The 56,997-nt window shown below is 71.3% G+C and carries 50 protein-coding genes (2 of these 50 running past the window's edge); 23 read left to right on the top strand and 27 right to left on the bottom strand.

Annotated elements, in window-relative coordinates:
* The 4 genes in view from ACIOKD_RS28225 to ACIOKD_RS28210 are tightly spaced (at most 47 nt apart) and all read right to left on the bottom strand, a layout consistent with a single transcriptional unit that may run on beyond the window.
* On the bottom strand, positions 1–1,323 hold the 5' portion of the coding sequence (locus tag ACIOKD_RS28225; RefSeq protein WP_402089567.1) for a GH1 family beta-glucosidase. It extends 36 nt beyond the left edge of the window; the window shows 1,323 of its 1,359 coding nt (coding positions 1–1,323); it begins with the start codon at positions 1,321–1,323; the stop codon falls past the left edge of the window.
* 47 nt (positions 1,324–1,370) lie between these two features.
* On the bottom strand, positions 1,371–2,270 hold the full coding sequence (locus ACIOKD_RS28220) for a carbohydrate ABC transporter permease (protein WP_402089565.1): 900 nt from the start codon (positions 2,268–2,270) through the stop codon (positions 1,371–1,373).
* A complete protein-coding gene (locus tag ACIOKD_RS28215) occupies positions 2,263–3,252 on the bottom strand; it encodes a carbohydrate ABC transporter permease (protein ID WP_402089563.1) in 990 nt (329 codons plus the stop codon). The genes ACIOKD_RS28220 and ACIOKD_RS28215 overlap by 8 nt, the downstream gene beginning before the upstream one ends.
* A gap of 7 nt (positions 3,253–3,259) precedes the next feature.
* Positions 3,260–4,576 carry an ABC transporter substrate-binding protein gene (locus ACIOKD_RS28210; protein WP_402089561.1) on the bottom strand — a complete coding sequence of 439 codons (1,317 nt, stop codon included), beginning with the start codon at positions 4,574–4,576 and terminating at the stop codon, positions 3,260–3,262.
* A 168-nt stretch (positions 4,577–4,744) separates the two neighbouring features.
* Between ACIOKD_RS28210 and ACIOKD_RS28205 the strand changes: the two genes are divergently transcribed.
* The gene (locus ACIOKD_RS28205) at positions 4,745–6,289 is read left to right on the top strand and encodes an ROK family protein (protein WP_402089559.1); all 1,545 of its coding nucleotides are present in this window, start codon (positions 4,745–4,747) and stop codon (positions 6,287–6,289) included.
* A 104-nt stretch (positions 6,290–6,393) separates the two neighbouring features.
* Entirely contained in the window at positions 6,394–6,669 is a 276-nt protein-coding gene (locus ACIOKD_RS28200; protein ID WP_402089557.1) for a hypothetical protein, read from the top strand.
* Between the two features lie 165 nt (positions 6,670–6,834).
* On the opposite strand, the gene ACIOKD_RS28195 is transcribed toward ACIOKD_RS28200, so the two are convergent.
* The 3 genes from ACIOKD_RS28195 to ACIOKD_RS28185 all read right to left on the bottom strand — a co-directional run bounded on the left by ACIOKD_RS28195 (position 6,835) and on the right by ACIOKD_RS28185 (position 9,906).
* A complete protein-coding gene (locus tag ACIOKD_RS28195) occupies positions 6,835–7,797 on the bottom strand; it encodes an SDR family NAD(P)-dependent oxidoreductase (protein WP_402089555.1) in 963 nt (320 codons plus the stop codon).
* Between the two features lie 334 nt (positions 7,798–8,131).
* Positions 8,132–8,809, bottom strand: a complete 678-nt coding sequence (locus ACIOKD_RS28190) for an HAD family hydrolase (protein WP_402089553.1) — start codon at positions 8,807–8,809, stop codon at positions 8,132–8,134.
* A gap of 59 nt (positions 8,810–8,868) precedes the next feature.
* On the bottom strand, positions 8,869–9,906 hold the full coding sequence (locus tag ACIOKD_RS28185) for a PHP domain-containing protein (RefSeq protein ID WP_402089551.1): 1,038 nt from the start codon (positions 9,904–9,906) through the stop codon (positions 8,869–8,871).
* A 113-nt stretch (positions 9,907–10,019) separates the two neighbouring features.
* Between ACIOKD_RS28185 and ACIOKD_RS28180 the strand changes: the two genes are divergently transcribed.
* Positions 10,020–10,256, top strand: coding sequence for a hypothetical protein (locus ACIOKD_RS28180; RefSeq protein ID WP_402089549.1), 237 nt, complete (start codon positions 10,020–10,022; stop codon positions 10,254–10,256).
* Positions 10,257–10,587: 331 nt separating this feature from the next.
* Here the strand turns inward: ACIOKD_RS28180 and ACIOKD_RS28175 are convergent, their stop codons facing one another.
* The 5 genes from ACIOKD_RS28175 to ACIOKD_RS28155 all read right to left on the bottom strand — a co-directional run bounded on the left by ACIOKD_RS28175 (position 10,588) and on the right by ACIOKD_RS28155 (position 15,298).
* A complete protein-coding gene (locus ACIOKD_RS28175) occupies positions 10,588–11,859 on the bottom strand; it encodes an RICIN domain-containing protein (RefSeq protein WP_402089547.1) in 1,272 nt (423 codons plus the stop codon).
* Between the two features lie 158 nt (positions 11,860–12,017).
* Positions 12,018–12,692, bottom strand: coding sequence for a VanZ family protein (locus ACIOKD_RS28170; RefSeq protein ID WP_402089545.1), 675 nt, complete (start codon positions 12,690–12,692; stop codon positions 12,018–12,020).
* 192 nt (positions 12,693–12,884) lie between these two features.
* Positions 12,885–13,535: a DUF4230 domain-containing protein gene (locus ACIOKD_RS28165; protein WP_402089543.1), complete on the bottom strand. Its 651-nt coding sequence runs from the start codon at positions 13,533–13,535 to the stop codon at positions 12,885–12,887.
* 123 nt (positions 13,536–13,658) lie between these two features.
* Positions 13,659–14,039, bottom strand: a complete 381-nt coding sequence (locus tag ACIOKD_RS28160; protein ID WP_402089541.1) for an anti-sigma factor antagonist — start codon at positions 14,037–14,039, stop codon at positions 13,659–13,661.
* Positions 14,040–14,347: 308 nt separating this feature from the next.
* Complete coding sequence (locus ACIOKD_RS28155; RefSeq protein ID WP_402089539.1) at positions 14,348–15,298, bottom strand: NADP-dependent oxidoreductase; 951 nt, start codon at positions 15,296–15,298, stop codon at positions 14,348–14,350.
* A gap of 70 nt (positions 15,299–15,368) precedes the next feature.
* Between ACIOKD_RS28155 and ACIOKD_RS28150 the strand changes: the two genes are divergently transcribed.
* Positions 15,369–16,451 (top strand): GlxA family transcriptional regulator, encoded by a 1,083-nt coding sequence (locus ACIOKD_RS28150; protein WP_402089537.1) that lies wholly within the window; start codon positions 15,369–15,371, stop codon positions 16,449–16,451.
* A gap of 157 nt (positions 16,452–16,608) precedes the next feature.
* Here the strand turns inward: ACIOKD_RS28150 and ACIOKD_RS28145 are convergent, their stop codons facing one another.
* Positions 16,609–17,181 (bottom strand): TetR/AcrR family transcriptional regulator, encoded by a 573-nt coding sequence (locus ACIOKD_RS28145; RefSeq protein WP_402089535.1) that lies wholly within the window; start codon positions 17,179–17,181, stop codon positions 16,609–16,611.
* Positions 17,178–17,540 carry a DUF1304 domain-containing protein gene (locus ACIOKD_RS28140; protein ID WP_402089533.1) on the bottom strand — a complete coding sequence of 121 codons (363 nt, stop codon included), beginning with the start codon at positions 17,538–17,540 and terminating at the stop codon, positions 17,178–17,180. The genes ACIOKD_RS28145 and ACIOKD_RS28140 overlap by 4 nt, the downstream gene beginning before the upstream one ends.
* A 146-nt stretch (positions 17,541–17,686) precedes the next feature.
* Between ACIOKD_RS28140 and ACIOKD_RS28135 the strand changes: the two genes are divergently transcribed.
* The gene (locus tag ACIOKD_RS28135; RefSeq protein ID WP_402089680.1) at positions 17,687–18,025 is read left to right on the top strand and encodes a GNAT family N-acetyltransferase; all 339 of its coding nucleotides are present in this window, start codon (positions 17,687–17,689) and stop codon (positions 18,023–18,025) included.
* An 11-nt stretch (positions 18,026–18,036) separates the two neighbouring features.
* Here ACIOKD_RS28135 and ACIOKD_RS28130 read toward each other — a convergent pair whose 3' ends face one another.
* Entirely contained in the window at positions 18,037–19,296 is a 1,260-nt protein-coding gene (locus ACIOKD_RS28130) for a PucR family transcriptional regulator (RefSeq protein ID WP_402089532.1), read from the bottom strand.
* 175 nt (positions 19,297–19,471) lie between these two features.
* Complete coding sequence (locus tag ACIOKD_RS28125; RefSeq protein ID WP_402089530.1) at positions 19,472–20,905, bottom strand: MFS transporter; 1,434 nt, start codon at positions 20,903–20,905, stop codon at positions 19,472–19,474.
* Positions 20,906–21,204: 299 nt separating this feature from the next.
* Here ACIOKD_RS28125 and ACIOKD_RS28120 point away from each other — a divergent pair, with 299 nt between their 5' ends.
* From ACIOKD_RS28120 to ACIOKD_RS28080, 9 genes are all read left to right on the top strand, one after another.
* The gene (locus tag ACIOKD_RS28120) at positions 21,205–23,013 is read left to right on the top strand and encodes a fatty acyl-AMP ligase (protein WP_402089528.1); all 1,809 of its coding nucleotides are present in this window, start codon (positions 21,205–21,207) and stop codon (positions 23,011–23,013) included.
* Complete coding sequence (locus ACIOKD_RS28115; protein WP_402089527.1) at positions 23,010–27,068, top strand: alpha/beta fold hydrolase; 4,059 nt, start codon at positions 23,010–23,012, stop codon at positions 27,066–27,068. Before ACIOKD_RS28120 ends, ACIOKD_RS28115 begins: the two co-directional genes overlap by 4 nt.
* Before the next feature lie 27 nt (positions 27,069–27,095).
* A complete protein-coding gene (locus ACIOKD_RS28110) occupies positions 27,096–28,094 on the top strand; it encodes an alpha/beta hydrolase (RefSeq protein ID WP_402089525.1) in 999 nt (332 codons plus the stop codon).
* 48 nt (positions 28,095–28,142) lie between these two features.
* Complete coding sequence (gene ccrA, locus ACIOKD_RS28105; RefSeq protein ID WP_402089523.1) at positions 28,143–29,447, top strand: crotonyl-CoA carboxylase/reductase; 1,305 nt, start codon at positions 28,143–28,145, stop codon at positions 29,445–29,447.
* Positions 29,448–29,830: 383 nt separating this feature from the next.
* Entirely contained in the window at positions 29,831–31,447 is a 1,617-nt protein-coding gene (locus ACIOKD_RS28100) for a sensor histidine kinase (protein WP_402089521.1), read from the top strand.
* Positions 31,448–31,452: 5 nt separating this feature from the next.
* Positions 31,453–31,863, top strand: coding sequence for a roadblock/LC7 domain-containing protein (locus ACIOKD_RS28095; RefSeq protein WP_055611716.1), 411 nt, complete (start codon positions 31,453–31,455; stop codon positions 31,861–31,863).
* Positions 31,860–32,231, top strand: coding sequence for a DUF742 domain-containing protein (locus ACIOKD_RS28090; RefSeq protein WP_402089518.1), 372 nt, complete (start codon positions 31,860–31,862; stop codon positions 32,229–32,231). The genes ACIOKD_RS28095 and ACIOKD_RS28090 overlap by 4 nt, the downstream gene beginning before the upstream one ends.
* Positions 32,212–32,832, top strand: a complete 621-nt coding sequence (locus ACIOKD_RS28085) for a GTP-binding protein (protein WP_402089516.1) — start codon at positions 32,212–32,214, stop codon at positions 32,830–32,832. Before ACIOKD_RS28090 ends, ACIOKD_RS28085 begins: the two co-directional genes overlap by 20 nt.
* The gene (locus ACIOKD_RS28080) at positions 32,829–34,085 is read left to right on the top strand and encodes a cytochrome P450 (RefSeq protein WP_402089514.1); all 1,257 of its coding nucleotides are present in this window, start codon (positions 32,829–32,831) and stop codon (positions 34,083–34,085) included. The genes ACIOKD_RS28085 and ACIOKD_RS28080 overlap by 4 nt, the downstream gene beginning before the upstream one ends.
* A 166-nt stretch (positions 34,086–34,251) precedes the next feature.
* Here ACIOKD_RS28080 and ACIOKD_RS28075 read toward each other — a convergent pair whose 3' ends face one another.
* Positions 34,252–35,283 (bottom strand): 7-epi-alpha-eudesmol synthase, encoded by a 1,032-nt coding sequence (locus ACIOKD_RS28075; RefSeq protein ID WP_402089512.1) that lies wholly within the window; start codon positions 35,281–35,283, stop codon positions 34,252–34,254.
* A 355-nt stretch (positions 35,284–35,638) separates the two neighbouring features.
* Here ACIOKD_RS28075 and ACIOKD_RS28070 point away from each other — a divergent pair, with 355 nt between their 5' ends.
* A complete protein-coding gene (locus ACIOKD_RS28070; protein WP_402089510.1) occupies positions 35,639–36,031 on the top strand; it encodes a VOC family protein in 393 nt (130 codons plus the stop codon).
* A gap of 38 nt (positions 36,032–36,069) precedes the next feature.
* Here the strand turns inward: ACIOKD_RS28070 and ACIOKD_RS28065 are convergent, their stop codons facing one another.
* From ACIOKD_RS28065 to ACIOKD_RS28055, 3 genes are all read right to left on the bottom strand, one after another.
* Positions 36,070–36,537 (bottom strand): peroxiredoxin, encoded by a 468-nt coding sequence (locus tag ACIOKD_RS28065; protein WP_402089508.1) that lies wholly within the window; start codon positions 36,535–36,537, stop codon positions 36,070–36,072.
* 60 nt (positions 36,538–36,597) lie between these two features.
* Entirely contained in the window at positions 36,598–36,894 is a 297-nt protein-coding gene (locus tag ACIOKD_RS28060) for a DUF4235 domain-containing protein (protein WP_402089506.1), read from the bottom strand.
* A gap of 80 nt (positions 36,895–36,974) precedes the next feature.
* Positions 36,975–38,003, bottom strand: coding sequence for a glutathione S-transferase family protein (locus ACIOKD_RS28055; protein ID WP_402089504.1), 1,029 nt, complete (start codon positions 38,001–38,003; stop codon positions 36,975–36,977).
* A 95-nt stretch (positions 38,004–38,098) separates the two neighbouring features.
* On the opposite strand from ACIOKD_RS28055, the gene ACIOKD_RS28050 reads away from it, so the two are divergent.
* On the top strand, positions 38,099–39,079 hold the full coding sequence (locus ACIOKD_RS28050; protein ID WP_402089502.1) for a cation diffusion facilitator family transporter: 981 nt from the start codon (positions 38,099–38,101) through the stop codon (positions 39,077–39,079).
* Between the two features lie 50 nt (positions 39,080–39,129).
* On the opposite strand, the gene ACIOKD_RS28045 is transcribed toward ACIOKD_RS28050, so the two are convergent.
* From ACIOKD_RS28045 to ACIOKD_RS28035, 3 genes are all read right to left on the bottom strand, one after another.
* Complete coding sequence (locus ACIOKD_RS28045; RefSeq protein ID WP_402089678.1) at positions 39,130–39,579, bottom strand: nitroreductase family deazaflavin-dependent oxidoreductase; 450 nt, start codon at positions 39,577–39,579, stop codon at positions 39,130–39,132.
* Between the two features lie 174 nt (positions 39,580–39,753).
* The gene (locus tag ACIOKD_RS28040) at positions 39,754–41,214 is read right to left on the bottom strand and encodes an aldehyde dehydrogenase family protein (protein ID WP_402089500.1); all 1,461 of its coding nucleotides are present in this window, start codon (positions 41,212–41,214) and stop codon (positions 39,754–39,756) included.
* 118 nt (positions 41,215–41,332) lie between these two features.
* On the bottom strand, positions 41,333–41,938 hold the full coding sequence (locus ACIOKD_RS28035) for a TetR/AcrR family transcriptional regulator (protein WP_402089498.1): 606 nt from the start codon (positions 41,936–41,938) through the stop codon (positions 41,333–41,335).
* 181 nt (positions 41,939–42,119) lie between these two features.
* Between ACIOKD_RS28035 and ACIOKD_RS28030 the strand changes: the two genes are divergently transcribed.
* Positions 42,120–42,620 carry a DUF1348 family protein gene (locus ACIOKD_RS28030; protein WP_402089496.1) on the top strand — a complete coding sequence of 167 codons (501 nt, stop codon included), beginning with the start codon at positions 42,120–42,122 and terminating at the stop codon, positions 42,618–42,620.
* 9 nt (positions 42,621–42,629) lie between these two features.
* Positions 42,630–43,145: a flavoprotein gene (locus tag ACIOKD_RS28025; RefSeq protein ID WP_402089494.1), complete on the top strand. Its 516-nt coding sequence runs from the start codon at positions 42,630–42,632 to the stop codon at positions 43,143–43,145.
* Between the two features lie 61 nt (positions 43,146–43,206).
* On the opposite strand, the gene ACIOKD_RS28020 is transcribed toward ACIOKD_RS28025, so the two are convergent.
* On the bottom strand, positions 43,207–44,079 hold the full coding sequence (locus ACIOKD_RS28020) for an endo alpha-1,4 polygalactosaminidase (protein WP_402089492.1): 873 nt from the start codon (positions 44,077–44,079) through the stop codon (positions 43,207–43,209).
* A gap of 250 nt (positions 44,080–44,329) precedes the next feature.
* On the opposite strand from ACIOKD_RS28020, the gene ACIOKD_RS28015 reads away from it, so the two are divergent.
* The 3 genes from ACIOKD_RS28015 to ACIOKD_RS28005 all read left to right on the top strand — a co-directional run bounded on the left by ACIOKD_RS28015 (position 44,330) and on the right by ACIOKD_RS28005 (position 46,469).
* Entirely contained in the window at positions 44,330–44,692 is a 363-nt protein-coding gene (locus ACIOKD_RS28015) for a hypothetical protein (protein ID WP_402089490.1), read from the top strand.
* Between the two features lie 94 nt (positions 44,693–44,786).
* Positions 44,787–45,803 carry an NAD(P)-dependent oxidoreductase gene (locus ACIOKD_RS28010; protein ID WP_402089488.1) on the top strand — a complete coding sequence of 339 codons (1,017 nt, stop codon included), beginning with the start codon at positions 44,787–44,789 and terminating at the stop codon, positions 45,801–45,803.
* Between the two features lie 18 nt (positions 45,804–45,821).
* Positions 45,822–46,469 carry an HAD-IA family hydrolase gene (locus ACIOKD_RS28005; RefSeq protein WP_402089486.1) on the top strand — a complete coding sequence of 216 codons (648 nt, stop codon included), beginning with the start codon at positions 45,822–45,824 and terminating at the stop codon, positions 46,467–46,469.
* A 55-nt stretch (positions 46,470–46,524) separates the two neighbouring features.
* On the opposite strand, the gene ACIOKD_RS28000 is transcribed toward ACIOKD_RS28005, so the two are convergent.
* Both ACIOKD_RS28000 and ACIOKD_RS27995 read right to left on the bottom strand, forming a co-directional pair.
* Entirely contained in the window at positions 46,525–48,387 is a 1,863-nt protein-coding gene (locus ACIOKD_RS28000; RefSeq protein WP_402089676.1) for a glycoside hydrolase family 9 protein, read from the bottom strand.
* Positions 48,388–48,559: 172 nt separating this feature from the next.
* Positions 48,560–49,771, bottom strand: a complete 1,212-nt coding sequence (locus ACIOKD_RS27995; protein WP_402089484.1) for an arsenic transporter — start codon at positions 49,769–49,771, stop codon at positions 48,560–48,562.
* 445 nt (positions 49,772–50,216) lie between these two features.
* Between ACIOKD_RS27995 and ACIOKD_RS27990 the strand changes: the two genes are divergently transcribed.
* Positions 50,217–52,658, top strand: a complete 2,442-nt coding sequence (locus tag ACIOKD_RS27990; protein ID WP_402089482.1) for a ricin-type beta-trefoil lectin domain protein — start codon at positions 50,217–50,219, stop codon at positions 52,656–52,658.
* Positions 52,659–52,700: 42 nt separating this feature from the next.
* Here the strand turns inward: ACIOKD_RS27990 and ACIOKD_RS27985 are convergent, their stop codons facing one another.
* Positions 52,701–55,124, bottom strand: coding sequence for a SpoIIE family protein phosphatase (locus ACIOKD_RS27985; RefSeq protein ID WP_402089480.1), 2,424 nt, complete (start codon positions 55,122–55,124; stop codon positions 52,701–52,703).
* Between the two features lie 313 nt (positions 55,125–55,437).
* On the opposite strand from ACIOKD_RS27985, the gene ACIOKD_RS27980 reads away from it, so the two are divergent.
* Positions 55,438–56,997: the 5' portion of a glycoside hydrolase family 2 TIM barrel-domain containing protein gene (locus ACIOKD_RS27980; protein WP_402089478.1), read on the top strand. 1,548 nt of this gene lie beyond the right edge of the window; only the first 1,560 of its 3,108 coding nucleotides appear in the window; it begins with the start codon at positions 55,438–55,440; the stop codon falls past the right edge of the window.

The following is a 56,997-nucleotide window of genomic DNA, read 5'->3' as shown; positions in this document are numbered from 1 at the left end:
GACGATCTCGGCGTACCGGCGCCCGCTCCCCTTCACCGTGCGCCGCTGCGTCCGGTAGTCGACGTGGACGAGGCCGAACCGCTTGTCGTAGCCGTACGCCCACTCGAAGTTGTCCAGCAGCGACCACGCGAAGTAGCCCGCCAGCGGAGCCCCCTTGCGGGCCGCGGAGGCGCAGGCCGCCAGGTGCTGTTCGAGATACCGGGTGCGCTCGGGGTCGTCGACCGTGCCGTCCGGGCGTACGACGTCCGGGTAGGCGGAGCCGTTCTCGGTGACGTACAGCTTCCGGGCGCCGTACTCGTCCGTGAGGCGCAGCAGCAGGTTCTCGATGCCGGCCGCGTCGATCTCCCAGTCCATGGCCGTGCGCGGCACACCGTGACGGCGGACGGCAGCGGCGTACGGGGCAGGGCCCGTCGGGTCGTCCGCGATGGCCGACGGGAAGTAGTAGTTGAGCCCCAGCCAGTCCAGCGGCTGGGCCATGACCGCCAAGTCGCCTCGCTGCTCCGGGAGTTCGACTCCGTACACCTCGCGCATGTCCGCCGGGAAGCCGCGGCCGTGGACCGGGTCGAGCCACCAGCGGTTGGTGTGCCCGTCCATGCGCCGGGCCGCCGCGATGTCCTCGGGGCGCTCGGTGGCGGCCTCGATGTAGGACAGGTTGTTGACGATGCCGACCTGGGCGCCGGGGGCCGCGGCGCGGATCGCCTGGGTGGCGAGGCCGTGGCCGAGGAGCAGGTGGTAGGACGCGCGGACCGCCGCGGTGAGGTCGGTCAGGCCCGGGGCCATCCGGCCCTCCAGGTGACCGATCCACGCCGAGCACAGGGGTTCGTTGAGGGTCGTCCAGTGCTGGACGCGGTCGCCGAGGCGCTCGGCCACGACCGTCGCGTACGCCGCCAGGTGGTGTGCCGTGTCGCGCTCGGTCCAGCCGCCCCGGTCCTGGAGCACCTGCGGGAGATCCCAGTGGTACAGGGTGACCGACGGTGTGATGCCGGCCTCCAGCAGACCGTCGATCAACGAGTCGTAGAAGTCCAGGCCCTTGGCGTTCGCCGGTCCTTCGCCGCCCGGCACCACCCGTGGCCAGGCGATGGACAGCCGGTACGCGTTGGTGCCCAGCTCCTTCATCAGGGCGATGTCCTCGCGCCACCGGTGGTAGTGGTCGCAGGCGACATCCCCGTGGTCGTCGCCGTCCACCTTCCCCGGTGTGTGCGAGAAGGTGTCCCAGATGGAGGGCGAACGGCCGTCCTCGGCCACGGCACCTTCGATCTGGTATGCCGAGGTGGCCGTGCCCCACACGAAGTCCTGGGGGAGTGCGGCGAGATCGATGGTCACAGAAGTCCTCTCGGAACGGGGGGTGTCGAACGGGGGACGGACGGTGGTCACTTGACGGCCCCGGCGGTGAGTCCGGCGACCAGATAGCGCTGGAGCAGCAGGAACCCGGCGACCACGGGCACGCTCACCACGAGTGAGGCGGCCATGACCTGGTTCCAGTACACGTCGTTCTGCGTGGCGTAGCCCTGCAGGCCCACGGCGAGCGTGCGGGTGGTGTCGTTGGTCATCACCGACGCGAACAGCACCTCGCCCCACGCCGTCATGAACGCGTACACCGCGACGGCGACGATCCCCGGCACCGCGGCGGGCACGACGACCCTGAAGAGCGCGCCGAGCGGCCCGTTGCCGTCCACCATCGCCGCCTCGTCCAGGTCGCGCGGCACCGACTCGAAGTACCCGATCAGCATCCAGATCGAGAAGGGCAGCGAGAACGTCAGGTAGGTGAGGATCAGACCGATCCGCGAACCGAAGAGCGCGATACCGGTGGCGTTGCCGATGTTCACGTAGATCAGGAACAGCGGAAGCAGGAACAGGATCCCGGGGAACATCTGGGTGGACAGTACGGTCACGGTGAACAGGCGCTTCCCGCGGAAGCGGTAACGGCTCACCCCGTACGCGGCGAAGATCGCGATCACCACCGAGAGGACCGTCGCCACGCCCGCCACGATCAGCGAGTTGACGAAGTACTTCGCCAGCGGGACCGTCGACCAGATGTCGATGTACGGGCGGATCGTCAGTCCGCTGGGCACCCAGCGGAACTCGCCCGACACGTCCTCCAGCGGCTTCAGCGAGCTTGAGAGCATCACGTACACCGGCAGCAGGACGAAACCGGTGAGCAGGGTGAGGAAGATCCGGCGCGACCAGACGAACGAGCGCGGCGCGGCCATCGGAGAGCGCCGCGCCCCTACCGGCTTCCCGGGCCGGGCCGCCGTAGTGGTCCTAGACATCGGCCGCCCTCCGTCCGCGTGAGGTCAGGACGAGATACACGCCCGTCACGACCAGCAGGAACAGCAGAAGCAGCACGGACATCGCGGATCCCGTCCCGAAGTTCCACGTCACGAACGACGACTGGTAGATGTGGATCGAGATCAGGTCGGCGGCCTCCGGGGCGGCCTTGCCGAACAGCACGTACGGCGTGTTGAAGTCGTTGAACGTCCACAGGAAGAGCACGAGGACCAGCACCTGGTTGACCGGCCGCAGCGACGGCAGCGTGATGCGGCGCAACTGCTGGAGCATCCCGGCCCCGTCGATCGAGGCCGCCTCGTACAGCTCCTTGGGGATGTTCTGCAGGCCCGCCATCACGATGAGGAAGGCGAACGGCCAGCCCTTCCACACCGAGACGACGAGCAGCGCGACGAAACTGTTGTCGCCGATCAGCCAGAAGGACGGGCTGTCGGTGAGGCCCAGCTGGTCGTGCAGTACGTGGTTCACCAGGCCGTTGTCCCGCTGGAACATGAAGGCCCAGGTGATGACGGCCGCGTACACCGGAAGCGCGTACGGGACGAGGAAGACGGCCCGCAGGAAGCCCCGGCCGCGGAAGTTCTCCTGCATGTACACCGCGGCCGTCGTGCCCAGCAGCCAGCATAGGCCGACGGACAGGACGGTGAACGCGCAGGTCACGAAGAACGAGTGGAGCAGCGCCTCGCCGATGGGCGCGTCGAAGTCCACGGACAGGCTGTAGTTGTCGAAGCCGGCCCAGGGCGCGGCGCCCCAGTCGCGGATGTAGAACTGCGTGAGCTCCTTGAAGCTCATGACGACGCCGATCACCATCGGCACCAGATGGACGAGGAGTTCGAACAGCAGGGCGGGCAACAGGAGCAGATACGGCAGGGCGATCCGGCGTACCCGCCCGGTGCGACGGTGCGGGGCGGGCCCCGTCGCACCGGGCGGTGCTTCCTTCCCGACCGCGGGTTCGGCGGTCACGGTCATCGAACGCTCACTTCTTCGGCATCTGCTGCTGGGCCTCGTCGAGCTTCTCCTCGACCGAGGCCGTGGTCACCGGCCGGCCGGCCGCCGCGTCCGCGAAGAGCTCCTTCACCGCCGTGCCGACCGCGGTCTCGAACTGCGACTCGTTCGCCACCTGCGGCAGCGGGGCCGCGCTCTTGGCCAGCGTGTCCCGGATGACCTTCAGGGCGGGCGTGTTGAACGCGGGGTCCTGCTGGGCCGCCTTGACCGGCGGGATGGACCCGTAGGTCTTGTTGAGGACCGTCTGCTCGTCCACGCTCGTCATGAAGTTCACGAACTTCAGGGAGCCGTCGATGTTGTCGGTGTTCTTGAAGACGGCCATGTTGATGCCCGCCACCATCGAGTTGACGGCCGTGTCGGCACCCGGGGTGCCGGACCGGACCGGCACCGGCGCGACGCCCCACTCGTCGTCGCTCATGCCGTGGGCCTTGAGCGTGGCCGCCGCCGTCTGCCAGAGCACCATCGCCGTCTTGTCCTTGGCGAAGTCCTGGAGGGACTGGTTCTGCGCGTACTCGGCGTTGCCGGGTGCGATGACCTTGTCCTTGCCCATCAGGTCGACGTACTGCTTGACCGCCGCCACGGCCCCGTCGGAGGTGAAGTCGGGCTTGCCGTCGGCGTCGAAGAAGTCGGCGCCGTGCTGCTTGCCGAGGACGAAGACGTGGTGGATGTTCTCCGACAGGTTCGCGCCCTCGGCGCCCAGCGCCCACTTGTCGTCCTTGGAGATCCTCTTCCCGTCGGCGACCAGGTCGTCCCAGGTGGCGGGCGGTCCGGATATCCCCGCGTCCTCGAACATCTTCTTGTTGTAGTAGAGGGCGTACGCCATCGAGTACAGCGGGACCGCCGCCGGATCCGAGCCGGTCTCACCCGCCGAGCCGAGCGCCGACTCGACGAACCGGTCCTTGCCGCCGATCTTTCCGAAGTTCTTCGCGTCCCAGGGCAGCAGGGCCCCGGTCGCCTGGAGCGAGGCGGACCAGGTGTTGCCGATGTTGAGGACGTCCGGGCCCTGGCCCGAAGTGGTCGCGGCCAGGATGCGGTTGAGGAGGTCCGACCAGGGGATGACCTCCAGCTTCACCTTGATGCCGGTCTGCTTCTCGAACTTCTTCAGCTCGGGAGCGAGGGTCTTCTTGTCGACCTCGATGCTCGGGCCCTGGTTGGAGGCCCAGTAGGTGAGCGTCTTCGGCGAGTCGTTGGACCCGCCGTCCGTCGACGAGCCACCGCCGCACGCGGTCACGGCGGCCAGCAAGGAGACAGTGACCGCGCTCGCGGCCGCGGCTCGGGTTCTGCGCATGGCGTCAGGCGTCCCTTCCTGAGGGAAAGCGGGAGGGCGTGGTGCGTTCACTTCTCGAACGACCCTCACGGCTTAATTTAGGACGTGAGTTAAGCTCCGTAAGAAACTCGCGTCAAGGGATCGCGCAGCGGTATCTTGCAGGTCGGGGGTACGGCGGGAAGGAACCACATGGCGGGCCGGAACGGGCGAACGGTACGTGACCTGCGACGAGGCAATCGCACGGCCGTGCTGAGGAGGCTCTACTTCGACGGACCGATGAGCCGGTTCGAACTAGGGCCCGCCACCGGGCTCAGCTCGGGCTCCATCAGCAACGTCGTCGCAGAGCTCGTCGCCGACGGCCTGGTGGAGGAGGCGGGCAGCGTCGACTCCGACGGTGGCCGGCCCCGCACCCTGCTCCGGGTCGCCCCCGCCAGCGGCCACATGATCGGTGTGGACGTCGGCGAGACCCGCGTCCGCGTCGAGCTCTTCGACCTGTCCCTGACCGAACTCGCGCGCACCGAAAGGCCGTTGGAGCACCAGGGTTACGACGTCGACGTCATCGTCGGCCACATCAGCGACGGCGTCGCCGAGGTCCTGGCCACCGCCGGCATCGCCCCCGAGCGACTGCTGGGCGTCGGTATCGGCGTACCCGGCATCGTGGAACGCACCGCGGCCGAGGGCGCCGTCGTGCACGGCCAGACCATCGGCTGGCCCGCCGTCCCGCTGGAGTCGCTGCTCCGTGCCGCCTGCGGGCTCCCGGACTCCGTCCCGTACTTCACCGACAACGGCGCCAAGACCCTGGGCCAGGCCGAGATGTGGTTCGGCGCCGGACGCGGCGCCCGCAACGCGGTCGTGGTCCTCTTCGGCTCCGGTGTCGGCGCCAGCCTCGTCTCGGACGACGTGGAACTGGGCCGGGCGGTGGAATGGGGCCATCTGACGGTACGGGTCAGGGGGCGCCGCTGCCGCTGCGGTGCGCTCGGCTGTCTGGAGGCGTACGCCGGGGCCGAGGCCCTGCTGGAGCGCTGGGAGGAGGCGGGGGGACGACCGCCGAAGGGGGTCGACGAGGAGACGGCCCTCACGGCCATGCTGGCGGCGGCCTATCCGGTCGAGGGCGGGGCGGGAGGCGGAGTGCGTGCCGGGGCCTCCGCAAGCCCCGGCACCTCCGCGTCAGCGGGTGGCTCGGCGGTCGGCGTCGGGGCTGCGGAAGGCGCGTCCGCGGGTGGCCCGGCGGCCGGTGGTGCGGCGGCCGACGGGTCAGCGGCCGGCGGTACAGGGGCCGGTGACGCGGCGGCCGGCGGTGCAGGGGCCGGTGACGCGGCGGCCGGTGGTGCGGGGGCCGGTGGCACCGCGACGGGCGGCACGGCGGCCGACCCGGTGGCCCTGGCCGTGCTGGAGGAGACGGCCGAGTACCTGGGCGCGGGCCTCTCCGACCTGATCAACCTCTTCCAGCCCGAACGCATCCTCATCGGCGGCTGGGCCGGACTCCAGCTGGGCTCCCGCTTCCTGCCCGCCGTCCGCGCCCACGCCGTCTCGTACGCGCTGCGCCACCCGGCCGAGCGGGTCACCATCGAGCTCGGCGCCCTGGGCCCCGACGCGGTCACGGTCGGCGCGGCGATCCTTCCGCTGGCAGACTTCTTCGCACGCGGCGGACGGCGTGCGGGCACGGGACCAGGGTCGGGGGACACCCCGCCGCCGGCCTGGCGCGCGGCCCTGGAGGAGCGCGCTCCGCACTGACGCGCGGGGGTTCCTGCGTTTGCCGGGTGGTCCCGGCAGGTACCCGCACACTGGCCGACAAGGGATTTCCGCCCCGCGAGGCCCGACGTGGAGGGGAGCGCACCGTGAGCGAGTACGGGACCAGGACGCCCGAGGAGAACGAAGGACCCGTGCCCCGGGATCTGCCGGACCAGCAGGTGCAGGAGGGCGAGGACCCCTGGGACGTCGTCACGCCGCCCGAGTCCGGGCCGAGCGAGGACTCCGAGGGGGACGGCGGCGTACGGGCGAAGCCGGACGCCGCCGTCCCCGACACCGACGAGGCGGGCACCGGCCGGCAGGGCGACTCGGGCACGAGCACGGTCCACCCCGAGGACCCGGAGCCGGAGGAGTCTCCTGCGTGAGCGCGTGAGCGCGTGAGCGCGTGAGCGCGTGAGCGCGTGAGCGCGTGAGCGCGTGAGCGCGTGAGCGCGTGAGTACGTGAGTACGTGAGCGTCTGTGCTTGCGTGCCCGTGTCCGTGCCCGTGCTTGCGTGCCTGAGGTGGCGCGGCCGGTTGTGACCGCGTGCCTCAGGCGAAGGCGTCGACGCCGGTGAGCTCCGCGGAGAGGGCCCATAGGCGGGCCGCGGACGCCGGGTCGATCGCGTAGTCGCGTACACCGACCCCCGTACCGTCGGCCGGGGCCGGCTCGGCGATGTCGCAGTCCTCGCAGTAGACGCCGCCCATGCCGGACAGCTGCGGGGAGGTCGCCGCCCACACCTGGGTGGCCGCGCCCTGCTCGGGGGTCTTGAAGCCCTCCGGATTCAGCGGGACACCGTTCTCGTCGATCCAGCCGCGCTCGACCATCTCCTGCCGGGGGAGGTGGCGCTGGAGAGGCGTGAGGATGCCACCCGGGTGCAGTGCGAAGGCCCGTACGCCGGAGTCCTCGCCCAGTGCGTCGAGCTGTACGGCGAACAGGACGTTGGCCGTCTTCGCCTGCCCGTACGCCTCCCACTTGTCGTAGTCGCCGCGGTTGAAGTGCGGATCGTCCCAGCGGATGTCCGAGGCGTGGTGGCCCGTCGAGGAGACGGAGACGATCCGGGCGCCGCCCGGGGCGATCGCCGGCCAGAGCCGGTTGACCAGGGCGAAGTGGCCCAGGTGGTTGGTCGCGAACTGCGCTTCCCAGCCGGGGCCGACGCGGGTCTCGGGGCAGGCCATGATCCCGGCGTTGTCGATGACGAGGTCGATGGTGCGGCCCGAGGCGAGGAACCGCCCGGCGAACGCGCGGACGCTCTCCAGGTCGCCGAGGTCGAGCTCGTCCACCTCCACGCCCTCGATACCGGCGACCGCCTCCTCGGCGACCTCCCGGCGCCGCGCGGGAACGACGACCCGGGCGCCCGCCTCGGTGAGCGCGCGTGTCGTCTCCAGGCCGAGCCCCGAGTATCCGCCGGTGACGATCGCGAGCCTGCCCGTGAGGTCGATGCCGGCGAGTACGTCGTCCGCGGTGCTGTGCCGGTCGAAGCCCGAACCGATCTTGTGCTGTGCAGTGGTCATACGGGCGACGCTACGGATTGGAGCGCTCTCGAAGTCAAGCGACGCCCCCCGAGAACGGGAAAGCCCGAGAACGGAAAAGCCCGAGAACGGGAAAGCCGCGGAAAACGGGAAAGGCCCCGACCGGACGGGGGAATCGCGGTCGGGGCCGTCTGTGGGTGGCCGCGGATGGCGGTCGCCTCTCGGCGGTGTGCTCCACAGGGCTTCAGCCGAACGATCTTCCCTGTGGGCGGAAGGTGAGGCCCGGGGACACTGTCCCATCCGCACCCACAGCTGATTTAACGGGAAACTACTGACGGGTGTTCCCAGGTCGGAGCGGTACCGATCGTGATCTGCGTCACGGCCCTGTCAGCCTCCCGCCGCCGGCCGGCTCCTTGGACAGCGACGCCAGGAGATGGGCCGGGTCCCGGTATACGGAGCTTGCCCCGGCCTTCTCCAGGTCGCCGCGCGGGATGCCGCCGCACAGCACTCCCACGCACAGGACACCCGCTCTGGTCCCCGCGCGCATGTCCCAGACCGTGTCACCGACGAAGAACGAGTGCTCGGCCGAGGCTCCGGCGAGTTCCAGGGCGTGCTCCACCGGGTCGGGCGCGGGCTTCCCGGAGTCCACGTCGTCCGAGCTCGCCGTCGCCCTGATGACGTCGTCGGCGTCGATGGCCCGCCGGAGCGCCGCCAGCTCCGCCCCGCCGGCGGAGGTGGCGAGCACGACCGTCCAGCCCTCGCTGTCGAGACGCCGCAGCAGGTCACCGGCGCCGGGGAACGGGCGCAACCGCTCGAAGTACGTGCCGTAGACGGTCTTGTGGGCGGCGCTGATCGTGTCGTCCTGCCCGGTGTCCCGCCCCTCGCCCAGCAGATGCGCGATCAGGTCGTCGGAACCGAGGCCCACCGCCCGGTGGACGTCATGCATCGACACATCGTGCCCGGCCTGCCGGAACGCCTCCCACCAGGCCGTCACATGCAGATGGTTGGTGTCGACAAGAGTGCCGTCCACATCGAATACGGCCGCCCGCTCCATATATCGTCCCTTCGCCGCGGTGTCGCGTTGTCGCGTTGTCCAGGTATCCCAGTACCGCGTCAAAGGGCCCGTACGCCCGCGGGAGTCACGCGATCTCGCGTCCAGGCCAGCAGTTCCTCCGCCGACCAGGTGGTGACCACACGCTCCGGGGGCACTCCGCACTCCTCGGCCCGCGCGCATCCGTACGCCTGCCACCCGAGCTGTCCGGGAGCGTGCGCGTCGGTGTCCACGGAGAACAGCGCGCCCGCCGCGACCGCCCGGCGCAGCAGCCGCCGCGGCGGATCGAGCCGCTCGGGACGGCTGTTGATCTCGACCGCCGTGCCCGTCTCGGCGCAGGCGGCGAACACGGCGTCCGCGTCGAACTCCGACTCCGGCCGCCCCCGCCCGGTGACCAGTCGCCCCGTGCAGTGCCCCAGCACATCCGCGTGCGGATTCCGTACGGCGGCGATCATCCGGCGGGTCATCGCGGTCGCGTTCATCCGCAGCTTGGAGTGCACCGACACCACGACGACGTCGAGCCGTTCGAGCAGCTCCGGCTCCTGGTCCAGCGATCCGTCGTCGAAGATGTCGCACTCGATTCCGGTGAGCAGCCGGAAGGGGGCCCAGCGCTCGTTCAGTTCCGCCACCACGTCCAACTGCTCCCGCAACCGCTCGGGGGACAGACCGCGGGCCACCGTCAGGCGCGGCGAGTGATCCGTGAGGACCGCCCACTCGTGCCCGAGCCGCGCCGCGGCACGGCCCATCTCCTCGATGGGGCTGCCGCCGTCCGACCAGTCCGAGTGCAGATGGCAGTCACCGCGCAGCAGGGCGGTCAGCTTCTCGCCGCCGAGGACGAGGGGCTCCGCGGCCTCCTGCTCCAGTTTCTCCAGATAGCCGGGCAGCTGTCCGGCCAGCACCTCGTGCACCACCTGCGCGGTCTTCGGCCCGATGCCCTTCAGCGACTCCAGCGACCCCTCGGCCACCCTCCGGGCCACCTCGTCGGCGGACAGTTCCGTGACGACGTCCGCCGCCGTGCGGAACGCCCGTACGCGATAGGTGGGGGCCTGGGACCGCTCCAGCAGGAAGGCGATACGGTCCAGTGCCTCGGCCGGGTCCATGGCTCAAGCGTGGCCCAGCCGGGCCGGGTCCGCACGGCAGCCGAGCGCCATGACGACCGACACCGCCGCCCGTGCAGGCTTATCGGCGGCACGCGTGTGGAACCGGTGGGATCATGACTGAAATCGCCAGCCCCCACATCTCGTACCCGCGGATCACGGTCCTGGGCGTTCAGCCCGGCGATCCGCCCTTCCGCATCGTGGAGATCGACGGCGCCGTCATCGGCGAGGCCAAGAGCCTCACGGATGTCCTGGTGGCCGCCGCGGCGTACGGCATCCCGGTGCACGACGCCGACGACCCCGCCGTGGTCCGCTGGGTCGGCGGGGACAAGCTCACCTGGCATCCGCGATAGCCGTGCGGCGGCCGGCCGGGCGTCCGGGTGAATTCCGAGGGGTCCGACGGGGGGCGCGTCGAGCTGTGCCGTTCGCGCCGTGGTGAGCCGTCGCGGGTGGCGCGCCCCCGCGCATCGACGGACCGCGGAAGCGGGCACGGCCGTGCATGGGGCCATTGCGCCCAGGGCACTTTGATCGTGCGGTGGGCGTGACCCGAGGAGGGGAGTGGCACGCCCGGCACGGGCGGACGTACCGCGTGACGCACGGGCCACGCGCGGGCTTCGTACGTACGGGCGGAGCCAGGCCGGGCGATCCCCGGGCCTGGCTCCGCCGCAGCCGGATCTCCGCTTCTCAGCCGACCGTCCACTTCTGGTTGGCGGCCCCCGTGCAGGTCCACAGCTGCAGCCGGGTGTTGTTGGCCGAGTTGTTTCCCGTCACGTCCAGGCACTTGTTGGCCTGAGGGTTCACGATGTCGTTCGCTCCGCTGACGACCCACTGCTGTGCTGGTACGCCCGCGCAGTCCCAGAGTTGGACGGGCGTACCGTCGGCCGTGCCACCGCCGGCGGCGTCCAGGCACTTGCCCAGCGCCCGGATGGTGCCGTCCGAGCCCACGCTCCACTGCTGGGCCGCGGTGCCGTTGCAGTCGTAGAGCTGAACGGGCGTGCCGTTGGCGGGATTCGCCCCCGCCACGTCGACGCACTTGCCCGCGAGGCCCTTGACGGCCGAGCCGCCGCCCGCGCTCTCGCCCGTCGTCACCTTCACCTCGTCCACGACGAGCTGACTGGGGAAGGTGGTCGAACCGTCCGGGTCACCCGGCCAGTAGCCGCCCACCGCGAGGTTGAGGATCAGGAAGAACGGCTTGTTGAACACCCACTGCCTGCCGCCCAGGTCGGCGGGCGTACGCCGCTGGTAGACCGTGCCGTCCACGGACCAGGTGACGGCCTCGGGCGACCAGTCGACCGCGAAGGTGTGGAAGGCGTCGGCGAAGGCCTGTCCGCCGGGCAGCGAGTAGCCGGCGCCTATACCGCCGGAGCCGGAGTAGCCGGGGCCGTGCAGCGTGCCGTGCACGGTGCCGGGCTCGAAGCCGACGTTCTCCATGATGTCGATCTCGCCCGAGTTGGGCCAGCCGACCTGTCCGATGTCGTTGCCCAGCATCCAGAACGCGGGCCACATGCCCTGCCCGCGCGGCACCTTCAGCCGGGCCTCGACCCGTCCGTAGGTGGTGGTGAACTTGCCCGCGGTGTTGAGGCGGGCCGAGGTGTACTCGCAACGCCCGTACCAGCACTGGTAGTTGTTCGGGTTCTCGCGGCGGGCCTCGATCACCAGGTGGCCCTGGCCGTCGAGCTTCGCGTTGTTGTTGCCGGCCGTGTAGTACTGCCGCTCGTGGTTGCTGACGTTGTCGCCGGTCTCGATCTGCCACTTCGAGGAGTTGACGGCCGAACCGGCGGCACCGTCGAAGGTGTCCTGGAACGTGACCGCCGCGGCGGCGCTCGGAGCGGGGTCCGCCTGGGTGTGCGCCGCCCGCGCCGGATCCGCTTGCGCGGGGCCGACGGCGACGGACGCGAGGAGTGCGGCGGACAGGGCGGCCAGGAGGTATCTGCGGAGCAGGCGTGGGGAGTCCACGACGTCTCCCTTCCGTACGGCGATCCCCGTGGGGGAGGAGCCGACTGAGGTGGGGGGTAAGCGCTTCGACTCTTGATTTAAGAAGTGAAGTAAGGGGTGCGTCAAGACTCTGGTACAGACCAGCTGTTCACACCCCCGCGGACTCCCCGCCCCAGCCCTCAGGCCGCGGCGGCCTTGCGGTCGCGTCGCCGCGGATGCACGGCGCGGCTCATCCGCCGACCGAGGAGCAGATAACCGATCAAAGCGCCGGAGGTGTTGAGGATGACGTCGTCGATGTCGAAGGCGCGTCCGGTGATGAACGTCCCCTGCACCACCTCGACGAGCAGCATGGCCAGGGCGGTCAGCAGGGTCACCCGCAGGATGCCGCGTGCCTTGGGCACCAGAAGCGGCAGCAGCACGCCGAAGGGGATGCCGAGGACGATGTTGCCGCCCACCTGCTTGAACGCGTCCCGCAACTCGGGCTGGTCGAGGTAGGCCCGCAGCGACCGGCCCGGGTGGATGTTGTTGTGCGTCAGCGCCTCGGACGCCGGCGACGGCTGGAGCGTGAGCTTGGCCAGCACGGCGGCGAAGGCCACCATCGTGGCGAAGGCGAGGAGGATGACGAGGAGGCGTACGACGAAGGGGGGCCGGCGCCGCTCGCGGACCGCCTTCGAGGACGGCGAGCGTGGTCGCTTGGACGACGGTTTGCGGGGCGCTTTCGAGGACGGCTGTTCGCCCTTCGCGCCGCGACGGAAACGCGGCTTCGCGGCACGGGAGTCCGTCTTCTCGGGGCCCGAGCGTGACGCGGAGCGGAAACGAAAGGCGGTACGGGGGCGTAGCGCTTCGCGGGCCATGCAAACCCTCCAGTTTGGGACTGCGGTGTGGTGGAACCCGCATACCCTTTGATCGGTCGAAGATGCTGCTCTGACAGGGCGGTTGGGATCGCACCGGCCGAGACGCGAACGCGCCCACGAGCTGCGCTTGGCTGCTCGCGGGCGCGGTCGTGCGCGGAGTGCCGACCGGGCGGACGGTACCTGGTCGAGGGCTCAGGTCCCGTAGGTCACGCGCACCTCCTTGAACCCGAGCGAGCCCAGCAGGCCCTTGAGCATGCTGGTGGTGTTCTCCTCGGCGCGGGCGGTCAGCTCGCTGTCCTTCGCGGCGTCACCGATGTGCCGGGCGGCGAGCCGCTGCACGGCCCGCTCGTCGTTCGGGTTGTCCGAGAAGACATCGCCGAGCCGGTCGAGGAGACCACGCTGCTTGGAGACGGCGTACGAGTGGTCGGGGTCCAGTGCCGGCTTGCCCAGGGCGGCGTGGGGGAGCCTGAGCGTGGCCGATGTGCGGTCCTTGTTGACCCGCACGTCCTTGTCGCGGATCTTTCCGAGGTCGACATAGGAGTCGACGGTGCCCGCGCCCACGTACAGGGTGCGGGTGCCCCGGACCGCGTCCGGCAGATACTTGGTGTCCTTCTCCAGATCCACCACCACCTGGAAGTTGCCCGAGGCGGCGTCGTAACGGCTGATGTCCTGGATGGACTTGAGCAGCGTGGGCCCCGTCCGGTCATGGGTTTCCTCGCCGAACACGTCGCCCAGTCCGGGCAGCAGGCTCCACCGCAGACCGGCGAAGAGCACCACCAGAACCAGCACGACGGCACTCACGATCTTCGCCCATCCGGGCACGCGCTTAAGAGACGTCGTCATGTGGACCGTCCTCCTTCCTCCTTCCTTCTGCCCTCCAAATGCCCTGCCAGACAGTCACGTTGGCGCACTTCGATCGGGCCGTCGTCCGTGCGGGTGTTTCGGGTGTGCGAGGAGCGGGAGGCTCTATGAGTACTCCGAGGCGGCCTCGGGGCGCCCGAGAGCCTCGTCCATGCTCGACAGCGGCGGCATGATCTTCGCCAGCTCGGTCACGCGCAGGATGCGCAGGGTCAGAGGATGGGTGCAGACCAGGTGTACCTGTCCGCCCTGGGCGAGGACCCGTCGGCGGGCCCGGTACAGCAGACGCAGGCCCGAGCAGTCGAAGAACTCGATGTGCCGCAGGTCGAGGACGACCTGGGCGTCCGGGCGTCCCGTCGCCGCGTCCACCCCCGGAATGATGTCCAGCGCGGCGAGGATGTCGATCTCGCCGTGGAACTCCAGCACGGTGTGTCCACGCTCTTGGTGCACGCGCAGGTGCGGGGAGTGCGGCCCAGGGTTGTGGCGCACGACGACATCACCTCCAACAGGGTCACCGGGGACCAGGGTGACGTCGTTCCGTGAGCATAGAGCCGACGTGGCGCAGCTTGAGACCGCTCCACCGTCCCTCACCCTGCAAGTTACCCTCGTTAGAAGGAATTTCAGCATGTTCGATTGACATATGTCTGTCATTTAAGAGACGCGCTGCATCTTCCCTGCGCCCCGCGGTGCGCCCCGAGGCACCAGAAGGCCCCGCGACATCACCGGGGATGTCGCGGGGCCCGCCACAGGAACCGCCTCCTGAACCACCGGCAGAACTAACGCACCTGCCGGCAGAACTAACGCACCTGAAGGACGAGCTTCCCCACCGTCCGCCCGGTATCGCCCAGCGCGTGCGCCTTCGCCGCCTCGGCCAACGGGAACACCTCCGCGACCGTGGCGCGCAGCGTCCCCGCGGCGACGAGCCCGGCGATGGCGCTCATCCCGGCCTGGTCGGCCTCCACGAGCATCTCCACCGCCCGCACCCCGAGCCCCGCCGCCTCCTCGGCGAGCTCCGGGGACCCGGACGGCAGGATCGACACCAGCAGTCCGCCCGGGCGCAGCGTCCGCAGCGAACGCGAGCGGTAGTCGCCCCCGACCGTGTCCAGGACGACGTCGACGTCACGCACGGCCTCGGTGAAATCGGTCTCCCGGTAGTCGACGAGTTCGTCGGCGCCCAGCCCGCGCAGGAACTCGTGCTTCCCCGAGCTGGCCGTACCGATCACATACGCTCCCCGCTCCTTGGCGATCTGGACGGCCAGGTGCCCCACCCCGCCGGCCGCGGCATGGATCAGCACCCGCTGCCCCGGCCGGACGTCCGCCGTGTCGACCAGCGCCTGCCAGGCGGTCAGCGCGGCGAGCGGTACGGCTCCCGCCTGTGTGTGGTCGACCTCGGCGGGCTTGCGGGCGAACGCCCGCGCGGGCGCGGTGACGTATTCGGCGTGCGCCCCTACGCCGAACGGGTAGGGCAGCATGCCGAAGACCTCGTCGCCCGGCTTGTGGATGCTGACGCCAAGACCGACGGCCTCGACGACCCCGGAGACGTCCCAGCCGAGGACGAACGGCGGCTCGCCCAGGAAATTGCCGTTCGCCCGGTGCTTCCAGTCGGTCGGGTTCAGGCCCGCCGCGTGCACCCTGACCAGCACTTCGCTCGGACCCGGCTTGGGGATCTCCAGTTCCACCTCCTTGAGGACCTCGGGACCGCCGAGGACGTCCTGACTGATCGCGCGCATCGTGTTCGCAGTGTTCATGCGTCCCAGCCTGCCCGGCTTCGGAGACCCAGGAAATGGCACGATTGCCATTGTTCGATAGGATCGTGCCATGCAGCGGTCAGTGGCGCAGAGGCAGAGACAGAGACAGACGCAGACGCAGGTGCAGCCGTACTGCGGGGCGCGCCCCGCGCACCCGGAGCGGACGGGGGACTCCGCTCACTCCGACCGCCAGGGGTACGAGGGCCATGTCGAGCGAGTCGTCGTGCTCGCCCTCGACGGGGTCTATCCCTTCGAACTCGGCATCCCGAGCCGGGTGTTCGGCTCCGCCGAGGGCCGGTACGAGGTACTGACCTGCACCGTGGACGGGCGGCCGGTCCGCAGCAACTCGGACTTCTCGATCACCGTCGAGCACGGGCCCGAAGTCCTGCGTACGGCCGACACCGTCGTGATCCCGCCCTTCGCGCTGACGGACCTCGGCACCGACCTTCCCGAGGCGGTGGCCGACGCGCTCAGGGCCATCGGCCCCGACACCCGGATCGTCTCCATCTGTACGGGCGCCTTCGTGCTGGCGGCGGCCGGCATGCTGGTCGGCCGCCGGGCGACCACGCACTGGCAGCTGGCCGGGCTGTTCCGGCAGATGTTCCCGGACGTGGACCTCGACGCCGATGTGCTGTTCGTCGACGAGGGCTCCCTCCTGACCTCGGCGGGGGCCGCGTCCGGTGTGGACGTCTGCCTGCACCTGGTGCGCAAGGACCACGGCAGCGAACTGGCCAACCGGGTGGCGCGTTCCTGCGTGGTGCCGCCCTGGCGTGACGGCGGCCAGGCGCAGTACATCGAGCAGCCCGTGCCCGGACCCACGGCGACGAGCACCGCGGCGACCCGGCACTGGGTGCTGGAACGGCTCGGCGAGCCGCTGACTCTGACCGAGCTGGCCGATCACGCGCGGATGAGTCCGCGCACGTTCGCCCGCCGTTTCAACGACGAGGTCGGGATGAGCCCCGGCCGCTGGCTCATCCAGCAACGTGTCGTCCGGGCACGGCAGTTGCTCGAATCCAGCGACCTGGCGGTGGATCAGATCGCCGGTGAGGTCGGGTTCGCCACGGGTACCTCGCTGCGGCAGCATCTGCATGCGGCGATCGGGGTGTCGCCGCAGGCGTACCGCCGGACGTTCCAGGCAGGCCGCCGGCCCTGAGGCCCGTGCTGACCGGCCCGGCTTCCCGTCACCGACTCGGGGTCTCCGCCCCCGGACTCCCGCTGCGCGGTTCCCCGCGCCCCTCAAGGGGTGCGGCCCCGCTTTCAGGGGCGCGGGGAGCCGCGCGACCGGCCCCCACCGGACCCGCAGACGGATCTCACCCGCCCCGGCCCCCCTCCCACCGCACCGCGTGCAACGCCACCAGCAGACGCCACACCTTGTGCGCGATCTCCTCCGGGGCGCCCTCCACGAGCCCGTGCAGCCAGTCCGCGAGGACGCCGGCGAAGGCCGCGGCGACGGCGGAGGCGACGAGCGGGGCCTGCGGCGCACCGGCGAGTTCGCGTTCGGCGAGGCTGCGGGCGCGCAGGTCCTGGTGGAGGACACGGCCCAGCGGACCCCCGCCGCCCGGGGTCAACAGGGCGCGGTACAGCGGGGCGTGCGGGGGCAGGCCCGCGAAGAACCCGAGCAGGGCGTCCGGTGCCGACGTGGGGTCGGGCCTGCCCCGCCAGGCGTGCAGCGCGTCCACGGCGTCACGTACGACATCGGCGCAGGCGTCGACGGCCAGCGCCTCCAGGTCGGCGTAGTGCAGATAGAACGTGGCCCGGCCGACCCCGGCCGCCCGCACCAGCGAGGCGACGCTCACCTCCGTGAGCGGCCGCCGGGCGCACTCGTCGAGGAGGGCCCGGCGCAGCTTGGCCCGTGTGCGTTCGGCCCGGGGGTCGGAGGTCACCGGGCGACGAGGACGGCGGCGAGGGCGAGTGCGCCGGGCAGGGCCTGCGCGAACAGGATGCGCCGGTTCGCGGTCACCGCGCCGTACACGCCCGCGACGACCACGCACACCAGGAAGAAGACCTGGGCGTGGAACCCCGTCGGGTCGTCGGCGACCAGACCCCAGACGAGCCCGGCCGCGAGGAACCCGTTGTAGAGCCCCTGGTTGGCGGCGAGCGGGGCGGTGGCCCGCGCCATCTCCGGGTCGAACCCGTGCAGCCCGCGCCCCGGCTTCCGCTCCCACAGGAACATCTCCAGAACCAGGATGTACGCGTGCAGGGCGGCGACAAGGCCGACGAGCACGTTCGCGAGCGTCTGCATCGGGGTTAGCTCCTTCAGGGGCCGACAACATACTGGACAGATGTCCAAGTTTCCTGGACGACTGTCCAATATACATGGACGACTGTCCAGAAAAAGCACCGCCGTTGTCGGACCCGGGCGCTAATGTTCCGCCCCATGAGTGCTGACTGCGACAAGGCGACCGCTCGGGGATCGAGGACCCGGCGCGGCTGCTGCTGGTGGCCGAGTGGGGTGGCGAGGTCGTGGGACATCTCGCGGGCGTGGTCGCGGAGGGTTCCGCGATGCGTCCGCTGAAGGTCGCCACCCTGCTCAGCCTGTATGTGCGCAGGGCGCATCGCGGTGCCCGGACCGGCGCGCGGCTCGTGGCGGCCTTTCGCGACTGGGCGCGCGAACAGGGCGCCCAGCGGGCGGAGGTGACGGCCTACGCGGCCAGCCAGGACGCGATCCGGTTCTACGAGCGCAACGGCTTCGGGGCGTACACACTCACCCTGGGGCAGTCACTGTGAGCGTCACCACGTCACCGCGTCGGCGCCGCCCGTCGCAGGTTCAGCGCGCGCAGCGCCAGTTGCATCTCGAACTGGGCGGTCGGGTCGTGGAGCCGGTCCCCGAACAGTTCGTCCAGCTGGCGCATGCGGTAGCGGACCGTCTGCGGGTGGACGGCGAGCCGCGCGGCGACCTCGCTCGCGTTGTGGCCGCACTGGAGCCAGCTGAGAAGCGTCTCCGCGAGGCGCTCCCGCTGCGGCAGCCGCACGCTGTCCAGAGGACGCAGATGCCGGTCGGCCATCGCGTCCACCAGGGCCTCGTCGCGGAACAGCAGCAACGTGGCCAGATGGTCCCGGCAGCGCACCAGTTGCGTGTCGGGCAGCACGCCCCGCCGGGCGAGGTCCAGCGTCTCGGTGGCCCACCGCAGCGACCTCGCCCCTTCCTGGAGCGCGACGTTGGGGCCCATGGCGGCCCGTAACCCCTGCAGTGCCCCCGCGACGGCCCTGGCCCGGCCGGGGCCTTCGGGGTCGGGCACCACCAGCACGGCGGGCTGCACGTCGAACCGTGCCAGGAACTCCGGCGGCACGATGGGCGGCGGTCCCGCGGACCGCGACCCGCGGTCGATGACGACCACGGCCAGCGAACGGGGCACCGGCCACTGCGCGGTGTGCGCCAGCTCGGTGATGGCCGCGACCGACGCGGGCGGATCCACGATCAGCAGATCGATCAGCCGCGTACGCCGTTGCCGCAGCTCGCCGGCGGCGTGCAGGCGCGCCTCCGTGTACCCGGTCGTCGTCGCGGCCGCCATCTCGTCGAGGTGCAGGAACAGGGCCTCCCCGAACGCGGCCAGCACATGGCGCGGCAGCAGATCGGCGTCGACCAGGGCGTTGATCCGGCGCCAGGCCACCCGCGCGCCGAGGCGCAGGGCCGACTGGAACGAGTCGAGACTGCGCCCTTCGTCCGCCTCGCCCCGGCCGATGCGCTGATACGTCGCCCGCACCGGCTCCCCGTCGCTGTCGGGCTCGGCCATCCGCTGCAGGAACCCCTGCAGGGCGTGCTCCACGCCCTGGTGCACGACCTGCATGTACGTGTCGTCCGTCGGCCGCGCGTACTCCGGGATCTCGGTCCTGATCGCCCGTACGACCTCCTCGGTGATGTCGACGAAGAACGGTCTGAGCTGGTCGTGCAGACCCGAGGGGAACGAGTTGAACGGGCCGTCCACCGCTTCGGCGACGTCGGCGGCGGTCACGGCCGTCATCCCGGCCTCGCTCGCCGGTATGCGCAATCCGTTCACGCGGCGGCTCCTTCCGCACACGGAAAGTGGGGCACACCGACGTTACCCGCGCGGATTCTGCCCAGCTTCATCGTCGGCTGACAGAGACGCACCCGGGACTTGTCACTTCACGACAACTGCGGGTTGTCCACTACGCGTTCGTCGCCACATGACAACCGCACACGACCCCCGCCCGTCACTTCATGACCAGGGGAATCCTGGAGCGCGCCACCACCCGCCGTGGACGCCGGTGGCGGCCACGGCGGCCCAGCGTCAGCAACGTGACCAGCGCGCCCGCCAGGACGCAGCACGCCGCGATCCGCAGTCCCAGGTCGTACCCCTCCAGGAAGGCGTCGCGCGGGTCGGCCCCGGACCGCAGTTCCGCCCGCTCGCGCCGCGTGAGGACCACACCCACCAGGACCACCCCGAACACCCCGGAGACCTCGCGCGCCGCGCTGACCAGGCCCGTCGCCATGCCCATCCCGTCCTCCGGGACCCGCAGCAGGGAACGCACCGTCAGGGGAGTGGTGAACGCGGAACCCCAGCCGATCATCAGCAGCCCCGGTTGCAGGTCCCAGAAGCCGGCACCCGCGCCCGCGCCCGAGACGTACAGCAGCCCGACCGCCACCAGGCCGAGCCCTCCCGCGATCGAGACATGGGCGCCCAGCGCGCGGGCCGCCCGCTCGGCCATCGGCGTCCCGAGCAGCAGCGCTCCCGCCAGCGGCAGAAAGGCCAGCCCCGCTTCGGTGGGGGAGAAGCCGAGCACCCGCTGGAGATAGAGGGCGGTGAAGAAGAACACCCCGTTGACGCCGATGCCCCACAGCACCTGGGCGAGGATCCCGCCGGTGAGGAACCGGTCGCGCAGCAGCCGCAGTTCGACCAGAGGCCGCGCGGTCCTGGCCTCCACGACGACGAACGCGCAGGCGGCGACCGCCGAGACAGCCAGGCAGTGCGGCACGGGCGCGGCGGTGAAGCCGTGTTCCTGGCCGCGCACGAGTCCGTACGTGAGCAGATAGAGCGCGAGTACGGACAGCAGTACGCCGGGCACGTCCAGTCCGCTCCGGCGGGGCGAGGACCTGGCGGGCACGGCCGGCATCAGCAGCAGGGCGAGCACACCGAAGGGGACGTTCAGCGCGAACACCCAGCCCCAGCCCCACCGTTCGGTGACGAGGCCGCCCACCACGGGCCCCAGGGCCAGCGCCACGGCCAGGGCCGCCGTCCACAGGCCCACGGCCGTCGAACGCAGTCGCGCGGGCAGGTCCACCGCGATGACGGCGAGCGAGGCGGGAATGACCAGCGCGGCCCCGACCCCCTGCACCGTACGGGCCGCTATCAGCGCGCCCCCGCTGTCCGCGAGGGCGCACGCCGCCGAGGACACCGTGAAGACGACGATCCCGGCGGCCAGCACCGGCCTGCGTCCGCACAGATCGGTCAGCCGGCCGCCGGGGAGCAGCAGTGCGCCGAAACTGAGCACGTAGCCGGCGGCCACCCACTCCAGGTCCGGCACCGTCAGGCCCAGTTCGCGCTGCACGGTCGGCAGGGCGACGTTGATGACCGTGTTGTCGAGCGTCGTGATGAAGCCGGTCAGTGTGAGCAGGGAGAACAGCGCGAACAGCCGGGCACGTCCCACAAGCCGCTCCTTCCGTCTTCGCGCGGATCGTCCGCACGGATTGTCGAGGGGGCGGGGGTGTCCGGGCTCTGGGCCACGGTGTGGAACCGGGCCCGCGCTTTTGTCAGGGAACTGACAGAACGCGTGAGTCGAACTGTCAGCACGTCCTCTAACCCACCGGTGGCTCACAGGCGGAACCTGGGTCACCGCTCCAAGCCGGTGCCCATGCCGGACCGGTGTCCGCCCAAGGCCGGTGCCCGCCCCACCGGGCACCGCCCGCCGTCCCGATCAGCTCCGCCGCCGACCCAGTTGGAGACGCCATGACCTCCGGAGCCGCCATGAACTCCGCCGGGCCCGCCGCCGACGAAGCCTCCCTCACGGACCATCTGAGGTACTGGGCCGAACACCGTCCGCAGCAACGGTCCTTCAGCCATGTCGCCTTCCCCGACAGCTCCTCCGGCGGTCTGCACCGCACGCTCGGCTGGCGGGCGCTCGACGCCCGGGCCAGAGCGGTGGCGGCCCGCCTCGGCACCGTCGCGTCCCCCGGTGAACGGGCCGCCCTCGTCCTGCCACAGGGCCTGGACTACGTGTCCGGGTTCCTCGGCTGCCTGTACGCCGGCGTCATCGCCGTACCCCTCTTCGGACCCGAACTGCCGGGCCACGGGGACAGACTGGCGGCCGTGCTCGCCGACTGCGAACCGGCCTGTCTGCTCGCCGACTCCACCGCGGCCGGCGCGATCCGCGACTTCGTACGGGATCACCGGCTCCCGGACGTCCCGGTGATCCCCGTCGACCGACTCATCGCCCCGCGCGACGGATCCGGCCCGGACTGCTACGGTCGCCGATCGGTGTCGAGGCCGGTGTCGGGCCCGGAGTCCGGGCCGCAGCCGAGACCCGAGCCGGACGACATCGCCTACCTCCAGTACACCTCCGGCTCCACCCGCAGTCCGGCCGGCGTGATGATCAGCCATGCCAACGTCGTCGCCAACGCCCGCCAGGCGCTCGACGCGTTCGTCGCCGACCCGCGGACGAGCACGACGGTCGGCTGGCTGCCGCTCTTCCACGACATGGGACTCGTCCTCAGCATCGCCGCACCCGTCGTGGGCGGCTTCCCGTCCGTCCTCATGGACCCCGGCGACTTCCTCCGCGACCCCTCGCGCTGGCTGCGTCTCCTCGCCTCGTACGAGGGCACGATCAGCGCGGCCCCGAACTTCGCGTACGACTACTGCGTGGCCCGCACGGCCCCCCAGGACGTCGAGGAACTCCGCCTGGACCGCGTACGGGTGCTCATCAACGGCAGCGAGCCCGTACGGGCCGGCACGGTGGAGCGCTTCCGTGAGGCCTTCGCGCCCGCGGGGCTCGACCCCACGACACACTGCCCCGCGTACGGTCTGGCGGAGGCCACCGTCTTCGTGACCGCGAGCCCGTTGGGGGAACCCCTCTCGGCCGTCGCCTGCCGGGCCGACGCGCTCGCGGCGGGGCGGATCGAGGAGACGACGGCGGACGACGGGCACGCGGAGTCGGCCGTACTGGTCTCGTGCGGCACCCCGGTCGGGCAGGAACTGCGGATCGTCGGGGCCGACGGCGGCGTACGGCCGGCCGGACACGTCGGAGAGATCCAGCTGCGCGGGCCCAACATCGGCCTCGGCTACTGGAAGCACGCCGGACTCACGGCCGAGACCTTCGGCTTCGGCGCGGGGGAGGACTGGCTGCGGACGGGCGACCTCGGAGCCCTGCACGAGGGGCGGTTGCTCGTCACCGGCCGCCTCAAGGACGTACTCGTCGTGGACGGGCGCAACCACTACCCCCAGGACATCGAGGAGACCGTGCAGTCGGTCGTCCCCCTGGTCCGCCGGGACCATCTCGCCGCCTTCGGAGTGACCCGGCCCGACGCCGTGGGCGAGGAACTCGTCGTGGTCGCGGAGCACCGGCGGGACGCCGACCCGACGGCACAGGACATCCGCGTCGCCGAACGCGCCGTGCGCGCCGCCGTCTCGGCCCGGCACGGGCTGCGCCTGGGCTCACTGCTGCTCGTACCACCGGGCTCCGTCCCGCGCACCAGCAGCGGCAAGGTGTCCCGCGCGGCCACGCGGAAGCGTTTCCTCGACGACGGGTTCGGGCCGCGATGAGCGCGTCGCGCACGGCGGTCCGCGCGCTGGTCGCCGAACGGCTGCACGGCTGGTACGGCCTGCCGCCGGCCGAGTTGACCGACGACCGTCCGCTGGCCGAGGCCGGCCTGACCTCCCGCGACGCGCTGGCCCTGACAGCCGCGCTGGGCGAACTGGTGGGACGGCGGCTGCCGGACACGCTGCTGTGGGACGCGCCGACGATCGACGCGCTGGCGGAGCGGCTGGCCGGGGACGCCCCGACGACGACCTCCGCCCCAGCCCCTGCCGCCGCACCCACCCCGGCCCCCGGGGCCGCCGTCTCCGTCGCCGTCGTCGGCGTGGGCTGCCGCTTCCCCGGCGGTGTCACCTCCGCCGACGCCTACTGGCGGCTCCTCACCCGGGGCCGGGACGCCGTCGGCACCCTTCCGGCCGGCCGCTGGGACCCTTTCGTACGGGACCCGGAACAGCTGCCGGACGATGTGATCCGGCACGGCGCCTTCCTCGGCGGGCTCGACGCCGTCGCCGGTTTCGACGCCGAGTTCTTCGGGATCCCGGCGCACGAGGCCACCGCCATGGACCCGCAGCACCGCATGCTCCTGGAGGTCACCCGCGAGGCCCTCGACCACGGCTCCCTCTCCGCCGACGCGCTCGCGGGCACCCGTACCGGTGTCTTCGTGGGGATCAGCGGCAACGAGTACGCGCACCTCACGACCGCCGACCTCCGTGCCGTGGACGCCTGGACGGCCACCGGCGCCGCCCTGAGCGTCGCCGCGGGCCGCCTGTCGTACACCCTCGACCTGCGCGGCCCCAGCCTGTCCGTGGACACGGCGTGCTCGTCGTCGCTGGTGGCGGTGCACCACGCCGTACGCAGCCTGATGTCGGGCGAGAGCGACACGGCACTGGCCGCCGGAGCGAACCTGCTCCTGACCCCCGCCGTCACCCTCGGCTTCCAGCGCGCGGGCGCCCTCGCGCCGGACGGCCGCTGCAAGGCCTTCGACGCCGCCGCCGACGGGATCGTACGCGGCGAGGGCTGCGGGGTCGTCGTCCTGAAACGGCTCACGGACGCCGAGCGCGACGGCGACCGCGTCCTGGCGGTGATCCGCGCGACCGCCGTCAACTCCGACGGCCGCTCCAACGGGCTCACGGCCCCCAACGCCGAGGCCCAGCGCGCCCTCCTCGCCGAGGCGCACACCGATCCGGGAACCGTGGACTACGTGGAGGCCCACGGCACGGGCACCGCCCTCGGCGACCCGATCGAGGCGAGCGCGCTCGGTGCCGTCCTCGGCCGTGACCGCGCTCCGGAACAGCCCCTCCTGATCGGTTCAGCCAAGACCAACCTCGGCCATCTGGAGGCCGCCGCCGGTATCGCGGGCCTGGTCAAGACCGTGCTCGCCCTGCACCACGGCGAGATCCCCGGCCAGCTGCACTTCACCCGCCCGGGACCGCACGCCGACCTCGACGCGCTCGGGTTGCGCGTGGTCACCTCGCCCGAACCCTGGCCCCGCTACTCGGGCACCGCCACCGCGGGCGTCTCGGCCTTCGGCTTCGGCGGCACGAACGCCCACGCCGTCCTCACCGAACACCGCCCCACCCGTACGAGCCCGCCCGCGTCCGGGACCACCGAACGCCCCGCGCTGCTCCTGCTCGACGGCCCGACCACCGACCGCGTGCGCGCCTACGCGGGCGAGCTGACCGCCTGGCTGGACACCCCCGGCGGCCGACGCGTACGCGAAGCCGACCTCGCCCGTACGCTCGCGGGCCGCACCGGCCGCGGCCGGCACCGCGCGGCTCTCGTCACCCGGGACCGCACGGAGACCGTCACCGCGCTCACCCGCCTCGTCGACGGAGTTCCCTCTCCCCACCTGATCACGGGCCACGGAGCCCCGGGCGGCCCCGGACCGGTGGTATGGGTCTTCTCCGGCTACGGGTCCCAGTGGCCCGGCATGGGCAGCCGGCTCCTCGCGACGGAACCCGTGTTCACGGCCGCCGTCGACCGCCTCGAACCCCTCCTGCGCGAGCACGCGGGCCTCTCCCTGCGCGCCGGGCTCCACCCCGACGCCGACCTGTCGACCCCCGCCACCGTCATGCCCGTCCTGTACGGCATGCAGATCGCCCTCGCCGAACTGTGGCGGTCGTACGGCCTCGAACCCGCCGCCGTCATCGGCCACTCGCTCGGCGAGATCGCGGCGGCGGTCGTGTCCGGGGAACTGGACCCGTCGACCGGCGCCCGCATCGTCGCCGTCCGCTCCCGGCTGCTGGCCCGCCTGGACGGCGGAGCCATGGCGGTCGTGGACCTCCCGGCCGCCCAGATCCCAGCGCTCGCCCGCGAGTTCGAGTCCCTGCGGGTCGCCGTGCACGCCTCGCCCGCCCAGAGCGTGGTCACGGGGTCGGCCGAGGACGTCGCGGGACTGGTCGCCCGGGTGACCGAGGCCGGCGGCTTCGCCCGCTCACTGGGCGTGTCCGCGGCCGGGCACTCGCCCGAAGTGGAGCCGCTGCTGCCGGAACTGGCCTGGGAGCTGGGCGAGATCCGGCCCTCGTCGCCGCGCTGTCGTCGCTACTCCACCGCGCTCGACGATCCCCGCGCCACCGTCCCCTGCGACACGGAGTACTGGGCGGCCAACCTGCGCAACCCCGTCCGCTTCGCCCAGGCGGTGCGGGCGGCGGCCGAGGACGGAAACCGGGTCTTCGTCGAAGTCGCGCCGCACGCCACGCAGTCGCATCCGCTCACCGAGACGCTGCGCGACGCCGGGGCCGAGGACGCGCTCGTCGTGCCCACGCTGCGCCGCGGCACCGACGACGCCACGGGTTTCCGTACCTCGCTGGCCGCACTGCTCGTCCACGGCGTACGAGTGACCCGGCCGAGGGAGGGGCTGCATCCCGGGGCACGCATCGTGGACGTCCCGCCGCCCCGCTGGCGGCACCGCCGGTTCTGGGCGGGCGAGGAGACACCGTCCGAACAACCGCTCCGGACCGCGCGGCCGACCTCGGCGCCGGGGCCCGTCGCTACCCCGCTCGACCGACTCCGGCTGTGCGTGGCCGGGGTGATGGGCTACGCCCCTGACCGCCTGGATCCCGACACCCCGCTGACGGACCTGGGCCTGGACTCCCTCACCGCTGTCCGCATAAGGACCGCCGTTCAAGCGGAGTTCGACGCCGACGTGGCCCCGTCCACCCTCCTGAAACAAGGAACGCTCAGAGCGATAGCCAACCTGTTGACCGCACCCCTGCCAGGCACGCGGGGAACTGCGCGACCAGCCCCAACGCACCCGCATCCGCCCGCGAACGCCCTGCGCACCTTTCCCTCCACCGGCCCCCGCACCCCCCTCTTCCTGGCCCACGCCGCAGGCGGCTCCGCCGCCGTCTACGCCCGGCTGGCGGCCCGCCTCGACGGCGACCGCCCGGTGTACGGGTTCGACCGGCGGACGGACCCCGACGACGTGCCAGGCCGGGCGGCCGAGTTCGCCCGACGCATCACAGAGACGCACCCCGACGGCCCCTGGACACTGGGCGGCTGGTCCTACGGCGGCCTGGTCGCCCAGGAGGCGGCCGGCCTCCTCGCCCCGCACGGCCGGGTCGCGGCGCTGGTCCTGCTCGACTCCGTCCTGCCCCTGCCCACCCGCCTCCCTCCGGCAGAGCAGGCCCTGCGGCACTTCCGCGACTTCGCCGCGTACGTGCAACGCACCTACGGCGCGGCGCTCGACCTGCCGTACGACGAACTCGCCGGGCTCGACGACACGGGGAGGATCGACCTCGTCGTCAAGGTGCTGCGGGACACCGTCGAGCTGCCGGAAGCCGTCCTCGAACACCAGCGGACCTCCTACCTGGACCTGCGCAGCGGCGAACGGCACCTGCCCGGCGGGTACGCGGGCCGCACCCTGCTCTACCGCGCGAGCGAACCCGCCCCGTACACCGTCCGGGACCCCCGCTACGAGCGTGAGGACGCGACGCTCGGCTGGGACGCGCACTGCACCGACCTGACCGTCGTCCCGCTGCCTGGCCACCATCTGTCGCTGCTCGACCCACCGGTCGTCGACGACCTGGCCCGGTTGCTGACACGCGATCTGCGGGACTCCTGACGCGGGACTCCTGAAGGGACTTGCCCCATGACTCGTAAGCGCAGATGTGCCGCTCTCGCGGTGACGACGGCCCTGCTGGGTACGGGCGTCGTACTCACCGCCCCGCCGGGCGTCGCCGCACCCGTCAGAGCCGCCGCACCCGTCGCGGAGGCCGCCGCGAGTGCCACCGTCGTCGGCGAGACGTGGCTCGACGCCCGGACCGTCGACCTCACGATCGCCTCCCCGGCCGTCGGCGCCGCCCTGCCCGTACGCGTCGTCCTGCCGACCGGGTACGCCGCGCACCCCGACCGCACCTGGCCCGTCCTCTATCTCCTCCAGGGCGCCCACGACGACTACACGTCCTGGACCAGGGAGACGGACGTCGTCGACTTCCTCGCCGGGCAGGACGTCCTCACCGTGATGCCCTCGTCAGGCCCCACCGGCATCCCCACCGACTGGTGGAACTACGGAAGCGCCGACGCGCCCGACTACGAGACCTTCCAGGTCGAGGAGTTGATGGGCGTGCTGCAGCAGAGGTTCCGGGCGGGGACGAAGCGCGCCGTAGCGGGTGTGTCCACCGGCGGCTACGGCGCCCTGGCCTTCGCCGCGCGGCACCCCGGCACCTTCGGCGCGGCGGCCTCGTACAGCGGGATCCTCGACACCACGGCCCTCGGCATGCCGACCGTGCTCAACGCCATCGTCGCCCGGGAGCAACTGCTCCCGCTGACCCTCTGGGGCAGCTACCTGCTCGGCCGGGAGAACTGGAACCGGCACAACCCCTACGCCCAGGCACGCGCCCTGCAGGGCACCGGACTGTACATCTCGCAGGGCAGCGGCCTGCCGGGCGGCGACTTCGGCAACCTCGAAGGCGCCCTGCTGGAGGGCACGCTCTGGGCTCAGGCCCACCGTTTCACCGCGCGGCTCGACGCCCTGGGCATCGCGGCCCAGGTGCACCTGTACAGCGGGGGAGCGCACGCCTGGCCGAACTGGCGGCAGGAGTTCAAGGCGTCCTGGCCGACGCTCGCGAAAGGCCTCGGCCTGAGCTGACCCCGGCCCGAGCGGACCCGAGCCGACCCCACCCAAGGAGGAACCACCATGGACGCTCTGGCACAGGCCGTCGTCGCGGGAGCCGACCGCACGGAACTGGCACACCTCCCCACCCCCGGCCGCTTCACCGCCGCCCATCTGCGCGCGGAGGACGTGGACAGCTTCGCCGGGGTAGCCGACAAGGACGTCCGCAAGTCGATCCACCTCGGTGACGTACCGATGCCCGAACTCGCCCCGAACGAGGTGCTGGTGGCCGTCATGGCGAGCGGCATCAACTACAACACCGTCTGGTCGGCGATGTTCGAGCCCATCCCGACCTTCTCCTTCCTCAAGCACTTCGGCCGCCAGGACCGGTGGGCGGCCCGCCACGACCAGCCCTTCCACGTGATCGGCTCGGACGCGTCAGGAGTCGTCGTCCGCGCCGGTTCGGGCGTCCGCAGATGGCAGGTCGGCGACCAGGTCGTGGTGAGCCCGGTCTACGTCGACGAGGAGGACCCGGCCACCCACGCCGACGGCATGCTCGGCAACGGCATGCTGGCCTGGGGCTTCGAGACCAACTATGGCGGCCTCGCCCACTACGCCGTCGCCCGGGCCAGCCAACTCCTGCCCAAACCAAGCCACTTGACCTGGGAGGAGGCCGCCTCGAACCCACTGTGCGCGGGCACGGCGTACCGCATGCTCGTCAGTGACCGGGGAGCCCGGATGACCCAGGGCGACGTGGTCCTGATCTGGGGAGCGGCCGGCGGGCTCGGCGCGTACGCGGTCCAGTTGGTCCGCAACGGCGGCGGGATCGCCGTGGGCGTGGTCAGCAGCGAGCGCAAGGCGGAGTACGCCCGCCGCCTCGGGTGCCATGTGGTCATCAACCGGGAGGAGATCGGACTCAGCGGCGGTGAGGCGCCCGCGGACCCCTCCGTCGCCGGCAAGCGCCTCGGCAAGCTGATCCGGGCCGCGACGGGGGAGGACCCGCACATCGTCTTCGAGCACGTGGGCCGGGCCACCTTCGGTGTCTCCGTCTTCGTCGTACGCCGTGGCGGCGCGGTGGTCACCTGTGGCTCAAGCACGGGGTACCACCACGAGTTCGACAACCGTTATCTGTGGATGCGCCTCAAGCGCGTCATCGGCAGCCATGGCTCCAACCTCCACGAGCAGGCCGCCGTGCACCGTCTCCTCGACCTCGGCCACCTGGCCCCCGCGCTCACCGAGACCTACCCCCGCACCGACACGGCGGAGGCGGCCAGGCTGGTCCAGGGCAACGCCCACCTGGGCAAGGTCGGCGTCCTCTCCCTGGCCCCGGCGCCCGGCCTCGGTGTCACCGATCCGGCGCGCAGGGAGCTGGTCGCCCGCCCCGTGTGACCGAATCGTAGTAACAGCCCCGACGCGTCCGGGCCCCGTCGCTCACGACGGGGCCCGGACCATGAGAACGACGGATCCCGACAGGTAACCCGTGGCGTATGCACCTATTTACCCCGCCCGTGGTGGATCATGGTGACGAGTCAAGGGATTTATCGACTCGAATGGCCTGATGGGAGCGTGACGAAACCTTCACGGCGAGGGGTCGGTCAGGGTGATCCACTGGAGATCAAACCCGATAAGGTTCCCTGAGGTGCGGCGAGTTGACGCGACAGCGATCGGTTCACTCGCTGTCCGCGCATGCCTGTCACGGGGTCGACCACCTCGTGACGAGTGCAGCCCCCGAGTTTCCCCCCTGTTCGATCGTGTTGCTTTGAAGGATGCAGATGGAACTTGCCACTCCGCCACCGGCGGCGCGGGCACCGGTCCCCTGGTACAGCTGGTGGCTGCTGCCACTGGCCTTAGGGGCCGGCACCGTCGTCGCCGCGGTCGTCGGCTCCGACCAGGTCCGAATACCCGCGATCGTCTCCGGCGTCGTCGTCACGGCCGCGAGCGCCGTCACCGTACGGCTCCTGATCCGCTTCCAGCGTCAACTGCGCAGCAGCGCGGGTGAGTTCAGAAACGCGCAGGCCGAGCACTCCCAGCAGTGGCAGCAGCACGTGGCCGGCCTCGAACGGAAACACGCCGCCGAGCGCGCCGCCCACGACGCACAGCTCGCCGAACAGGCCACGGCCTACGAGACGCGGATCGCCGAGCAGAACCGGGCCTGGCAGGAACAGCTGGACCGGCAGCTCGCCGCGGTCGTCCAGCTCGCCGACGGCCTGCTGCCCGACGCGCTGGAGCGGCTCAGAGCCGGTGACTACATCGACGACCTGCTGCCCACGGCCGACCAGGGCGCCGAGGTCGGAGCCGACCTGCGGGCCGCGCTGCGCAAGGCACTCAGAACCGCGCTCATGGGTGTGGAGCAGGAACTCGACCGCTCCACCTCCGCCGAGCAGGCCGTCATCAGCATCGGCAGCCGCATCCACGTACTGACCAGCAAGCTGCGCGGTCGGCTGCACGAGATGCAGGGCGAGCACGGCAGGCTGCCGTCCGTCGCCCAGGGACTGATGGAGCTGGACCAGGAGCTCGGCCCCGCCGACTCCCTGGCCGCGAGCATCGGCGTACTCGGCGGCACCGACCGGCCCGGCCGGCAGTGGCAGGAGCCGCAGCGGCTGCTCAGCGTGGTGCGCGGCGGCATCGGCCGGATCAGGGACTTCGACCGGGTCCAGGTGCAGTACCTGCCCGAACTCGGCGTCGACGGCGGTCTGGTGGACCACCTCACGCTGATCTTCGCCCATCTGCTGGACAACGCGGCGCGCTACTCGCCGCCCACCGAGCCCGTGATCGTGTCGGGCAAGGAGGTCCCGAACGGCGTCGGCGTCGAGATCCAGGACTCCGGCAAGGGCCTGAGCGAGGAGAAGAAGCAGGAGGCGCTCCAGGCGCTCGAAGGCGTGGCACCCGGCCCCGGTATCGGCGGCGTGTCCGAGGACGCGCACCTCGGTCTGCGGGTGGTGGGAGTGCTGGCCCGCCGGTACGGCATCAGGGTCACCTTCGCGGACTCGCCCTGGCTCGGCACGTCGGTGGTCATCGTGGTACCTCACAAGTACTTCAGCCAGCTTCCCGCCGTCGTCACCCCACCGGCCCCGGCCGCCGAGGTCACGACCGCGCCGGACACCGAGGCCGTCGAGAGCGACACGGCGGCCGTGGCGACGGAGCCGGAGGAGACCGGGGACACCACGCCCGGCGGTCTGCCCAGGCGCCGCAGGCGAGCCGAGTCCGAGCGGCCCAAGTCGGCCGCACGGGAGGACGACTCCCTCGCCACCGCCTCGCACGCGGTACCGCCGGACGCGTCCTTCACCGGCCTGGCCGCCTTCGCCACGGCGGGGCGTGAGCCGATCGCCGACCGTGAGCCGGCCTCCGGCGTCGAGTCCACAGAGCACCGCACGGAAGAGAGCGACTAGTCCTCATGACGCAACAGGGAACCGACGTGAGCTGGGCGCTCCGCGATCTGGTCGAGAGCATCCAGGAGATCCGCTTCGCCCTTGTGGCCTCCAGCGACGGCAAGGCCATCACCTCCTACGGTGCCGACGACCCCGACGACGTGGACCGCTTCGCCGCCGTGGTGGCGGGACTGCAGGCACTGGCCCAGCCGGTGGCCGAGCAGTTCCCCAAGTACGCCGGGCAACTGCGGCTCGCGATGATCGAGGTCGACGGCGGCCACCTCTTCGTGGTGCGCGCGGGTGTGGAGACCTATCTCGGCGTCCTGGCCAGGGAGGGGCTCGACCAGGGCCTCCTCGGCCACCAGATGAGGGACCTGGCCCGGAGGATGGGTGAGCTCCTCGGCACCACTCCGCGCCTGGAGGAGCACTCTGGATGAGTGGTCCCCGTCGACCCAAGGACCCGTCCGGTCTTGAGCGCTACTACGTCCTCACGGGCGGTCGCAGCGGACCGGGCGGTTCGTCGTCGAGCCTTGACGTGGCGACCCTCATCACCTCCCGTGCGGCGGCCGGCCCCGGCCTGCAGCACGAACACGAGGAGATCCTCCGGCGCTGCCGTGATCCGTTGTCGGTGGCCGAACTCGGCGCCCACCTCGGACTGCCCTTCAACATTCTCGCGGTGCTCTTGGCCGATCTGCTGGACGCAGGCCGCGTTGAAGCCCGTGATCCCATCCCGGCGTCAGGCGCCGGTCGCGGGCCCGACCTCGCGCTCCTTGAGGAGGTACTCAGTGGACTTCAAAGGCTTTGACCATCCCGACCGCAACCCGGCCGACGGCACCCTGCCGGCCGGTGCCCGCTCGGTGAAGGTGATGATCGCCGGCGGCTTCGGCACCGGAAAGACCACCATGGTCCGCTCCGTCAGCGACATCAAGCCGCTCACCACCGAGGAGACGCTGACGCAGGCCAGCGCCGACGTCGACAACCTGATCGGGGTGGCGGACAAGCAGGAGACCACGGTCAGCCTGGACTTCGGCAAGATCGGCATCAACGACCAGCTGATGCTCTACCTGTTCGGCACCCCCGGGCAGGAACGATTCTGGTTCCTGTGGAACGGCCTGTTCAAAGGTGCGCTCGGGGCCGTCGTCCTGGTCGACACCCGCAGGCTGGCCTCCAGCTTCCGGGCCATCGAGGAGATGGAGCGGCAGAACGTCCCGTTCGTGATCGCCCTGAACGTCTTCCCGGACTCCAAGGACCACCCGGTCGAGGAGATCCGGGACGCCCTGGACATCTCCCCGGACATCCCGGTGGTGGCCTGCGACGCCCGCGACCGGGCCTCCAGCCGTGATGTGCTCATCGCGCTGATACGGCACCTCAAGGAACGCTCCGCAGTCGCACTGGAGTCCCGATGACCGACCAGCCCTTAAACGACGGCCCCGACGCCCCGCGCGGCTGCCCGGTCGCGCACGGCGGGGGAGCGGACCCCACCCGGCTCTACGGGCCCGAGGCCGCCGTCGATCCGATCGGCATCTACGGGCGGCTGCGCAAGGAACACGGGCCCGTCGCGCCGGTCCTGCTGGAGGGCGACGTGCCCGCCTGGCTGGTGCTCGGCTACCGGGAGAACCGGCGGGTGCTCGACAACCCCCGCCAGTTCAGCCGCGACTCGCGGATCTGGCGGGACTGGAAGGAGGGCCGCGTCGAGAGCACCTCACCGCTGATGCAGATGGTGGGCTGGCGGCCCGACTGTGTCTCGCAGGACGGCGAGCCGCACCGCAGGCTGCGCAGCGCGGTCACCGACAATCTGCAGGCCGTCTCGGGCCGCGGTATCCGCCGCCATGTCACGCACTTCGCCAACAAGCAGATCGACGCGTTCGCCGAGGCGGGCACCGCCGACCTGGTGTCCGAGTACGCCGAGTACCTGCCGATGCTCGTACTCACCAGGGTGTTCGGGCTCGCGGAGAGCGAGGGGCGGCGCCTCGCAGAGTCGTCCGCGCAGGTGATCAAGGGTGGCGCCGAGGCGCTCGCCCACAACGACCGCATCATGCAGATCCTCGGCGAACTCACCGAGCGCAAGCGGGTGGAGCCGGGCTCCGACTTCACCACCGGGTTGCTGGAACACCACGCCGACCTCGACGAGGACGAGATCGTCAACCATCTGCGTCTTGTGCTGATCACCGCGCACACCACGACCAGCAACCTGCTCGCACGGGTGCTGCAACTGGTCCTCACGGACGCGGGCCGGCTCTCCGGGCTGGTCAGCGGGCAGTTGAACATCTCCGCCGTCGTGGAGGAGGTCATGTGGAACACTCCGCCGCTGGCCGTCCTGCCGGGGCGGTTCGCGACCGCGGACATGGAACTCGGCGGGCACCGGCTCCAGGAGGGCGACCTGCTGGTGCTCGGCCTGACCGCCGGCAACATCGATCCGGAGATCCGGCCCGACGTGGGTGTCTCCGTGCACGGCAACCAGTCGCATCTGGCGTTCAGCGGGGGGCCGCACGAGTGCCCTGGGCAGAACATCGGACAGGCGATCATCGAGACCGCCGTCGATGTTCTGCTGCACCGGTTGCCGGGGTTGCGGCTCGCCGTGACTCCGGAGGAGCTGACCGCTACCGCGTCCACCTGGGAGGCGAGGCTGGACCGGTTGCCGGTTCAGTTCGCCACGTAGGCCTGTTCCGGGTCGTGTGTCGGGTGCGGTGCGGGTGCGTGGGGGCTGGTCGCGCGGTTCCCCGCCCCCTCCGAGAGCACCTCTTCGGCAGCGGTGCCGAAGAGGTGCCGGGAAATCGTTGTCGGACTGCCGGAAGTCGGACTGCCGGAAGTCGGACTGCCAGGAGTCAGACCGCCAAGAGGTCGTCCAGGGAGCCCTTGCCCGCCAGTTCCGCCTGGGAAGCGGGGGTTTCCTTGTCGGCGGCGTAGCGGCCCGAGGTCAACGCCCATTCGTAGTTGCCGTTGATCCAGTGCTGGATCGCCTCGACGCCCATCCGGACCCTGCCGCGCTCCTCCTCGTTCAGACCCAGCTCGTCGCACATCCGCGGGACCTGCGACTCCAGTTCGAGGTACTCCGCGAGGCGGTCCGAGGTCATCCGGAACGCCTCGTCGGCGGCCTCCTGCCAGCCGCACCGGCGCTCGCGGTGCAGGACGGCTATCAGGTTGTGCCCGTCGCCCCGGCGTTTCTCGCGCTCGAAGGAGTGGATGTCGTTCATGAAGCCGATGGTGTCGGCGGCGAGGTCCCGCATCCTCTCCATGAGCGGATGGGCCTCCGCCTCGGGAGGCACCTCGAAGCCGCGGCTGCGCTCCCCGGCGTCGATGCTGTGGTGGATGCCCACCGTACGGCGACGGAACGCCGCGTACTCCTGGAGGTCGAGCGTGCCGGCCAGGCCGCGGGAGGCGAGGTCGACCTCCTCGGTGTGCGCCACGAGGAAACGGCCCCAGGAGGCCGCGAACCGGGTACGCCATGTCAGAGACATGCCATCCGAAAGATGGGCCCATACCTCGGCCCAGGCCATCGTGATGGGGCAGACCACCCGGGGGGTGATGCCCGCGGGCCGCAGGGGGGTGACGATGAGTTCCCGTGCCACCTCGGCTATGCGGTCGGCACGGTCGGGCCTGCCCGAGTCGAACTGGTCGTCGAAGAGGAAGGCCAGCGAGAACCAGTTCATCAGGACGACCAAGTCGTCGGCGGAGGCGTGGGGATAGGTACGGGCGGCAGCCTGGGGCAGGTCCCAGGACCGGTACTCCTCGAAGCCGGCGTTGCTGCGCACCAGGCCCTTGTCCCACACCCAGCGCAGATGGCGGGCCTGGGCGTAGTCCAGGTGTGCGCTGACCGGGGTGGCGAAGGGGAGGTCGAACCTGACGTCCTGCGGCATTCGCGTCCTCTCTAGAGACGAATTCACAGGGCCCCCGCCCCTGCGCGCGGGCATGCGAAAGTGACGCCCACTGACTCGAACTGCGCTTCCTGAGGCGAAAGTTGACTCGATTTACGCTACGAGGTTGCCCTGATCGTAAATGATCTATGCCGCGACCTCGGTGACTTCACCGTGACCTGCATTACATCGCTCCGTGACCTCGGCGATTTGTCGGCCTCCGTGGCCGAATGGGCGCGGTTGCCCCCTCGGGGCCGCACGCGACCGGTTGCGCGGGCTGTTCCGCGCGCGACGGGGTACCCGGTCAACGAGCAGTGGGCGGATGGCCGTTCGCGCTCGGTCCGTCTTCGGAGGAGATATGGCACAGGTAGTGGCAGGCATCGTGGTTCTGGACTGCTCGGAACCTGAGAAACTCGCCGCGTTCTACAAGGAGTTCCTCGACGGCGAGGAGACCGACGCGACGGCGAACCGGGTGGAGATCAGGGGGGCCGAGGGCATGCGGCTGGCGTTCCGCAGGGACGTGAACGCGACCCCGCCCAGCTGGCCGCGCCCCGAGAACTCCCTCCAGGCCCACCTGGACTTCTACGTCGATGACCTGGACGAGGCCGAGCGCAAGGTCATCGGGCTCGGCGGGCGCCCGCTGGAGACGAAGGACGCGGGCGGCCCGTACGAGGAGCGCGGATACGCCGACCCGTCGGGCCACTCGTTCACCTTGCGCACGGAGTCGGCGACCGCGCCCAAGCAGGGCTGAGCCCGGTCGGGGCCGGGCCGCCCCCGGGAACGGACCGTTCAGGCGCGGTGGGCGCGCAGGGCCGCCAGGGCGCGGTCCGCGTGCGCGCTCATCCGGATCTCGCTGCGCACCACTTCGAGGATCGTCCGGTCCTCGGCGATGACGAAGGTGACCCGCTTGGTGGGCGCCAGCGAGAAACCGCGCTTCACCGCGAACAGCTCGCGGACCGTACCGTCCGGGTCGGACAACAGCGGATACCCGAGGGTGTGCTTCTCGGTGAACTCCCGCTGACGCTCGACCGTGTCACCGCTGATCCCCACCGGCCGAGCCCCGGCGGCCGTGAACTCGGCGGCCAGATCGCGGAAGTGGCATGCCTCGGAGGTGCAGCCGGCGGAGAGCGCCGCCGGGTAGAAGAACAGCACGACGGGCCCTTCGCCCAGCAGCTCCGAGAGCTGCCGGGGCGTGCCCGTCTCGTCGGGGAGAGTGAAGTCCTCAACCGTGTCGCCCACCGCTGCCTGGTTCGTCACGACTGCTCCCTGACTCTCGGCCACCTGTAGGAAGGCCACCGTACTGGACGGTACGGAGCGTCAGTCGCGGCCCCCCTTGTCGTCGCCGGGCCACACTCCGGTGGAGCGCTCGATGGCCTTCGCGCCGGTGCGGTCCACCGCGCTGCGGACGACCGCGAAGATCGCGCCCTGGACGGCCGCCGCGAGCAGCACCTCGCCCCAGCCGCGGTCCTTGTCCAGCGCGTCGGGCGCGTCGTCCTCGTGGCGGATCACCTTCCAGACCTTCTGGAACGCCAGCCCGGCCAGGGTTCCGCTCGTCCAGCCGAGCAGGAATCCGACGGGCTTGTAGACGACGGGCAGGCTCTTCTTCTTCGGCACCAGGCTCTCCTTCGGTAGCTGTTTTTCCAGGACATCAGGCGAGTGTCCAGTTCAGCGGCGAATACGCGGCCCCGCTCCCGTCAGGGCCGGCCCGCCGCCGGTACCTCTTCGCCCTCGCGCACGGGACCCGGCGGGCTCCCGTCCCCGAACGGGCGCCCGCCCAGCTCCTCGCGGCCGTGCGAGGTCAGCCAGCCGGAGAGATCGGGGCCGCGCGGCACGACACGGGTCGGGTTGATGCCCTCGTGGACCTGGTAGTAGTGCCGCTTGATGTGATCGAAGTCGACGGTGTCCCCGAACCCGGGCGTCTGGTAGAGATCGCGGGCGTACGCCCACAGCACCGCGTCCTCCGTCAGCTTGTGGCGGTTGCACTTGAAGTGGCCGTGATAGACCGCGTCGAAGCGGACCAGGGTCGTGAACAGCCGGATGTCCGCCTCGGTGATCGTGTCCCCGACCAGATATCGCTGCCCCGCGAGCCGCCGCGACAGCAGCTCAAGCCGCCGGAACACACCCTCGTAGGCCGCTTCGTACTCCTCCTGGCCGGTCGCGAACCCGGCCCGGTACACCCCGTTGTTGACGTCCTCGTACACCTCCTCCATGACCTCGTCGATCTCGTCGCGGAGTCCTTGCGGATAGAGGTCGGGCGCCCCTTCGCGGTGCAGGTCCCGCCACTCGGTGGCGAGGTCCAGGGTGAGCTGCTGGTAGTCGTTGGTCACCAGGCGCCCGCTGTCCACGTCCACCACGGCGGGCACACTGACACCGCCCGGAGCACCCGGCTCACGGGCCTCGTACGCCTCGGCGAGGTAGCGGATGCCCAGCACCGGGTCACGGCCGCCCGGATCCAGCGTGAAGCGCCAGCTGCGGTCGTCCTGGATCGGGTCGGTGACCGCCATCGGCAGGGCGTCCTCAAGCCCCAGCAGCCGCCGCGAGATCACCGCGCGGCTCGCCCAGGGGCAGGCCCGGCTGACGACCAGCCGGTAGCGCCCGGCCCCGACCGGCCAGCCGTCGCGTCCGTCGGCCGTCACACGGTCCGAGAAGTGGCTCTTCGACCGCTTGAAGGACTTCTTCCCGTACGCGCTGTTGCCCTCGACGCTGCCCTCGGTGTCGCTCATGCGGTGTCTTCCTTTCGTACGTCCGCCTCCGTACGTGTTCCCCGAAACCGCCGTCACCTTCGTGTGAGGAAGGGTGAGCGGGGCATTCGGCGGAGGTGAACCGTAAGCCTTCCTCCTCCTCGGACCGCCGCACCCGTGTCACCGTGCTGGTGGCACTGGCCGCCAACCTCGTGATCGCCGTCGCCAAGGCCGTGGGTGGTCTGTTCGCCGGATCGCCCGCCCTGCTGTCGGAGGCCGCGCACTCGGTGGCCGACAGCCTGAACGAGGTCTTCCTCCTGGCCGCCCTGCGGCGCAGCCGGCGCCCCGCCGACAACCGTCACCCCTTCGGCTACGGCAAGGAACGCTTCTTCTGGTCACTGCTGGCCGCCGTCGGCATCTTCCTGATGGGCGGCTGCTTCTCCTTCTTCCAGGGCTTCGAAGCCCTGGGCAGCGAGGGCTCCGAGTCCCACAGCGGCTATGTGGCGGGGCTCGTGGTCCTGGTCGTGGCGCTCCTCGCCGAGGGAGGCTCCCTGCTGCGGGCGCTGCACCAGGTGCGGCAGCAGGGCGGATTCTCGGCCGAGATCCGTGACCCGGCGCTGCGCACCGTCATCGCCGAGGACGGCACGGCCGTACTGGGCGTGCTCTTCGCGATCACCGGCATGGCCCTGCACATGGTCACCGGCCAGGTCGTCTACGAGGCGTCGGCCTCCATCGCCATCGGGGGACTCCTGGTCTACGTGGCGTACCGGCTGGGCCGTGACGCGCGCGACCAGCTGATCGGCCAGGCCACCGACGAGGAGTCGAGCAGCCGCATCCGTGCCCTGCTGGAGGCGCAGCCCGAGATCGACTCCGTGGAGTCCCTGCTGACCATGCAGCTCGGCCCCGACTCGACCCTGGTGGCCGCCCGCGTCGACCTGACGCCCGGCCTGGACAGCGAGGAGGTCGAACTCGTCGCCGTACGCATCAAGGCGTCCGTCTCCAACCTGGTCCCGCAGGTCGACCAGATCTTCCTCGACGTGACCGACGCCCGCCTGGCGCGCCGCGCGGCCGCACAGGAAAATGGCCCCGCCGCGACGGGGGAGCGCGGCGGGACCTGAACGTCGGGTGCCCGACGCTCACCGGTTCATGCACACCTTCTTCGAGCGGGTCAGTCGCCGGTGGTCGGCTCCAGGACGAAGACCGGGATCTCGCGGTCGGTCTTCTTCTGGTAGTCGGCGTAGTCCGGGAAGGCGGCGACCGCCCGCTCCCACCACTGGGCCTTCTCCTCGCCGGTCACCTCCCGCGCGGTCATGTCCTGGCGCGTCGGGCCGTCCTGGAGTTCCACATGGGGGTCGCCGACCACGTTGTGGTACCAGACGGGGTGCTCGGGCGCGCCGCCCAGTGAGGCGACGGCGGCGTAGCGGCCCTCGTGCTCGACCCGCATGAGCGGCGTCTTGCGGATCTTCCCGCTCTTCGCGCCCCGGGTGGTCAGCACGATCACGGGACGTCCCGTATCCCGCAGGGTCGTTCCCTCGGTACCGCCGGAACGCTCGTACAGCTCCACCTGATCGCGCACCCACTGGGTGGGACTGGGCTCGTACTCACCCTCAAGAGGCATGTCATCCATCCCATCGATCGTCGTCGTGTACGACTCGTGCAGGTTCGTGCCGACCACCGTCGACTCCTGCCGACTCCTGCCGACTCGGAATTCAACACGCTCGCCTCGTCCGTTTCATCCCGCACGAGACGTTTCACCCTGACACCTGCCCGAGTACGGCCGTACGAGTCACCGCTAGAACGGGAAGTGCGCCTGCTGCGTGGCCAGGGTCACCCAGCGGGTGTTGCTGAACGCCTCGATGCCCCAGCGCCCGCCGAAGCGCCCGTACCCGCTGCCCTTGAAGCCGCCGAACGGAGCGTTCGGCTCGTCGGCGACCGACTGGTCGTTGACATGCACGATGCCGGTACGGATCCGCCGGGCGACCCTGAGCCCATGGGTGCCGTTCTCGGTGATGATCCCGCAGGTCAGCCCGTGCTCCGTGGAGTTGGCGAAGGAGATCGCCTCGTCGTCCGTGGTGAAGGTGCTGATCACGGCCAGCGGGCCGAAGGCCTCCCCGTGGTACAGCTCGGCCTCCTCGGGAAGGTCGGTCAGGACGGTCGCCGGATGCACGGCTCCCTCGGGCGCGGCGCCCCCGGTGAGGACGGTCGCGCCCTTGGCGACGGCGTCCTCCACGAGCGCCGCGACCCGGCGGGCGGCGTCCGGGGTGACGAGCGGGCCGACGACGGTGTGCGGATCGGCAGGGTCGCCGGACGCGAGCGACTCGGTCTTCGCGGTGAACTTGGCCGTGAACTCCTCGGCGAGGCTCTCGTGCACGAGGATCCGGTCGGCGGACATGCAGATCTGGCCGGAGTTCATGAAGACCGAGAAGACGGCGGCGTCGACCGCGTAGTCGACGTCGGCGTCGTCCAGCACGATCACCGAGTTCTTGCCGCCGAGTTCGAGGACCGCGGGCTTCAGATGCCGGGCCGCGTGCACACCGATGATCCGGCCGACCCCCGTGGAGCCGGTGAAGTTGACGGCCCGTACGCGCTCGTCGGCGACCAGGGCCTCGGCGACGGCGGCCGCGTCCTCGGGGGCGTTCGTGATCACGTTCAGGACCCCGTCGGGCAGACCCGCCTCGCGCAGGATGTCCGCGATGAACAGACCGCAGGCGATCGGCGCGTCCTCGCTGGGCTTCATCACCACGGTGTTGCCCGCGGCGAGCGGCGCGGCGACGGCCCGTACCCCCAGGATGACCGGGGCGTTCCACGGCGAGAAGGCGGCCACGACACCGACGGGCTCGCGGATCGCGAGTCCCAGCGCGCCCTCCTCCTGAGCGCTCAGGACCTCTCCGCGCGGCGCGGTCACCGCGGCGGCGGCCTCGCGGAGGATGTTCGCGGCGAGACCGACGTTGAACATGGCCCAGGGCCGGGTGCCGCCCACCTCGCCCGCCATGATCCGTACGGCGTCCTCGGTGCGGGCCTCCAGGAGGTCGGCCGCGGTCAGGAAGATCTTGCGCCGCTGCGCCGGACCGAGCGCGGCCCACCCCTCGAACGCGGCGTCGGCGGCGTCCACGGCCCGGGTGACGTCCTCGACGCCCGCCGCGGCGACCGTGGCGTACAGCCGCGAGCTGTAGGGATTCACGTCCTCGGCGGTGCGGCCGGAGACCGCGGGCTGGTCCTTGCCGCCGATCAGCAGGTCACGATGGAGGGTCATGCGCGGCTCTTCCCGTCGGATCGACGCGCGCGACGCGCTCCGCGACGGAACGCCCGCGTTCGTCTGGTGAACAATCGTCCATTGAAGTTTCAATTGAAGTCTGCAACCCGCGGGGGCGTCAGTCAATGGCCGACCGGCACGCCGTTCGAGTCGGACCAGCCGGCTGGGGCGAGCCGGCTGAGTCGACCAGCGCGCGGGCCGCCCGCCCGGCCCGGGCGGCGGGTTCCGCGCTCTGTTCGACGGCGGCGGTGACCATGGCGCCCTCCGCCAGCAGATACAGGTGACCGGCCAGCTCGGCTGGCAGCCCGGCGTCGTCCACCAAGCGGCCCACATACTCCCTGAAGGCCCGCTTGTGGGCGCGGACCTGCTCGGCCACCGGCTCCGACACGGCGCCCAGCTCCCCGTACGAGTTGATCCAGGCGCAGCCGCGGAAGCCGGGCTCGCGGAACCAACCGCCCAGCCAGTCGAAGACCGCGAGGACGCGCTGCCGTGCGTCCTCGTGACCGTCCACGTACTTGGCGAGCCGCTGCCGCCAGCGGAGGTCGCGTCGCTCCAGATAGGCCACCACCAGGTGCTCCTTGGCGGGGAACAGCTGGTAGAGCCGCTTGAGCGAGACCCCGGAGGCGCCACGGATGTCGTCCATGCCGACGGACTGTATGCCGCGCCCGTAGAACAGCGCCTCCGCCGCGTCCAGGGCCCGTTCCCTGGCGACCGGACTGTCCATGTACCGGCTCACTCCTTGGCGTCCTGACCTTGAGCCCTGACCCGGTGTCCTGACTCGGTGTTTCGACTGGCGTCTTGACGCGAGAACCAGCGTTCTCTACGTTAGCAGCCGCCCGGAGAACGTACGTTCTCCGGGCGGGCCCTCACCAGCTCGCCGGCAAGTCCATTCCGAGAGGATCCGCATGACGGACGCCGACCGCCCGCCCCTGCCGCCCTTCACCCGCGAGAGTGCCGCCCAAAAGGTCCAGGCGGCCGAGGACGCCTGGAACACCCGCGACCCGCTGAAGGTCTCGCTCGCCTACTCGCGGGACTCGGTCTGGCGCAACCGCGACACCTTCGTCACGGGACGCGCCCAGATCGTGGAACTGCTCACCGCGAAGTGGCGGCGCGAGGAGGAGTACGCCCTGCGCAAGGACCTCTGGGCCTTCGACGGCCACCGCATCGCCGTCCGGTTCCAGTACGAGTGCCGTGACGCCGACGGCCAGTGGTGGCGTTCGTACGGCAACGAGCTGTGGGAGTTCGACGAGCACGGCCTGATGACCCGGCGCGAGGCCAGCATCAACGACGTGCGGATCGAGGAGAAGGAGCGCCGGATCCTCGGCCCCCGGCCGGACTCCGAGCGCGGGGGACCAGGGGCTCCAGGGGGACAAGGGGGACGAGGGGGATCGTTGCCGGTTCAGTAGGGTTCGCGGGTGACTGAAAAGGCTCGGAAGCCCTTCCTCTACGTCGTCGTCTGCGCCGCCGGAGTCGCCGACGGCATCGGTGGGTTGATCTCCCCGGCGCAGGAGCGCGACTGGGAGGTCGGTGTCATCGCGACCCCGGTGGCCACGGGTTTCTTCGACCTCGCGGCGGTCGAGGCGCAGACGGGCCGGCCGGTCAGGTCCGCCTGGCGTTCGCCCGGTGATCCGCGTCCGTTCCCGGACCCGGACGCCGTCGCCGTGGCGCCCGCCACCTTCAACACGGTCAACAAGTGGGCGGCCGGCATCTCCGACACGCTCGCCCTCGGCACGCTCTGCGAGGCGTACGGGATGGGCGTGCCGATCTCCGTACTGCCCTGTGTGAGCGAGGCATTGACCGCCCACCCCGCCTATCGGGACAGTCTGAAGAGGCTGCGCGGGATGGGGGTCCGGTTCGGGGAGCACGCCTTCGGTGGACCGGAGCAGCGCGGGTTCCGCTGGGAGCAGGCGCTGGATCTGCTGGAGCGCTGATGGAGCGCTGACCGGGGGCGGGGCGGGGGTGGGCCTGGGGGCGGGTCCGCGGGTCAGCCGGTCATCGGGTCCTGCGGACGTAGTCGTCGCTGTCGGGCGTCGACACCTGAACGTCCCGGCGCACGATGCTCAGCCGGTCGCCGAAGCCCGCGAGGGCCTTCTTGAGGCCCTTGTCGGTGTACTCCACGACGACGACCCGGTCGTCGAAGGCGTCCGCGTACTCACCGCACTCGTCGTACGCGCCGCACTCCTCCACCACGGCGAAGTCGAGCCCGGCACGGGAGCGTCGGTCCGCGAGCTCCACGGTGTTCTTCTGCGCGATGGCCAGGCCCCGGGTGTGCGCGCGCCGAGACAGCAGCTTGATGAAGGACACCGCGTCGTCCGCGTTCAGCAGCCCGTGGGAGCGGGTGTAGCTGTCGTAATTGTCCGGCTCGACCGCGTCGAAGCCCTTGTCCGCGCAGCCGTCGATCCACTTGTCGACCCGGGCCGCGACCCGCTTGCGCTTGGCGGGTGTGCCGATGTCGAGCAGCGCCTCGTCCCAGTCGGCGTCGATGACGACCTCGCCCTTCTTGTCCCGCAGCAGCAGGTCGTCGGGCCAGTCGTCCTGTTCGTCGGGCTGGGCCTGGAAGGCGTTGACGTAACAGATGTTGTAGAGACCGCGCGCGGGGTCGGCGCCGCGGTCGCGTGCCACGATCCGGACGCCGGACGGCGGGGTGTAGGCGCCGCCGATCTGGTAGTCGAAACCGTCGGGCACGGGGGGTAGCCGCACGGCCTGGGAGCCGGACTTCGTGCTGTCCGGGCTGTCTGAGCCGGCTGTGGTGTCGGCGGGGTCCTTGCCGTCCCCGTCCGACGTGCAGGAGGCCAGGGCCGCGAGGGTCACCAGGACGGCGGCGGTCCTGAGGAATCCCGTGCGGGGGCCACGCTTGGCGGGCATGTCCGCTCCATCGATCGCGAGTACGACCCCGCCTCGGACTCGGTAACGGTCCTGGCGACTTTGGCCGGACTGCGGAACTCGTCCACCGGCTGGGCGCACCTCTGGGTGCCGGGTTGTGGATCTCGGCACGTCTGGATCAAAGCGTGCGAGGGGTTGTGCGTCAAGTTCGCGGGGGTTTGGGCTGCGCCGCGACTGCTGCCTGGAGGTGGCTTCGTGCGGCCGACCGGCGCCGACTGCGGCGTGCGGGCCGGTGGCCCGCGATCGACCGCGCCCCGGCGGCCCATCGCCGGACTCCACCAGTTGCTGCGTCCGGTCCTGGATCTCGCTCAAGAGCTTCCCGCACGTCGCGGTCCGGCGCGCCGTCCACGGCGTGGACCTGCCCACCTGCCGCAGCCTGCGGGGACGGGCCCACTACGCGCTGGGCGCGGCGGCGCGGGCCGAGGGCTACCACGCGGCGGCGTACGACCGTTTCCGTGCCGTCAACGCCACCTCCACTCCCGGCCGGCAGACGGACCTGTCCCTCTACCGGATCTTCCCCGAGCAGGGCGTCACCGCCCGCGCCCCGCTGCGCGACGTACTGCCCGACCCGCTGCGGGAGGTTCCCGGGGCCTGAGCGCGGGTAGCGACCGGCCGTGCTGCCGCACCGACGGCGGCGGGCCACCGTGCGTACGGAGGCCGGGAGAACCGTGACGGATGAAAGGAGAGCCGTGAGCACCCCGCGCAAGCCGCTCGTGATCCTGCGCCCCGACCCGCACCCCGGGGAACGCATCTTCAGGCCGGACACGCTGACCCGCCTCCACGACCGCTTCACCGTCGTCGAGCCCGACACCGAGGACGCCTTCGACCGGGCGCTGCCGGGGGCCTTCGCCGTCGTCGGCCAGCCCGACCTGCCCGCCGAACGCCTGGAGCGCGCGGGCGAGTTGAGAGCCCTGCTCAACGTCGAGGGCAATTTCTTCCCGAACGTCGACTACGACATGTGCTTCCGCCGCGGCATCCACGTCCTGGGCTGCGGACCCGCCTACGCCCAGGCCGTCGCCGAGTACGCCCTCGGGCTCGCCCTCGACCTGGCGCGCGGCATCAGCCGCGAGGACCGTGCCTTCCGCGCCGGACGGGAGCGGTACGTGTCCGACGGCACCGCCGACTCCGTACTGCTGCGCGGCGCGGACGTCGGCCTCATCGGCTTCGGGAACCTCGGCCGCTGCCTCCACCCGCTCCTCGCGCCCTTCCGCCCGACCCTGCGCGTGTACGACCCCTGGCTGCCGCCCGCCGTCCTGCGCGAACAGGGCCTGGTGCCGGCCACCCTCGACGAGACCCTGGCCCGCAGCACGTTCGTCTTCGTGCTCGCCACCGTCACCGACGACAGCAGGCATCTGCTCGGCGAGCGCGAACTGGCACTGCTGCCCGACGGCGCCCGGCTCGTCCTCGTCAGCCGCGCGCCCGTCGTGGACTTCCCCGCGCTGCTCGCCCGGGTCGCCGAGGGCCGCCTCCTCGCGGGGATCGACGTCTGGCCCGACGAACCCGTAGCCGCCGACGACCCCGCCCGCGGCCTGGAGGGCCTTGTGCTCTCCGCCCACCGCGCGGGCGGCATCCCGGAAGCATTCCTGAACATCGGCGACATGGTCGTCGACGACCTGACCCTGCTGGCCCAGGGGCTGCCGCCCGCCCGTATGCAGGCCGCCGCCCGCGAACTCGTCGGCCGCTACCGCAACCGTCCCGTCATCTGAAAGGCCCGGACCCCGTACATGAAGATCCCCTGCGAGGGCCTCCTCCTCGACAACGACGGCGTGCTGGTTGACTCCGACCTCGGTGTCGACCAGGCGTGGAGCCGATGGGCGCGGGCTCGCGGCCTGTCCGCCGAGCGGGTCACGGCGATGGTGCACGGACGGCGTTCCGCCGACACCGTCGCCCTCCTGGTGACCGACCCGGGGGAGCGGCCGGCCGCCCTCGCCGAGATCGACCGCCTGGAGATCGAGGCAGCCGCCACCACGACCGCCCTGCCCGGCGCCCTCGACCTCCTGACGAGCCTGCCGGACGGCAGCTGGGCCGTCGTGACCTCCGGAGTCACCGCTCTGGCCCGCGCCCGCCTCGCCGCGGCGGGCCTTCCCCTGCCGCCCGTGCTCGTCACCGCGGACGACGTCATGAACGGCAAGCCCGCCCCCGACGGCTACCTCGCGGCAGCGGCACGCCTCGGTGTGGACCCGGCGCGGACCGTCGTCCTGGAGGACGCCGCCGCGGGTGCCAGGGCGGGGGAGACGGCCGGTGCGTACGTCATCGGCGTCGGGACGCGCGGCCTGGACACCGGCGCCCCGGTCGTCGTACGCGATCTGCGTGGGCTGACCTGGCACGACGGCGTACTCGACCTGGGCGGCGCGGACCTGCTGCGTTCCTGACCGGGCGGGCCCTGCGGTTCGGTGCGGTCCCACCGGTGCGAACTCGGTGGGCAGCTCACCGGCGGCGTTCGGACGCGAAGGCCGCCAGCCACGCCAGCGGGGCGTTCCAGTTGATGGTCACCTCGTTGGTGGAGTACGAGCCGATGTCGTCGATGTAGCAGGCCGCGGGGGCGCACCCGGCGAGATGCTCCTGGGCCACCGGGTCCTGCAGACCGCTGTTGGGACCGCCCGCCAGGGAGCCGGCCGGCGGGTTCGGCAGCGAGGCGTCGTACTGATGCGCCCAGAACCGGTGGTGCTGGTTCTGGGAGTACGTGTCGCCGTGGCCCGTGACGTAGGAGAGATCCAGGGTGTTACGGCCCAGCAGGTAGTCCATCGACTCCAACACCCCGGCCCGGTACCGCTGTTGCCCGGTCAGCCCATAGGCGGTGGCCATGACGATCGCGTTGTTGGTGACCTGGCTGTTGGAGCCCCATACGTACCCGTTCGCGGGGATGGGCACCGCGTAACCCTGCCCGGCCATCGTGGCGAGATGCCCGTCGGCGGCGGCCGTCACGGAGGCCCTCACGCGCCGGATGTCGGAGGCGGGCAGCCCGTTCGGCGCGGTCGCCAGGGTCAGTCGGCCGAGCGCCGCGGTGTCGGCCCAGTTGAAGCCGGTCGGGGTGAGAGCGTCCGCCGAGGTGTGCCAGGGGGAGGAGGTGACCGCGTCCCGGTAGGCGCTTTCACCGGTCGCCGCGTACAGCTCGGTCGCCGCCCAGTAGAAGTCGTCGGTGACCTGGGTGTCGTTGTAGGGGCCGCCGCCGGTGCTGTCCGAATCCGGCGCGTACAGCGCCGGGTCGGCCTTCGCCGCGGTCCACGCCGTGCGCGCCACGCTCAGACACCGCTTCGCGTACGTGGAGTCGTACGGCCTGAACACCCGCGCGCACTGCGCGGCCGTCGCGGCGAGATTGAGCGTGGCCGCGGTGGACGGGCGGTGCAACTCACGCGGCTGGGCGTCCAGTTCGGGCCGCGTCGGGATACCCGTCCAGGCCGCGTCATGGATCTTGTGGAAGGCCATACCGGCGTAGGGCCTGCCGTCCGGGACCTGCATCCGCATCAGGAAGTCGAGCTCCCAGCGGGCCTCGTCCAGTACGTCGGGTACGCCGTTGCCGCGTTCGGGGATCCGCAGGGTCGAGTCGCCGAGCGCGGACGCGGTGCCCGCCCGCTCGGCGCGCGCGAAGGAGTCGACGAGCAGCCAGACGGAGATCCCGCCGTTGACGACGTACTTGCCGTGGTCGCCCGCGTCGTACCAGCCGCCCCGCACGTCCTGGGTGTAGTCGCACACCCCCGCCTGGCACGGGACGTTCGTGTCGCCCTGGTTGGGAGCGACCCCGAGGTGCCCGGCGGGCCGTGCGTACGAGGGCCCCACCAGGGAGGCCTCGATCGGCGTGCCGCTGCGCTGGTGGTAGAAGAAGGCCAGCGACTCGGAGCGCAGACCGTCGTAGAGGTTCGCGCGGATGTCGAAGGGCGCGCTGCTCCACCCGTCGACCACCAGGACGAAACCCGATCCCGTCCTGCGGAACGCGGAGAAGTCCGCCACGTGGGTCGCCTCGTCCGAGGCCGCGTCCATGCCGTGCACGACGGTTCGGCCCGAGGCGGCTGTGGCGCCCGACGCGGTGCGCAACCGCCAGCGCAGCGGCTCGGAGGCCGCGGTGACGACCGTGGCGCGCTTGGGGCCGTCCGGCAGATAGCCCGCCTGGTTGACCCGTACGGGCGTGGTGGCCGCGGCGGGATCGGCGGCGGACGGCGCTCCGGCCGCGCCGGGCGCGAGGGCGAGGCCGCCGGTCAGCAGGACAGCCGTCAGCAGCCCGGCCGTCCTGCGCCTTCCGGCGCTCTTGGTCCGACGATTCGTCGGACGGCGGCGGTCCACGTGAGGGAACATGGGCATGGAGCGTCTCCCGGTGCCTGGAATGGGGTCCATGAGTGGAGTCCGGCGCGGACGACAGAACGGTGGGAGCGCTCCCAAAGCGGAGCATTCCATGGCCATGTCACAGGGTCAATGCCCTTCGCAGGACCTTGCCCGTACGCGTGACTCAGGTCCCGAACACGTGAACTCAGGTACCGAACACACGCAGTGAAAGCCACAGTGCCACCACGGCCGGGATCAGTGTGGCGGGCACGGTGAGCAGGCCGAGGCGGGTGAACTCACCGAGATCCACGCTGTGCTCGTGCTGGTGGACGATCCGCCGCCACAGCAGGGTCGCCAGCGAACCGGCGTATGTGAGGTTCGGGCCGATGTTCACCCCGAGCAGGACGGCGAGGATCGGTCCGGGGCCCGCCGTCGCGGCCAGGGGCAGCAGGACCAGGACCGCGGGCAGGTTGTTGATGAGGTTCGCCAGCACGGCGGCGAGGACCGCGATGCCGAAGAGTGCGAGCAGGCCCGACGAGTCGGGGACCAGGTGACCGAGCGCGTCCGAGAGGCCGTTGTCCACCACGGCGCGCACCACGATGCCCAGGGCCAGGACGAAGGCGAGGAAGGGCAGCGAGGTGGCCCGCGCGACGGCGAGCGGGGTGGTGCGCCCACGGACCAGCGCCCGGACGGCCAGGACGAGGGCTCCCGCGAATGCCGCCCAGGCCGGCTCGACGCCGACCGCGGACGTCACGACGAATCCCGCGAGGGTGCAGGCGACCGTGGCCAGCGCGAACGCGGGCATCTCGACGGGGTCGGCCTCGGCCGCTGCCGGTGAGCCCTCGTCCAGGTCGTTCGGTTCGGTCAGGTCGTCGGCGAAGAAGCGCCGGAAGACCAGGTACTCGGCGGCGACGGCGACGGCCCACGCGGGACCCATCAGCAGGGCGAACCGGGTGAAGCTCAGCCCGCTGGCCGTGAACGCCAGCAGGTTGGTGAGGTTGGAGACCGGCAGCAGCAGCGACGCCGTGTTCGACAGATGGGCGCACGCGTACACATGGGGCCCCGGCCGGGCGCCGAGGCGGGCCACGGTGGCGAACACCACCGGGGTGAGCAGGACGACCGTGGCATCCAGGCTCAGTACGGCCGTGATGACCGACGCGAGCAGGAAGTTGGCGGCCAGCAGGCGTTGCGGACGCCCCTTCGACGTACGCGCCAGCCAGGCGCCGCAGGCCCGGAAGAGTCCCTCGTCGTCGCAGAGTTTGGCGAGCACGAGCACCGCGGCGAGGAAGCCCACGACCGGGCCGAGCAGTTCGGCCTCGGCCCGCGCGTGGTCGGTGGAGATGGCGCCGGTGGCCATCACCAGTCCCGCGGCCGGGACGGCCACGGTGGCCTCCGGCAGACCGAACGGCCGGATCACGGCACCGGCCAGTACCGCTACGAGCAGAAGAGCGGAAAGGGCGGTCGCGAGTGTCGAGCTCAGGGGTTCGTCCTTGGAAAGAGGTTGTCGGTTTCGTTTGGTCGTTCGGTCGTTCCGCTGTTCTGTCGTTCTGCGCAATCGAATCAGACGACGGAGCATCGAGGTGGACGGGGGTGCGAGTGTCGCCGCCCAGTCCTTCTGCTCGCTCTCGGGTTGCATATTCCACCGGAATAACGGTGTCGGTGCCCATGGTGAATTGCATTGCCCCGACTCCCTGTTGACACTTTGTCTCCTACGAAACATGTGCGGGTGAAGGGAATTGAGAGCGTTCTCTTGTTGCCTGAGGGTTCGCTGTGCCAAGGTGCAGCTTGTCGGCGTGCAGACAGTGATTTCCGTACTCGTTGGTATGGACTAATTTCGCATGGGGCTCTGGAGGAAAGTGCACGTGAACGACGCGACCCCGTTGAATTCCCCCGCGGTCGGTAGTCTGTTCGATACGACCGACGAGCGGCTCGCGGCAGAACTGAAGAAGGGGTCGGGCGGGACACCCGCCCGCTATCCCGCGGGGGAACTGCTGGGTCGGCACTGGGTACCCGTCTTCTCGTACGCTCGTCTGTGTACGAACGGTGTGCAGTACGCCGGAATGCTCGCCACCGCGGCATTCACCCGCCTCTTCGGGGAATCCGTTCGACAGGTCGGGCCCAGAGCGGCCTGGCGGCCGGAGTTGTTGGTCGCCGTGCGCCGAATAGCGGGCGAATGGGACGCGGACAAACGCCGGGGGATGCTGAGTCCCGAGTTGCAGACCGCTCCGGGGGACAGTGATCCGGCCGCGGTTCGGCTGCTCCCGCCGAACGGCCGGCGCCTGGTGTCCCTCGCGTTCCAACGGCTGCCGGAGGCCGCCCGCTGCGTCCTGTGGCACGCGGAGGTCGAGGCCGAGGAACTCGCCGTACCGGCCCGGCTGCTCGGTCTTCCTGTCCGGGACGCCTCCCAGGCGCTGGAGCGCGCACGGGAACTGCTGCGTCAGTACTGCCTCGAAGCGCATCGCGAACTCGCTCCCGACGACGAGTGCCGCCGTTACAGCCGGCTCCTGGACGTCTCGCTCCGGAGGGGTGGCAACAGCGTCGACCCCGACCTGCGACAGCACATGACCACCTGCGAGCACTGCCCGTACTCGGCCGAGCAGTTGGACCAGTCGGGAGACCGGCTGTCCGTTCTGCTGGTCGAGGGGGTACTGGGGTGGGCGGCCCTGGACTACCTCGACTCCAGGCCCGGGCGCCGGCCCGGGGGCGAGGAGACGACGGCGGGGCCCGTCGTCTCCACGGCACCGGGGTCGGGCCCCGACTCGGACACCGGGCGCCACCCGGGGGCCGACTTCTACTCGACCGGGGGTTCGTATCCGGAGGCGGGGTTGTATCCGGGTGTCGGCTCCGGCTCCGGTTCCGGCCTCGGTTCCGGCTCCGGTTCCGGCCTCGGTCCCGGTCCCGGTCCCGGTCCCGGTCCCGGCCTCGGTTCCGGTTCCGGTTCCGGCCTCGGTCCCGGTCCCGGTTCCGGCCTCGCTTCCGGCCTCGGTTCCGGTCCCGGTACCGGCGTTGGCCCCGGCCCCGGCCCAAACCCAGGTCCAGGTCCAGGCCCCGAAACTGGCCCCGCCACAGGCCCCGGAACAACTCCCGGCCCCGGCCCAGACCCCGGCTTCGCTGGTGCGCTCGACGTGGATCCCGACTCCGTCTGGGGCGCAAGTCCCAGGCGGAAGACCGATCCCCGACGGGTGGCCGATCCCCGCCGAGTGGTCGGCTCCCGGCCGGGTTCCGCGGCGGGCGTAGGTCCGCGGCCGAGTGCGGGTGCGGCCCCGGGGACCGCCGGCGCCGGGACTCCCGTGGGCATCGGCTCGTACCTGGGTGGCGGTTCGTTCCTGGGTGCGGGCCGTGCCCGGCACCCCGGCCCCCGCCACGCCCTGCGGCTTTTGCCGCACGCGGGCGCCGGCGACCCCGGTGACACCGACAGGCGCTTCCCGCGGCGGCGCCGGGACCTCGCCCTGGCCGTACTCGTCGTCGGCGCATGCGTCCTCGTACCGCTGGTCCTGTGGGCCGGTGGCGGGGACGAACCCACACGTTCCTCGGGCGTCGGGACGGCGGCGGAGGAGCCGAACGAGGTCCCGACCAGGATCGGCGCCGGCGACACAGGACCCGGCGCTCTCGCCGGACGACTGCGCAACCAGGGCAGCGGCGACTGCGCCGGTATCGCCGACGGCAAGGTCGGCGTGGGCGCGGAGGTCGTCCTCGCCACCTGTACCGCCTCGGAGCGGCAGCAGTGGTCGTACGAGAGCGACGGGCTGCTGCGGAGCCTGGCGGACAACGACCTGTGCCTCGACTCCGGGACCCCCTCCTCGGTCCGTCTGGGGGCGTGCGACGGAGACAAGAACCGGGCGGGCGCCCGCTACGACTTCACCCTGGAAGGAAATGTCGTCCCCCTGGGGCAGCCGGCGCTCGCGCTTGCCCCTGTCTCGGGGGACGACGGGGCGGGGCTGGTCCTCAAGTCCCGTAACGACGGACCGGCCCAGCGCTGGGAGATCGACACCTCGGTGGACTCGCTCCAGATGGAGTGGATCACCTCGTACACGGACGGCGAAACGGCGAAGCCGGCCCCGACATCGACCGTCGAGCCGAAGCCCAGCCGCACCGCACCGCCGCCCCCCGGACCGAAACCCACGCCTTCCGGGGCGACCCCGACCCCGCAGCCCACGGCCTCCGCTTCCGGCTGGACCTGTTACGGCTACTACTGCTGGTACGACGACGGGTCCGGCGGCGGCTACGGAGGAGGGGGCGGCCATGGAGGAGGCGGTTGGGGCGGAGGCGGTTACGGCGGGGGAGGTTACGGCGGCGGGCACTGACCTGTCCGGGGCGCGCGCCCCGGACGCCCCCGGCAGGGAGTCTCAGCCCTGGCCGTCCTCGCCGAACACCAGCTCCGCCCAGATCGTCTTGCCCTCGGTGGTGTGGCGGCTGCCCCAGCGCTGAGTGAGCTGGGCGACCAGGAGCAGCCCGCGGCCACCCTCGTCGAACGTCTTGGCGCGGCGCAGATGCGGTGCGGTGTGGCTGGAGTCCGAGACCTCCACGATCAGGGTGGAGGCGTTGTGGATGAGCCGCAGCCGGATCGGGCGTTCGCCGTACCGGATCGCGTTGGTGACGAGTTCGCTGACCACCAGCTCGGTCGTGAACGCCGCCTCGCTCGCGTCCCAGGCCTCCAGCTGCCGGACGACCTGTTTGCGGATCGGGCCGACGAGCGCGGGATCGTCCCGCACCTCCCAGGTCGCCACCTGGGAGGACGGCAGACCCTTCGTCCGGGCCAGCAGCAGGGCCACGTCGTCGGGGGCGCCGGTGGGAGGAAGCAGCGACTGCAGGATGTCGTGGCAGGTCTCGTCGAGGGAACCCGAGGTCCGCGCCAGCGTCCGGGACAGCAGCGCCCGGCTCTCGTCGAGATCACGCTCGCGGTTCTCGATCAGGCCGTCGGTGTAGAGGGCGAGGACGGTGCCCTCGGCGAGTCGCAGCTCGGTCGACTCGAACGGCAGCCCGCCCAGGCCCAGCGGCGGCCCCGGCGGTACGTCGATCTCCTCGGGTTGCCCGCCGGGCGGAATCATCACCGGTGGCGGATGACCGGCCCGGGCGAGGGTGCAGAGCCGGGTGACCGGGTCGTAGACCGCGTACAGGCAGGTGGCGCCGACCTCGCCGGTGGTGCCTTCGCTGTCCTCCGCGGAGAGCCGGACGACCAGGTCGTCGAGGTGGGTGAGCAGTTCGTCCGGTGCCAGGTCGATGTCGGCGAGGGTGCGCACGGCGGTCCGCAGGCGGCCCATGGTGGCGGAGGCCTGCAGCCCGTGGCCGACGACGTCCCCGACGACCATGGCGACCCGCATCCCCGACAGCGGGATCACATCGAACCAGTCGCCGCCCACCCCCACCCCGGCCCGTGCCGCGGGGAGATAGCGCGAGGCCGCCTCGACGGCGGCCGTGCGCGGCAGCGACCGGGGCAGCAGGCTGCGCTGCAGGGCGATCGCGGTCTCGCGTTCGCGGGAGAACCGGCGGGCGTTGTCGATGCAGACGGCCGCCCTGGCCGTGACCTCCTCGGCCAGCAGCACGTCGTCGGCGGTGAACGGATCGGGCCGCCGGAACCGGCTGAAGACCGCGACGCCCAGGGTCGCGCCGCGGGCCTGGACGGGCACGGACATCGTCGAGTGGATGCCGTGCTCCCTGACCCGGTCGGCGCGCACCGGGTCCCGGGCGAGCCATTTCGAGAGGGTGGTCGCGGCATCGGCGGCCACGATGGGCCGGCCGGCCACCAGGGAGTCGGCCTGCGGTGAGCCGGCGGGATAGGTGTCCACCTCTCCCAGCTTGACCACCGACTCCGGGTCGCCGGGATTCACCGACCGGTGGGCGGCGCGGCGCAGACTCACGGGGGCGAGGAGCGGTCCGGTGTACGGTTCGCCGCCGCGGTCGGGGGGATCCACCAGGTCGACGCTGACGAAGTCGGCGAGCGCGGGCACACAGACATCGGCCAGCTCCTGCGCCGTACGGGTGACGTCGAGGGTGGAGCCGATACGGATGCTCGCCTCGTTCACGAGCTGCAGTCGCTCCCGGGCGAGGTACTGCTCGGTGAAGTCGTGGGCGGACAGACAGATGCCGCGCACCCGGCCCTCGGCGTCGGTCAGCGGCGCCATCCGCGCCAGCCAGGCCTGGGCGCGGCCCTCGGGAGCGGTGCCCAGACAGGTCTGCACGTCTTCGCGTCTGCCGGTCAGGAGCACCCGGAGCATGTGCCCCTCCAGCTCCTCGTTCTGCGGCCCGCCGCCGATCTCCGGGAGCCGCAGGCCACGGATGTGCTCCTCCGGGAGGGCCATCGACTCGGCCATGACCGCGTTGACCCTGCGCAGCCGGAGGCGCTCGTCGAAGATCGCGGTCGCACAGGGCGACTGGTCGAGGAAGGTGGCAGCGAGGGAATCGTCCTGCGCCTCCAGGGTGCCGTTCTCCAGCGGGGTCACGACGAGCCAGTCGCTGCGGTCGCCCAGCTCGGGGCGCCGCCGGTGCGCGAGCAGCCAGACGCGCAGGGTGCGGCCGTCCGCACGGCGCAGCGCGAGCGTGCCGATCCAGCGGTTGCCGGCCGACGGACGCCGCAGCTCACCGGCGTCCGGCGCCAGCAGCTTCGAGGCGGCCCGGCCCACGACATCGGCCGGTGCGTGCCCGAGCAGACGTCGAGCGCCTTCGTTCCACTCGACGACGATGCCGTCACCGTCGATGACGGCCCTTGCCGTGGAGCTCTCGTCGAACGGATAGCCCGGACCGTCACCCGCTGTCTCGCTGTGGCTCCTCACATCGCCGCCACTCCATTGCGCACACACTCACGGTGAACAGACACGTCACTTCTGTTCCAGGGTAGTGCGTCCGGCCCCTCCTCACACGGCGCGGCGGTTCCCGCCTCCCGTGCACCGGCCTCCTCCTGTCGGCCCCGTCCGCCGACGGGGGATTCGGGCCGATGTGCCAGGACGGACAGAACGCGCTTACCGGGGCCTTGACGGGCACATGTGTCGCACTGTCAGAATCCGTTTGTCCACGAGTAGTTGTGAGCGAGCAGTTGCGAGCGAGTAGTCGTGCGCACATGTGAGCCCTTGACGAAAGGGAAACGCGGTGACGGTCACGCGCAGGTCTCTACTGATCGCAGGCACAGCCACTCCGGTGGCCCTGGCCGGGGCCTCGGACTCCTGGGCCGCCGAGGGGGCCGTGCCCCGGGCCCGGACCGGGACGGGAGGCCGGTCGATCCCGCTCCGGGACGGCTGGCGCTTCGCGCTCGTCGACCTGTCCGGCGTCACCGACCCCACCGGCGCGTACGCCCGGGCCGCCGAACCCGGCTACGACGACTCGCGGTGGCGGCGGATCTCCGTGCCGCACGACTGGAGCGTCGAGCTCACTCCCACCACCGACCACGGCACCAGCAGCGGCACCGGCTTCCTGCCGGGCGGCCTTGGCTGGTACCGGATCGCCTTCCCCCTGCCGCCCGCGTACGAGGGAAAGCGGATCTCCGTCGAGTTCGACGGCGTGTACATGGACTCCTCCGTGTACTGCAACGGCGAACTCGTCGGCCAACACCCCTACGGCTACACGGGTTTCGCCCTCGATCTGACCGACCTGCTGCACACGGACGGCACCACCGCCAACGTCGTCGCGGTCCAGGTCAAGAACCAACTGCCCAGCAGTCGCTGGTACTCGGGGAGCGGCATCTACCGCGAGGCGCGGCTGATCGTCACCGAGCCGGTGCACGTCCAGCGCTGGGGCACCTACGTGACGACCCCGGAGATCGACGACGACCAGGCGCTCGTACGCGTACGGACGAGTGTGGTGAACGCGTCGGGCACCGCGAGACGGGTCGAGGTGAGATCCGCGGTCGTCGACCCGGACGGCCGCACGGTGGCCCGGCGGACGAGCACGGTCGACGTCGGGGACACGAGCATCGCGGACCATCAAGTAAGCGTGCCCGAGCCGAAGTTGTGGTCCTGCGAGCGGCCGCGGCGCTACACCCTGCACACCGAACTCCGTGTCGACGGCCGGACCACCGACACCTACCGCACCCCGTTCGGTATCCGTCGCGTCGTCTTCGACGCCGACGACGGAATGACCCTGAACGGCACCCACGTCAAACTCCGCGGCGTCAACCTCCACCACGACCTCGGCGCACTCGGCTCCGCCGTCGGCGCGGACGCCGTGGAACGCCAGCTGCGAATCATGCGCGGGATGGGCGTGAACGCCCTGCGCACCTCGCACAACCCACCGGCACCCGAGGTCGTCGAGGCCTGCGACCGGCTGGGCATCGTGATGATGGTCGAGGCCTTCGACTGCTGGCGGCGCGGCAAGAACCGGTACGACTACGGCCGCTTCTTCGACGAGTGGTCCGACCGGGACATCGCGGAGATGGTCCTGGCGGCGCGCAACTCGCCCGCCGTCGTCCTGTGGTCCATAGGCAACGAGATCCCCGACTCCACCTCGACCGCAGGCCTCGCCATGGCCGACCGGCTCATCGACGACGTGCGGCGACTGGATCCGACCCGGCCGATCGTGATCGGCTCCGACAAGTACCGGAGCCTGCCCGCCGTCGGCTCGCCCGCCGACCTGATGCTCGCCAAGATCGACGGACTCGGCCTCAACTACAACACCGCCGCCTCGGTCGACGCCCTGCACGCCCGCTGTCCGCAC

The organism is Streptomyces sp. NPDC087844, assembly GCF_044742785.1.
Lineage (GTDB): Bacteria > Actinomycetota > Actinomycetes > Streptomycetales > Streptomycetaceae > Streptomyces.
The sequence above is the reverse complement of the archived record's forward strand: the minus strand, read 5'-3'. Positions and strand labels throughout refer to the sequence as shown.

Excerpts from the sequence above, each read along its gene's own strand:
- ACIOKD_RS28220 (WP_402089565.1), bottom strand. The coding sequence starts at position 2,270 with ATGTCTAGGACCACTACGGCGGCCCGGCCCGGGAAGCCGGTAGGGGCG.
- ACIOKD_RS28215 (WP_402089563.1), bottom strand. The coding sequence starts at position 3,252 with ATGACCGTGACCGCCGAACCCGCGGTCGGGAAGGAAGCACCGCCCGGT.
- ACIOKD_RS28210 (WP_402089561.1), bottom strand. The coding sequence starts at position 4,576 with ATGCGCAGAACCCGAGCCGCGGCCGCGAGCGCGGTCACTGTCTCCTTG.
- ACIOKD_RS28205 (WP_402089559.1), top strand. The coding sequence starts at position 4,745 with ATGGCGGGCCGGAACGGGCGAACGGTACGTGACCTGCGACGAGGCAAT.
- ACIOKD_RS28195 (WP_402089555.1), bottom strand. The coding sequence starts at position 7,797 with ATGACCACTGCACAGCACAAGATCGGTTCGGGCTTCGACCGGCACAGC.
- ACIOKD_RS28190 (WP_402089553.1), bottom strand. The coding sequence starts at position 8,809 with ATGGAGCGGGCGGCCGTATTCGATGTGGACGGCACTCTTGTCGACACC.
- ACIOKD_RS28185 (WP_402089551.1), bottom strand. The coding sequence starts at position 9,906 with ATGGACCCGGCCGAGGCACTGGACCGTATCGCCTTCCTGCTGGAGCGG.
- ACIOKD_RS28180 (WP_402089549.1), top strand. The coding sequence starts at position 10,020 with ATGACTGAAATCGCCAGCCCCCACATCTCGTACCCGCGGATCACGGTC.
- ACIOKD_RS28170 (WP_402089545.1), bottom strand. The coding sequence starts at position 12,692 with ATGGCCCGCGAAGCGCTACGCCCCCGTACCGCCTTTCGTTTCCGCTCC.
- ACIOKD_RS28165 (WP_402089543.1), bottom strand. The coding sequence starts at position 13,535 with ATGACGACGTCTCTTAAGCGCGTGCCCGGATGGGCGAAGATCGTGAGT.
- ACIOKD_RS28155 (WP_402089539.1), bottom strand. The coding sequence starts at position 15,298 with ATGAACACTGCGAACACGATGCGCGCGATCAGTCAGGACGTCCTCGGC.
- ACIOKD_RS28150 (WP_402089537.1), top strand. The coding sequence starts at position 15,369 with ATGCAGCGGTCAGTGGCGCAGAGGCAGAGACAGAGACAGACGCAGACG.
- ACIOKD_RS28140 (WP_402089533.1), bottom strand. The coding sequence starts at position 17,540 with ATGCAGACGCTCGCGAACGTGCTCGTCGGCCTTGTCGCCGCCCTGCAC.
- ACIOKD_RS28120 (WP_402089528.1), top strand. The coding sequence starts at position 21,205 with ATGACCTCCGGAGCCGCCATGAACTCCGCCGGGCCCGCCGCCGACGAA.
- ACIOKD_RS28115 (WP_402089527.1), top strand. The coding sequence starts at position 23,010 with ATGAGCGCGTCGCGCACGGCGGTCCGCGCGCTGGTCGCCGAACGGCTG.
- ACIOKD_RS28110 (WP_402089525.1), top strand. The coding sequence starts at position 27,096 with ATGACTCGTAAGCGCAGATGTGCCGCTCTCGCGGTGACGACGGCCCTG.
- ccrA (WP_402089523.1), top strand. The coding sequence starts at position 28,143 with ATGGACGCTCTGGCACAGGCCGTCGTCGCGGGAGCCGACCGCACGGAA.
- ACIOKD_RS28100 (WP_402089521.1), top strand. The coding sequence starts at position 29,831 with ATGGAACTTGCCACTCCGCCACCGGCGGCGCGGGCACCGGTCCCCTGG.
- ACIOKD_RS28095 (WP_055611716.1), top strand. The coding sequence starts at position 31,453 with ATGACGCAACAGGGAACCGACGTGAGCTGGGCGCTCCGCGATCTGGTC.
- ACIOKD_RS28090 (WP_402089518.1), top strand. The coding sequence starts at position 31,860 with ATGAGTGGTCCCCGTCGACCCAAGGACCCGTCCGGTCTTGAGCGCTAC.
- ACIOKD_RS28080 (WP_402089514.1), top strand. The coding sequence starts at position 32,829 with ATGACCGACCAGCCCTTAAACGACGGCCCCGACGCCCCGCGCGGCTGC.
- ACIOKD_RS28075 (WP_402089512.1), bottom strand. The coding sequence starts at position 35,283 with ATGCCGCAGGACGTCAGGTTCGACCTCCCCTTCGCCACCCCGGTCAGC.
- ACIOKD_RS28070 (WP_402089510.1), top strand. The coding sequence starts at position 35,639 with ATGGCACAGGTAGTGGCAGGCATCGTGGTTCTGGACTGCTCGGAACCT.
- ACIOKD_RS28055 (WP_402089504.1), bottom strand. The coding sequence starts at position 38,003 with ATGAGCGACACCGAGGGCAGCGTCGAGGGCAACAGCGCGTACGGGAAG.
- ACIOKD_RS28045 (WP_402089678.1), bottom strand. The coding sequence starts at position 39,579 with ATGCCTCTTGAGGGTGAGTACGAGCCCAGTCCCACCCAGTGGGTGCGC.
- ACIOKD_RS28040 (WP_402089500.1), bottom strand. The coding sequence starts at position 41,214 with ATGACCCTCCATCGTGACCTGCTGATCGGCGGCAAGGACCAGCCCGCG.
- ACIOKD_RS28035 (WP_402089498.1), bottom strand. The coding sequence starts at position 41,938 with ATGGACAGTCCGGTCGCCAGGGAACGGGCCCTGGACGCGGCGGAGGCG.
- ACIOKD_RS28030 (WP_402089496.1), top strand. The coding sequence starts at position 42,120 with ATGACGGACGCCGACCGCCCGCCCCTGCCGCCCTTCACCCGCGAGAGT.
- ACIOKD_RS28020 (WP_402089492.1), bottom strand. The coding sequence starts at position 44,079 with ATGCCCGCCAAGCGTGGCCCCCGCACGGGATTCCTCAGGACCGCCGCC.
- ACIOKD_RS28005 (WP_402089486.1), top strand. The coding sequence starts at position 45,822 with ATGAAGATCCCCTGCGAGGGCCTCCTCCTCGACAACGACGGCGTGCTG.
- ACIOKD_RS28000 (WP_402089676.1), bottom strand. The coding sequence starts at position 48,387 with ATGTTCCCTCACGTGGACCGCCGCCGTCCGACGAATCGTCGGACCAAG.